Consider the following 57,671-nt stretch of genomic DNA (forward strand, 5'->3'; position numbering starts at 1 on the left):
CATATACATATCCTCTGCTCTGAGGTCTTGCCAATCTATGATTTTCAATGAACTTTTGTACTATTAACAAACGTACGAGCATCTACGCTGAGAAGTAGCTTGCTCCGATGTCGCAAATCTAAGATCCCGACATTTATCGTCGGTGACCACTTCGTATTGCGTATAACCGAAACCGGTATTGAACGGATTCAGGGAATTGGTGTATCCTTTGCTAACCATTACAACAAGCCCATGCGTAAGACTCTTTTCTTCCGGCTCTCTGCGATGCTTGCCTTATGCTCCCTGCTGAGTCAATGCCAACGTAACCATCCGTTGCCGGAAACGGTAGCCGATTACTTCCCACACCCGGCTTTTTTGCAGAAAGGGATCGCCCAAAAGTACTACTTCCACTATCAGCGCCCGGACCAATCCGAAATATGGACCAATATCAACTACCTCACTTACCAAATCAACGATCAGCAGGAGTTGGTTATTACCAATTACGATGCGGACTTCACGCCAAACCGGCTGCGCAGAGTGGTCTTTGATCAAGGGGCGATGAAGGTTTTGGAAGATGTGCAGTACGATGGAGCGGACACAACGCGGTCTGCTATGCTACAGCCCACAATGCGCAACTGGCTCGCCGATACGGCTACGCTGATAAAAGAGAACAAAACCGGCGACCTGACAATTCAATCGACCGAACAGCAAATCCAACGCAAAGATACGCTGATAGAGAACCGGCCGGGGGTGATCTTCTACGGCCAATACGAGGCGACCCGCTACGCTGCGGATGACACCACCTCCTTCTCCAACACCTTTACTGAAACCTACGTGGAAGGACTGGGCCTTTACCATCAGCATTTCCAGTCCGATCGTTTTCAGGGTACGCTGGAGCTGATCGCACAAATGTCAATGCCTGAATTCCGAAAACAGCAGCAACATGGGCTTGAGCGGGTGGCTTATATTGACCCGGGCCGCACTCTGGGCTACCGGCCTGATTTCGAGCTTTGCACCGCTACCGAAGCCATCATTGATTACTACAACGCCGATCCAGATATTCACTATCGGGGCGGAAAGTACGCGCTTTGGAAAGCCATACGACCACAGCTTGAGCCTACTATGCTGGAAAATGCTTCCGGCTATCTGACATTCCGCTTTGTGATCAATTGCGAAGGAGAAGCCGGGCGCTTCACCCTTGAGCCTGCTGATTTGGATTTCCAGCCTACCCAATTCCCGGAAAAGACGGTTGCACATTTAGGTGAAATTACTGCCGGTCTCACCGACTGGCGGCCCGGGCGGCACAAAGGCGAGCCCGCTGATGCTTATGCTTACTTAACCTATAAACTCAAAGATGGTGAACTGGTCGAATTACTTCCTTAGCTTCTTCATTTTGCTTTCGCTCAGCAGCTGTCAGTCCAAGCCTGCACTCTACAAGAAGGCGATCGCTGAAGAGGACTATCCTGCCCTATCAGAACAGTTGATGGGTGGGCGTCACTTTTATTATCAGGGAGCAGTTGGCCACACTTTGGTCATGCAGGAAGCCATGCGCTACGATCCTTCAAGCCCTATCCCGCACCGGGAACTGGGCGCACCAACCGTAAAGCGCGGTATGGCTAAAGACTTTTACCGCCATTATCAAAATGCAATATCCAGAGATCCTGTGCAATGGCAGGGCTGGCGGGGCTACCTGTACCTTTATTTTTACCGGGACTACGAACGGGCCCTTGCCGACTTCCAGGCATTGGACACCCTTACGCCCAACTTTGTAGATTACCCACAGGCCACTTCTGTGCTATTTATGAGCGGCATCTGCTACCTGCAAATGAGTCAGTACGAAGAAGCGATCCGGTTTTTTGATCAGCACATTGCCGAAGAGCTAAAAACCGTGGAAGAAAGCTACATCGGCACCGAAACTTTCCTGTTCAAAGGCATTGCCCGGGCTAAACTGGAGGACTGGAAGGGAGCCAAAGCGACTTTTGAACGCGGCTTGCGCAATGCAGAAGGGAAAAGCGCTGATCTGTGGTTCTGGCTGAGCCAGGCAGCAGCGGAATTGGGCGATACGCCCCAAGCCAGGGAAGCTCTGGAGAACGCCCTGCTACAGTTCGACCAGGGCTACTACCACGACCGCCCCTATGTGGAGGAGTTTTACCAGACTTACCGGGAGCAGTTGGTGGAGTTTGGGCAAGGGTTGTAAGGCGGATATTGCATTACCTAATTTCCCTGCGAAGCCGCTCCCGCAACACCCGAATATCCTCAGGGCGGGTACGGCAACAGCCACCAAGGAGGCCTGCACCCGCCGCCAGCCAGGCTTGCGGCAAAGCACCGAACCCTTTTGGCACCCGATAGGTAGGTAGCCAGCACTGCCGTTCAGCATCCCACCCTTCTCCACTGTTCGGATAGATGATCAGCGGCTTGGAGGTGTGTTGTTTTAAGTTCGACAGTAAGGCCGTGCCCAAATGCGGCGGTATACAATTGAACCCCAGGGCCACGACCTGAGGGTGCGTGCCCAAAAGTTGCCCGACTGCCGATATGGGCTGCCCTTCGCTAATATGAGCGGTATCCTTTGCAGTAAAACTAAACCAGGCTTGCACTTGCGGAAAGGTTTCGAGCAGCCTGAGCAGTACTTCCGCTTCCTGAAGGCTGGGCAGGGTTTCAAAAGCCAGCAAGTCGGGAGCCGCAGCCAGCAGCCACTCAATACGGGGAAGGTGGAAATCCCGAAGTGCCTCATCGGTTAAGCCGTAATGTCCTCTGTATTCCGCCCCATCTGCCAGGTAAGCGCCGTAGGGGCCAACGGAACCCGCGATGAGCGGTGCAGGACCCTCGGGCAAACCAGTCTCCTCAAGATAAGCCACCCGTGCCTCCTGCGCCAGTTCGACACTGCGCTGCACCAGTTCCTTCGCCTGCTTTTCGGTATAGCCTGCCTTTAGAAAGCCTGCCCGTGCCGCCTGATAACTCGCTGTGATTGCCACATCTGCCCCTGCCCGGAAATAATCCAGGTGCACAGACCGAATAAGCTCAGGCTGTTCCTGCAAAATACGAGCAGACCACAAGCCCCCAGACAAATCAGCGCCCCGCTGCTCCAGCTCCGTGGCCAGGGCGCCGTCGAGGACTAGGGGTAACTGCCGGTTGAGTAGTTGATTCATGCAAGCACAAAAAAACCGCCGGCAAAAAATCAATGCCGGCGGTATTACAATATTTGAAGGAAAACGTGGTGTTCGGATTTAAAACTATCCGAATATCATGCTTACAGCCCCTCGAGGGCAAGCATGATATCGGACAGGGACGCCGTTTCGGGCGTTATACTAATGGTCAGATTCTCCATAATAGTGACGGTCTTTTCTTCCAGGAAGTACATGCCTTCCTCTCCTTCTGCGATCACGATTATTTTGGCAGGCTCGCCCGCAGGCAGGCCAGCGCGGCAACAATCGGGGCGCAACGCATTCTCCTCTTCAAAAGGGAGGGTTGTTAAGCCATTATAATCGCGCAGGGCGATGAAAGCAACCGTATTTTTAGCATCGAAGTTGTAAGGCAAATTGAGGCAAACCTCAGCTGTGCCCTGCTCTTCTGACAGGTAAGTACCGCATTTCAGGTAGCCTAGTTCAGGACTGGAAAACTCAAATCCCGGAACGGGCTGCCCGGACTCCGGGTCTTGCAGTTCGACAGAACGCACCGGCGCTTCGCTAAGGCTGTATTCTATCCATTCCAGCGTGCCATCTTCCGCAGCTTTACCGGTGAACAGGCGCATCTGAGAATTATACCGGGCAGTAGCCATCTGAATCCGGATCAGCTCATCGGACTTCAGGCGAAGCTGCTGCCCGCCCTGTTCTACTTCGATAAAAACTGTTCCTGCAGACTCAACAATGCCTTCCACACTGGCGGTGGTAATTCTGTTGCGCAGTAAATCTTCTTTGCTGTAAAGGTCAAGCACTTTTGCCTGAACCATTCCCGACGCTTCCGACCCATCCGGGAGCAGAAAAGCGTTGGGAGGAACAATTACCCGGCCGTAGCCGGGCAATGTTATAAGTTTTTCTTGCGATGCATCCCAACTAATCGGTATAGGATTGGATTGTACCGCCTCAAAGAAGCGGTTGATATTGCCGGAAGTAAGCTCAAGGGGCTGGAATTGGTCAACCTCTTCCACGCACCCCGTCAGTAGCATCGCAATTCCAAAGTATGTAAAAAGCCTTCTCATTCAGTATAGAGATTTGTCTAAACCTCCGGTATTTTCCGGCAATTGGATTGTATGTACAACCTCTAGACCCGCCAAGTTGGCCATCCGTTGCCTGAGGTTGAATTTTTTTTTACTTTCGGTAATACATTCCCAAAATCCTATGCAAGAAAAGCTGTCCTGCCCCGAATGCCGGTCTGTAATCGCCCCTGACCAAATTAACATTAACATGCTGCTGGCCAAGTGCAGTAATTGTGGTTTGGTGTTTAGTTTTGAAGACCGCGCCCCCGCTCCTCCCCCCAAATCGGATACGGCCCCCACCCCTCCACAGGCGAAGGACCGCGGCGATGTTCCTATGCCGCCCGGCATTCAGGCCCAAGCCCTGCTGAGCGAGTTGAATATTCAAATCAGCTGGCGCAACCGGGTGGATGGGTTTCTTACCTTATTCACCGTAGTCTGGAATATTTTTGTCATCCCGTTCGCTGTCTTTGCCGTCATTAGCGGGGAGCTTCAAGTGCTTTTGTTTTTGAGCCTGCACCTTTTGGTTGGAGTTGGCTTTCTATATGTGCTGGTTTCCAATTTGATCAATAAGACGCTCATACAAGTCACCCGCCGGAAATTATTCATTGAACATACACCTCTGCCCGTACCCTTTCGGGGCAATCAAGAGATCGACGCTCAGGATATCCGGCAGCTGTATGTGGAAGAATACGTGGCCAGTACCACCAATGGCCGCCCTAACCTGCGGTATGCCCTCCATGCCCGGCTGCACTCCGGGAAACGGCTCGAACTCATGAAAGGCTTAAAAAACCCCGAGGAAGGCCTATACGTTGAACAGCAAATTGAGCAATTCCTGGATATCGAAAACCAGGCCGAGGCCAAAGAAATTTAACGACTCGTCTATTACCGCTTTACAAGCTGCCGGATTTTCCTTATTTTCTGATTCCAATTGCTAAAACGCATGCTATGAGCCTGAAAGATGATTTAAAGAAATTGCTGTTCGGCGCAAAGTCCGTTGCCCGTTCTGCTGGCCGGAAGGCAGAAGAACAAGGCAAAAAACTGGGCGAGGAGCTCAGCGAACAATCAAAAGATTACTACCAAAAAGCCAAACAACGCATGGAAGAACTGGATGATGAATACCGCCCTAAGGTGAAAAAGAAAGCAGCAGAAGCTCGTGGCTTTGCGGAAGAGCTGGTCAACGAAGCCTTCAATAGCCCTAAAGAGCCCGAAGACCTTAAAAACGACGATATGAACGATAAGAAAAAAGAGGAAAACCCGGCTGAAGAAGAACCGTCCTTTGAAGACATCTTCACCGGTAAAACCACGCCCCCGAAAGAAGAACCCCGATCCAGGGAAAAAGACCCTGATCAGCGGACTAAATTTGATGAATTCAGTGAGGAGTTTTCTAAAGTGGCAGGGGAAGCCGGCCGTAAAGCAGCGGATGTCTCAGAGCGGGTTGGCAAGCGGGTCATTGATGCCAGCGATAAAATCAACGAACGCCTGTTTGAGGAAGGTGAAAAACTTTGGGACAAGGCCAAAGAGAAAGGCAGCAGCTTCATGGACCGCTTCGAGGGCCTTGTGGACAAAGCCAATGAAGAAGCCGAAAAGGAATCCATGGATGACCTGACGGAAAAAGCCAAAGCCATGGATGAAGAACTGGAACGCCGGGTGAAAGAACGCGGCCAGCGCTCCAATGCCGAGAACCTGGAACGGGACCGTAAAAAAGACCCGCTCGGTGGCATGGACAGCTTCTTCGATAAAGCCGAGCGCTATGCCTCCGGCGACTATGCCGATGAGGGTACGCCGGCCGGCAAAGACGTTACCATCCGAAAAGATCCAGACTACAAGCCTAAAGAAAACACTGGAAAAGTCAAGGGCTTCGACGATCTCGACGGAGACGGAGACGAAATCATTGACGATGCCATCCTGGACGACGACGATAAATAAGCTACCCTTACATGAAGGCAACGGTCCGCCCCAACTGGGAACGGCTGCGCTCTGAGCCCGGCCCTGCATTGAAGATTTTTAATGTCCGGTTCGACCATATGCGCAATCCGCGCAACCAAAAGGTAGAGCGCATGGTGGTACTGGAATCTCCGGATGCGGCTAATGTTGTGGCCCGCCGCGCCTCCGACGGTGCCCTGCTGTTTGTGGAACAATACCGGTTTGGCATTGGCCGGTACACGCTGGAACTGCCCGGAGGCATGGTCGATGCAGGAGAAGCACAAGAGGTAGCTGCCCGCAGAGAACTTTTGGAGGAAGCCGGTGCAAAAGCTGCATCCTGGCACTTTCTGGGTAAGATACCGTCCAACCCCGTCTTTCAGGACAGCTACATTTTTCACTGGCTGGCCGAGGAAGTAACAGTCGTACAGCCGCCGACCCTCGATGATGGGGAAGATGTATACCTGCACTGGCTCCCGGAGGCGGAAGTCCGAAGGCGGCTCTTCAGCGGGCAGTTTGAGCACCCGCATACCGTCAATGCCCTGCTCTTGTATTTTCATCATCTTCAAAAATAATGCACCCATGCGCCCCCCTGCCTTTGCCGAAGCTCATGCCCTGGTCTTTGATGCCTACGGTACCCTCTTCGATGTCAGCAGTATCGATCAGGCGCTGCAGGCTGAATTTGGCCCACAGGCTTCTCAAATTGCTCCGGTATGGCGGCAAAAACAGCTGGAGTACACCTGGCTGCGCTCGCTCATGGACCGGTACAAAGACTTCTATGCGCTTACAGAAGATGCGCTCGTTTACGCCCTGCAGGCCACTGGCACCCACGCCAAACTGGACCAAATCCGGACGGTCATGAGCGCCTATTACGAACTTAAAGTTTTCCCGGATGCGCTTGAAGCCCTCCCCTTGCTTGCAGAGCACTACCGCCTGGCCATCCTTTCCAACGCCAACCCTTCCCTTCTGGAGCGGGCCTGTGCTTTTAGTGGCATAGATACCTACTTCGAGCAACTACTCAGCGCCGATGCGCTAAAGGCTTACAAACCCACTCCTGCCGTTTACCATATGGCAGCTGAGGGGCTGGAGTTAGAACCCAGCCAAACTGGTTTTATCTCTGCCAATACCTGGGACATCGCTGGTGCGGCCTCTGCCGGTTTGCCGACCGCATGGCTCAACCGGAAGAGTGGGGTGCCTGAGGTTTTGGGGTATGCACCCGGGCAAATCATCCAATCTCTCCTACAGTTGGTTGCATAAAAAAAGCCACCGGTTACTGCATAAATGCAGCACCGGCAGCTTCAGAAACCTGATACCTTAATTCTTAGGGTAGCGGTTTACCTTCAGTGTGCGACCTGAAGGGGTAAACGCCACATCTTATCTTTACTGACCACCACCATCCAATACATACCGTGTGATAAATCGGCGGTGGGCACAGTCATTTGCTGGAAGCCCGCAGACAGGACTGCTTCGTGGTACCAAAGCCTGGCGCCATCTGCTTTGAACAGGCTAAATTGTACGCGGCCTTCTTCCGGTTGCGTCCATTCCAGTGTCGCTTGATAGCTGGCTGGGTTCGGGAACACTTTGGGTGCAGCTACCTCTGGCATATCCTGGCTTGCCGTATGGTGTCTTTGCTGCTTTGGCTCAGGACTATCGTTAGACGTTTGCAGCGGATCAACGCCTGGAGGTGGATCCTGCGTAGAAACAATCAGGGTATAATCCTCCGTTTCGCCCCAGATGTAGTCTTCACAGGGGTCGATATTCGGAGCGTAACTCATAATAACCCGCATACGGGTCTGCCCCGGCGTAGCTGAAGCTGGAATCGTGAATGCCCCTCCATTCTGGAAGGGGTAATTGTTGCGGGTGTACACTTCTTCTCCCGGGTCATCGAAGTCGCCATCAATATTGAAATCTACATAAACGCCCCAGTTTTCCGGAATCGGAGAACCATTGAAACCGGGTGTGAGCGTAAAATCAATCTCATCACCGATGATCGCAGCATGCTGCATGGCCAGGAAGTTACCGTAGCCACCGTTATTGCCGGAGTTATTGGTGATATCGCCGATCTGTACACTGGCCAGCCACTCCATGACAGAGCTTGCCGCCGCTGCACTACAATAGATCAGCGGCTCGACCACTTCCACCGTGTACTCTTCCACTTCTCCGTAGGCCACATTTGCACAGGGCAGTGGGGGGCTGCCGTACTTCATGGAAACCCGCATGGTGTAAGTGCCTTCCGCCACGGTTGCAGGCAGCGCCATCAGGCCTGTCACCTCTGTATTCGATGGCCCGGAAGTGTAAAGTAGTTCACTCGGGTCTGAATAATCACCATCCTGGTCAAAATCAATCCAAATGCGCCAGTATTCATTGAAGGCGAAAGCGGCGTAGCCGGGGGTCAGAACAAAAGGATTGGTCGTGCCGGATTCCAGTGTGATGAGCAGCGTGGGGTCGTCTTTAAAATCCCCCAGCCCTCCATTATTGCCACTTTGGTGCTCGAAAGCCCCGAATGCCAGTTTTTCAATCCACTCATACTGTGTGGAATTGCCGCGGGAGTCACAATTTGACGGAGCGGTATCTTCAATGATAAAGGACAGCGTTGTGGAACACCCATTCGCATCTGTAACGGTGACCTGATAGCTGCCTGCCCCCAGGTTGCTGGAAGAAGCTGAAGAAAGCCCGTTGCTCCAGTTGTAAGTGTAGGGCGATGTGCCGCCATTGGCATTAAGGGTAGCGCTGCCATTGGTGCTTACACTGGCTGGCGTTGTGGTAACACTCGCATTGAGTACCGATGGCTGCTGCACCACAATATTGGCAGAAGCCTGGCACCCCAGCACATCCACAACCGTGAGGCTATAACCGCCGGCTGAAATATTCTCCAGCGTCGCCGTATTGGCACCGGTATTCCAAACGTACTGACCGTAGTTGCCTGAACCACCAGAGACGACCGAGGTGACACGGCCATCGCTTCCACCATTACAGGAAACAGCTTCAGCCGTAAGGGAAACTTCCAATTCGTTAATCTTCATCACTTCTGTGGAAGCGACTGCGGTGCAGCCATTCTGATCTGTTACAGTCACCTGATAGACATTAGGGTTGAGCCCGGAGATGGTGCTCGTAGTCCCGCCGTTGCTCCACAGGTAAGTATAATTGCCCGTACCGCCTGATGCGGTTACAGAAGCGACCCCATTGGCCGCACCTGTGCAGGTAGCATCTGTTGATTCTGTTTCTAAATCAATCGCTGCTGGTGCGGTCAGGTTGATGGTACTTGAAGTTTGGCAGCCATTCTGGTCCGTTACGGTAACCGAATACGCACCTGCGCCAAGTCCGCTCAGGTTTTGGGCGGTACTGCCGGTACTCCATTCGTAGCTGTATGGAGCCTGCCCACCACCTACGATCAGGGTCAGGGCTCCATCATTGGCTCCTGCGCAATCCGGATTATTCCGGATGAAGCTTAACGTAATGGACGGTGTTTGGGGTACATTGACGGAAGCGATTTCGACACAACCGTTGGCATCCGTTACAGAAACGGTTAATCCACCAGGCATCAGCCCGGTCGCGGTGGATGTCGTAGCTCCATTGCTCCACAAATAGCTGTAAGGCGGCGCACCTCCGGTAAGACTCACTGTAGCAGAAGCACTGCCGCCGGAGCAACTTGCCGCAGCGGCAGAGACCGACAGAGACATGGAAGAGGCCGTCTGAACGATAGCTTGTTCAACAGCACTGCAGCCGTTGGCATCCGTTACCGTAAGAATATAAACTCCAGGCTGAAGCCCGGTCGCGACGCTGCCCTGTGCCCCATTGCTCCAATTATAGCTGTAAGGGGAGGCTCCGCCGGTGACCGTAGCAGTAATGCTGCCTGTGCCGCCGGTATTGCAGGCCACATTTGTTGCGCTCAGGGTGACATCAATCGGGGTTGCGGCACCAACGATGGCACTCCGCTGCACTGCACACCCATTGGCATCCGTGACCGTAACGGTGTAGGCACCGGGGCTTAGATTGTGAATCGACAAGTTATTGGAGCCATTGCTCCATTGAACAGTATAATTGCCCGAACCGCCTCCAATAGATTGAATGGAGGCACTTCCATCGTTATTGCCAAAACAGGAGACCGGCGTTGCTGTAACTTGTGTGGTCACCGGGTCGGGTTCTCCCAGGATGGTTTGAGCCTGCGTTGTACACCCATCTCCATTCGCTACCGTGACGCTGTAGGCCCCAGCACTGAGCCCGGTAACATAAGAGCCCGTGCTACCGTTGCTCCATTGGTAGGCGTAATCTACCTCCAGGCCTTCACTAACCGTCACACTGATAATGCCGTCTGGAACTCCGCTACAGCTCGGCTCCACTGTATTGAAGCTGACCTGCAGTGGGTTAGGCTGAGCAACTGATATCATTTCAGTTACGCTTTGGTTGCCATCCGAAACCGTAACGATGTAGGTGCCAGCAGGAAGATTGCTTACACTTGACCCTGTGGCGCCATTGCTCCAGGTGTAGGTGTAACTGCCACTACCGCCTGTTGCCACGACGGTTGCACTTCCGTTATTACCGCCGTTGCAGGTTACCGGGTTGATATTTGTAACCTGCACGGTAAATTCGCTGCCGCCTGAGTTATTCAGGCAGAAAGGCGTCACCTCCTGGCTTCCAAACTGCCCGCCACTGGCCAGCAGCACACCATTTTCATCCCGTACTTCATAGGAACCATTGCCGTTTGAGCCACAGCACATGCCATCATTATAGGAATCTTTTATGATAAACTCGAAACAACCATAGGGCAGGCATTCCGTTACCGTCAGGGAAGACATGGGGCCCTGTCCAAGGTAGGGCCCTCCGGCAGCCACCACATTCCCGGAATCGTCCCGGATTTCCCAGCTTGTCTCCTGAGGCCTGAAATCGAAGTTGAGGGTAATGTCAACTTCCGTCTGGCAAGCGAAGAAGGTATGGGGCTCGGCTTCCGTGCGCCGTCCAAATCCACTGCCTGCAATACCTGCCTCAATGGCGTACCAGCCTTCCTCTCCGGAAGGGGCTGCCATATCAAAGCTGGTGCCGCTGGTGGTCCCCTGCAGCTCCATAAATTTAGCGCCCAGGCGGTATATTCTGTAGATGTTGGCTCCGTTGACGGGGCTCCAGGTCAGGCGGACCTGATTACCGGGTATGGTACTCACCTGGAAGTTGGGTTGCCCAATGATTGCCAGGTTACCGTTCGTACTGCTAACCTGACTACCGCGGCGCACCCGGACCTGCACGGTACCACTGGCTATGTTAGGCACATTCCAGTTGAAGTGCCGACGGGTGCCCACGATGCTGCTCGCGATGTTATTCCAGGAATTACCTCCGTTGGTAGAGTATTCCAGCGTAAAGGAGCCATTGGAGCCATAGGCATCCCAGCGTATGGTGGTGGACTCTCCGGGTACAAGCCCGTCCCCTGCCTGTGGGTAAACCAACTTCACTTCGTCGTAAAGGAAGGTATAAACAACTACGTAGTCCTGAGTAAGGCTTGGAACCAGATAACCGTCTACTTTTACTGTGTAATTTCCGGAGGCGGGATCCTTAATGCTAACTTGCTCCACATTATTTATGCGGTCGATGCCATTGTAGGCTGGCTTCGTGATACTGTCAATGTGTGGCACCGTGCTCAGCTTCCAGGGGTGGCGCACCTGCCCGCCCGGCGTGGCTACCGATAGGTCCAGGTCATTCACCAGGGACTTCGCAGCGACGGTAGAGCCTTCCGCGTCCGTCCAGTAAACCATAATCCGGACTTCCTTGACATTTATCGGAACGAAAACCGTATGCAGATTGGAAGAACCATTACTAACCGTAGCTTCCAAAAACTGCTCGTTTTCGATGACTTCCAATGCCCGGCCGGCATGTACCCGGCCCCAGCCGAAGTCGTAGTCCGGACCTGGGTTGCCAAGGTCATCAGCCGTGTTCAGTAAGGTACCTTTGATCAGGGCTGCTGTGGGTTCCTGATTCCGGATTTCACGGAAAGCTTGTACGAGTGAGGCTGCCGTACCTGCCAAAAATGGAGAAGCCGCAGAAGTCCCTCCTCCAGGACCGTAGCCATTATTCGGGCGGGTGGAATAATTCCCTTGTCCGTGACCACTCAGGTCAGGCTTGATACGACCATCAACGGTAGGGCCACGGCTGCTTGAGGCGACTCTGTTGTCGTCATAGAACAGGTTTGCTATGGCCAGAACGTTTTTGCCTGCTTTGCGGCCTCCGGTGATGTTGCCGTATCTGAAGTTGTTCTTCACCAGTGACCCATAAACCGGGCTACAGGCTGAGGAGGCGCTGTTGCCTGCCGAAAAGAAATGCAAAAGATATCCATTATCATACACCTGCTTATCAATATCCCGCGACGTAGAGGTATAGACCCCGCCACACCCCTCGCCGAAGGAGGAGGAGGTAACAACAAAACCTTCACTGGCCTGCAGGCTCGAGGAAGCATTGATATGAGGATAGCCGGAAATATCGTAAAGCTTCAGGGAAGCGCCCGGTGCAGCACCGATACCGAGTGGATCAATATTGCCCGCACCGCCAGCCAGGCCAAGCGTCATATCTCCGTGCGTACCAAAGTTGGTATTGGTCAAATCTTGTAAGCGCCCACGGAAGTCCTCATGGCTAACTCCGCCATCGTCCCCGATCAGAATGAATACCCCTTCCCCATCATACATCAGCCCGGGCCCGGGGCTGAGCAGGTTTAGCCGGTGAGAAGTCCGGCCAATGAACCCTTCGTGAACAGGTGGTGCTTCGGGGAGATTCACATATTGTATAGCAGGATGGCGCGCAATGCTCAAAAGGCTGTCCTCGGGTATGGTAAGCGACAACGCTGAAGGCAGGGTATCCACCGGTGAATAGCCGAGCCCTTCGAGCGCGGCTTTCAGAGAAGACTGCGTAATACTCGGCCAGGGGCTTACCACGATGTCCAACAAGCCATTGTTGTAGGCATAAGCGGGGAAGCTTCCTGTGGCCAGCGGCGTCGATAATTTGAAGCTGCCATCGTACGGAGCGAGCGCACGGGCCTGAAGCTCACTGAAGTTCATGGATTCCGGCACCTTGGCCAGGTAAGCGTAGTTGGGGATATAGGCGAATAGATCTACACCATCCTGCTCCAAAACCTGGAGCACATTATCGTCTGGTATCGCATCAAACTGAACGATGATGTAGTAATTTCCTTCGTACAAAAAGTCAGTGAATAAGGAATCGCTCTCTGAGCTGGGCAATGCGAAGGCATCAGATGGAACGGCTCCTGACTGGAAACTGACGCCATAATCCTGTGCTGCCAATGGCGAAACTCCGATTAGAATAAAAAGAACGATGAACAGTAAAGTACATCTCATATCCTGTCTGCGTTTTGTCTGGGTGCTGCAGTTCATGCCTGAATAGCCAGCCATGAGCTACCTCAAATAAGTTTTCATTGCATAAAATGGATGAGGTTTTAAGCCATTGGCTTAATACCTGATCCAGCCCCGTGGATATACCTCAGGGTAGTTTTGTGTTTGCAAAAATTGTGTGAAGTTCCGTGTTTGCTGACAGTTTCCTGTAACCTAAAAAAAGGGGAGTATTCAGCTCGGCATTGCGTGAGAAGTGATGAAGTCTTACGTTAATTTAGATTTCATCTTGTCTTACAAAGTTATGTGAATAAAACTTATAAGTCAAATCTTAAACACGTTTAAATTGTGACATAGCCGATATATTTATTTTATTTGAATATTATGCCGCATAAACGACAATTGCCCCCAATCACTGTTTAATGATATTTTGCGTCATGGTCTTCTCTCCCACTCTTACCTGTAATTGATACAAGCCCGGCGGCACCTGGTGAAGCGAGAGCCGGAACTGCTGAATACCGCGGCTGCTCTCCGGTAAATCCCGAAGCACAACCCGTCCCAACCCATCGAAAAGCACTGCCTCGACGGGGCCCTCTTCTTCCTGAACAAAAGCGCAATGCAAAGTGCCTGCCGCAGGTACCGGCCATACTTTCAAGGCTCCAGACTGATGAGCAACCTCCCCAACCCTGTTCTGTAGGGAGGAAGGCCCATTACCGGCACTTCTCAAACCGTTACCTTGCTCTAGCATCAGTTGATAGTCCTCGACTTCACCCCAGGAAAAGGCACCACAAGGGTTCAGCAAAGCATTCCATCGCATCTGCACCCTTACCAAAAGCGGGCCGGGCATAGTAGATTCTGGTATTTCCAGCATGCCACTGACCGGTCCTACTGCAGGGCCGGATTGGTAGACCAATTCATTGTCGTGGTTAAAAATCCCGTCCCGGTTGAAGTCTGCCCAAACGCTCCAAAACTCTACCATCGGAGCAGCACCGTACCCAGGAGTAAGGGTCATTGACAATGACATGCCGGGGCTTACTGTATGTGACAGGTGAGTGTGGTTGCCATATCCTCCATCATTGCCGGAAATATAGGCCAACCCTCCGATCTGTACACCTTCAATCCACTCCTGGGAAGTACTCTGCCCAGTTGATGTGCAATACTCAACCGGACTAACGACCCGGAGGAGGTAGTCTTCCGTTTCTCCATAGAGGGCAACGCCGCAGGGATCCGGTGGGGCGAGAAAGCTCTGACTAACACGCATGACCTTCAACCCGGGCGACAGCTCCTCGGGCAATTGAAGCAAAAAGGAAAGCTCCGCTGTGTTTTGTTGTCCGGAATGAAAAACCCGCTCCCCCTGATCTTCAAAGTCCCCATCTTCATTCAGGTCTATCCATACGCGCCAGAAAACGGGCAAGGTGCCGCCCTGAAAGCCGGCCGAAAGTGACACGTTGCATAGCTGACCGGCCCGCACTGAAATCATCATGCCCGCTGAATCCACAAAAGATTCATAAGTTGTTGCATTCTGGCCGGTCTGCCGGACCATCGTATCTACCTGAACCGCCTCTATCCAGTTGTAAGCATTATTGCTTACGGCCGGCTGACAATGCTCTGGTGCTTCGGAGGAAACCTCTTCACTGAAGATACGCTGGCAGCCATTGGCGTCGGTAATGGTCAATTGATACACTTCGCTTTCACTGATGGTCATCGTAGAAGCGGTAGAACCATTTGACCATTGGAAACTATAGGGAGGGACGCCCCCGAAAACCGAGACCTCCAGGTGGTTCAGGGTGTCCGTATAGGTAATATTGGCCCCAATCTGCGGCGGGCTGGCCAGTTCGATTTGCCCGGTCGCCGTACAGCCCAGCACGTCTGTTACTGTTAGCTGATAGTTCCCCGGTGCCAGGCTGGTTGCTGTGGATAAGTTGCTGCCATTGCTCCACTCATACTGGTAGGGAGGGTATCCTCCGACCACCGAAGCGAAAGCAGCCCCATTTTCTTCATCTGCACAAGCAGGCGCATCTCCAGCCAGGTACAAAGCCAAAGGGCTGGCATCCAAAACCTGAGCAGTAGCCGCTACAGAGCACCCTTTGCTATCTTGCACCGTGACAGAATAGCTGCCTGCCGGAATTTGCTGCAATTCCTTGCCCGTATCACCAGTACTCCAATAGTAATAGTAAGGTGCTGTCCCTCCGGAAACCATAGCACTGGCCATGCCGGTATTTACCGTACCACAACCGGAATCTTCAGTAGCAATCACGGCACTTAACGGAGCTGGTTCTGATATGACCAAGCCAGACGTTACGCTGGTGATCTGATCAGAGATGGTGACCGTGTAATTGCCCGCCGGCAAACCTGTTATTTGCTGGGTGGTGGCACCGGTGCTCCAGTTGAAGGTATAAGTGCCAGTTCCTCCATTTGGATAGGCAATTGCCCAGCCGTCCGTTGCGCCGTTGCAACTGACGGATTCTGTTGCTGTCGTAAAAGCCTGTAAGGCCGGGTGATTGGACTCCATGCAGAAATAAGCCGTGCCATTGCCACCAAAGTGGCTCCCTTCAGCCAGCATATGCCCCTGCCAGTTAAAAAGTTCGTACTTGCCTTCACCATCTTCACAGCAAAGGCCATCGTGGCCGCTGTCCTGTACAGAAAGCGTAAAGCAGCCATCCGGCAGACAGATCGGGATCTCCAGTATTTCACCGGCAAGATAGTCCGGGTAGGGGCCGGCTATCATCAGATCTTGCCCGGTTTCATCTGCCAGGGTCCACGTGGTTTCTCCGGGCTTGTCATCCAGAAAAAGTTTAAGCACCGCCTGGTTATTGCAAACCGATTGGCGGTAAAAATGAGCTTTAGCCCGTGGCCCTGCGCTTCCATCAGCTGTCTTGGCACGTATGCTAAACCAGTTGCCGCTACCCTGCGGAATTGAAAACTCGAAAGCCGTTTGGCTCGTTTCGCCCAAAGGCTCCATATACTGCTCCCCAAGCGCAAATACCTCGTAAGCCGCAGCACCTTCCACCGGCGCCCAATGCATGGTCGCTTTGTGGATCCCCGTTTGTTCGATAAAGAAGCCCGGCTTGCCCAAAATGGTGAATGGCGCTGATACGCTGCTCGACTGAGCCGTACTTAACCGGACCTGATACTTACCAGACAAACCCGCCGGTACTTTCCAATTGTACAGCCAGCTGTGCCCCGAAAGGTTGGTGGCAATCGTTGTCCAGCCGCCCGATCCCACCTTTCGGTAAGCCAGTGCCAAAGGCCCTGTAGCATCAGCCTTGTCCCAAACCACTTTGAGCTGATCGCCGGGCGCTACCGTTGTTTGCGCTACAGGGTGGCGGATATCCAGCCCTGCGGATTCAAACCGGTAAACGATGAATGCAGATTGTGGCCCCTCTGGAACGAGGTACCCTTTAAGTTTTATGGTGTAGTTGCCGGGAGCAGGGTCCTTAATCACTACTTGCTCCACATTATTTAACCGGTCAACGCCCGGTTTGGCATTAGCCGTCAGGCTGTCAGGGTGGGGATAGCTCGACAAAACCAGGGGGTGGTACAATTGCCCTTCCGGTCCCAGCACTCGCAGGTCGAGGTCATTGACCAGGGCCTTTTCCGCAATCGGAGCACCAGCGACATCGTGCCAAACCGCCATCACCTTTACGGCTGATGCGCCCTCCGGAACGACCAAAGAAAAGGTACGCTCGCCCCCGTGGCTTAGCTTGGTAGAATAAAACTGCTGGTTCTGAATCATCTCCAAAGCAGAACCTGCATCAGCCAGCCCCCAGCCATGCTGAAAATCAGGCCCGGGCCGGCCAATATCTCTGGCGCCATTCAACAGTGCTGCCTTCAGAAGGGCAGAAGGAGGGTCCTGATTGCCAAAGAGGGCACGATAGGCCTGAGTCAGCCGGGCCAGGATGCCTGCAATCACCGGAGCGGAGGCGGAGGTGCCACTGGCTGTAATATAGCCGTTGCCCGGACCATTGGCTATAGCATTTTGCCCTACAGCAACAATGTCTGGCTTAAGGCGACCATCTTCCGCCGGCCCAATACTGCTGCTTTGGGCCAGGATACCATCTGTATCCACATTCCCAACCGTAAGCCCGTTTTTTGCAGCCTTCCGCCCCCCGGTGAGGTTAGCGAAAGACATAACCTGGTCAAATTCGATGAGCCCGTAGACCTCACTACAGGTGCTCCCCCCTCCGTTGCCTGCAGAAAAGCAATGCATGAGCACTGGAAAAAAATGCATCTGATCGTCAAGTGCAGCTGCTTTAGAGCTGTAAAAGCCACCACAACCATCACCGTAGGAGGTAGAAGTGATGGTCACCCTGTGCTGATTGTAATTTTCTACTGCGGCTTCGTGGTGCAGGTAATCCAAAATAAAACTCAGGTGGACCTTCGCTGCGGGAGCCAGGCCTTGTGCTTCGGGCAACAGATTACCTGCCCCGGCCGCAATGCTAGTGGTCATTTCCCCGTGGCTCGTACCAAAGTCATCACTAAGGTCTACAATCAGCCGGTTCTTGAGGTCTTTGTGGAATACATTCCCATCATCAGCTATACCAATAACTACATGCTCACCGGTGAATATGCCTTCTGCGATATTGTGCATGATTGGTGCCCCGACAACGGCCCCGTTTTGAAGCCCTTCCGGAACAGGAGCCTGCTCAGCTGCTTCTATCAACCAAACGCCAGGATGGGCAGCTATGGCAGGAATGGCTTCCACTTCTACGATGCCTTCCAGAAAGCCCTTCTGATGCTTTTCAGGTTTGAATGCAGCGGGCAGCTCTGACAGAAGCTCCCGGGCATCATAGCCGGGCATAGGATGCACCGCTATTTTTACGGCACCACTGCTACGGTTTATGGCAGTAGCACAACTCCTGGCAATTTTGAAAGTGCCAAGCATAGGCAGCAAAATGGGAAAGGGTAAGTCAGCAGGAGAAAGGCGGCCAGATAGGCCTACCAGATAGGATTGGTCAGGCAGGTATTGGATAAAACGTAAGCCCTGCTCTTCCCAGTTTTCCCGCTCCACTTTTGAGGGCAGGTCTGCAAATTGAACGATTAGAAATGTCTCGCCCTGGAAAGTATATTCCTCCCAGGATTGCGCTGACCGGGCCCGATGGCTCAGAGCTTTGGCTGCATCTGCTGTAAGCGATACCGCCTGAAGTCTTAAAGGTGTGGCTTGCTGTGCATAGCTAAGGGTACTAATCAGCAGCAAGAATACTAGTGATAGTATGCTATTTCTCATGTTTTTGTGCAATTACCAGTACTTGCTTTTGCAGCATTAGTACCGCTTGCAGCTTGGGTTAGGCTGCAAGTGTTTAGGTCATCTTATTAAGTGGTCGTTTGCTGTGTGCTGCTTCTGCACCTCCTTAAACTGGGGGTATAGGCTTCCTCATAGATTACTTGGGTTTTGCAGCAAGGCACGCCTTTACTGCTATTTTATGTTTGGGCAATAGCCATTAAATCCAACTTAGTGTTGTTGTGTGGGGAGGATGTGCCTGTAAGGAACTTACACTATGGGGAAGAAGGACGCTTTGAATTATTATCAAAACATCACAATATTACAAATATAACAAAATCATAGATATAAATCCAGCTTCTTAATAACTTTTTCAAAAAAAAATCAAAAGCCGCTCTATTTAAAACCATGATTATAAGCACCTTACAAGAAAAACCAGCGCTTTGGTGTGAGGTTTAGCTTTGCTCTCCCTGTACATTCTTAACAAGCCGGCCAACGGTAAGCCCCTGAACGATAATGGAGAAGACGACGACAATATAAGTAATGGTAAGAATCGGTGTCCGGCTCATATACTCAGAAAGTGACAGAGCAAGTGCAATAGATATGCCCCCCCTGAGCCCGCCCCAGGTCATAATCAGGTTGGTCTTAGGGAAAAAATTCAGCCGGCTACGGAAAAGGGCAATAGGTGTGGCCAGAGCCATAGCCCGGCACAACAAGACCATAGGTATGGCGATCAAACCGGCAACTACGTATTGTTGATCAAATTGCAAAATGACAATTTCCAGCCCGATCAGAACGAATAATACGGCATTAAACAGTACGTCCATGAGCTCCCAAAACTTATCCACATAGCGTTCTGTCTGCTCGGACATAGAAGACGTCCGGAACCGTTCATGCCCAACCATAAGCCCGGCGACCACCATGGCCAGTGGCCCGGAAAAATGCAGCGCACTAGCCAGTAAATAACCGCCCATGACCATAGCGAGTGTGACCAAAACTTCAACCTCGTAGTCGTCAATCGTCCGCATCATATAGTAAGCAAGGTAACCCAGCCCCAGGCCAAGCGCAACACCACCACCGACTTCTTCAAGAAACAGGAAAGCCACTTCTCCGGCGTCAAAATGGCCGGCGCCAGATTGTGCAAGCTGGTAAATCGTAATAAACACCACCACACCAATGCCATCATTGAAAAGGCTCTCACCAACAATTTTAGTTTCCAGGCTTTTGGGCACGCCTGCTTGCTTGAGGATCCCAAGTACAGCAATCGGATCAGTGGGTGAAATCAGCGCTCCAAAGAGCAGGCAGTGAAGAAAAGAAATGGAGATACCGAGCGCATTGAAAAGGAAAAACGAAAGCGCTCCCACTAAAAAAGTCGAGGTGATGACCCCAAGCGTAGCAAACAGGAGTATCGGCCAGCGCATGCTACTCAGAGACCTGAAATCAACATGCAGGGCACCGGCAAAAAGCAAAAAGCTCAACATACCCTCCATAAGTACTTTATGGAAATCAATTTGCTCCACAAGGCTTTTCTCCATCTCAAATAATGCCGGATAGAACTGACTGATGCCCATCGTAAGCAGGGAGAACCCCAGAGAAATGATCATCAGCCCGATAGTGACGGGCAGCTTTAGAAAACGCACGTTGATATAACCGAAGATAGCGGCTACAACGATCAGGATGGTAAGGATAGTAAACAGGTCCATGATTGCTTCGTTTTGTTGGCGTACCAGCCACTCGCAAATATAGGACGCTATCCTCACTTTCTGCCTCTGCTTTCAAAAAGAAAACCCGGTATGACTGATCACACCGGGCAATGCTTTTTGGGATTATCGCGCTTTCTCATAGTATTTAGCGCTCAGTTGTTCATGCTCGTTGTTAGGACGCAACAAGCTCCGATTGGTCACACAAAAGTCCAATTTAAGGTCATTTTTTGGTGGGAATGGCAAAACCTATTACTTTGTAATTCTTTCCAAACCAACCTGAAACAAGATGAAAAAAGCACTTTCCCTGCTCTTTGCCCTAACCTTGCTGCTGGCAGCCCCACTGCATGCCCAGAAAAAGGGAAAAGACGAAAAAGAACAAGAAAAGCACTACCTGGAAACAGCTACCCTTGGCGGGCTGAAGTTCCGGTCCATCGGCCCGGCACTGACCTCCGGCCGGATCTCCGACTTTGCGGTGCACCCAAACAACCGGGCCGTTTATTATGTAGCCACTTCCTCCGGTGGTGTTTGGAAAACGGACAATGCAGGTACCACCTACGAGCCGATATTTGACGGTCAGGGCTCCTACTCCATCGGCTGCATTACACTCGACCCCAACAACCCAAACGTGGTATGGGTGGGCACAGGCGAAAACAACAACCAACGCTCCGTAGCCTACGGCGATGGCGTCTACAAGTCTGAGGATGGCGGCCGCAGCTGGCAGCACATGGGGCTCAAGGAATCTGAGCATATCGGCAAAATTATCGTAGACCCACGCGATTCCCGTACCGTCTACGTAGCGGCAATCGGCCCGCTCTGGAGCAGCGGGGGCGAACGCGGCGTCTACAAAACCTCCGATGGCGGACAAAACTGGGCGCTCGTTCTGGAACTGGACGAGCACACCGGCGCAACCGATTTAATCATGGACCCACGTGACCCCGATGTACTGTATGCGGCAGCCCTGCAACGGCGGCGGCACGTGTTCACCTATGTTGGCGGCGGCCCGGGCAGCGGCATTTACAAAACCACAGACGGCGGCAAAAACTGGAGCAAAGCCAACAAGGGCCTGCCCTCTGGGGATATCGGCCGCATTGGCCTGGCCATTTCTCCTGCCAACCCGGAGTATCTCTATGCTATGGTGGAAGCAGCGGGGAGCGGCAGCGGCTTCTACCGCTCTGACAACCGCGGAGCCAGCTGGAGCAAAAAAGACAGCTACTTCACACGGGGCAATTATTACTCCGAGATCGTCGCCCACCCCACCGACCCGGAGACGGTCTTCGCCATGGATACCTACATGCACTATACCGATGATGGTGGCAACAGCTTTCAGCGAGTGGGCGAGCCCAACAAACACGTCGACAATCACTGCATGTGGATCGACCCTGAACAGCCCAACTACTACCTGGTGGGCTGCGACGGCGGTATTTACGAAAGCTTTGACGCCGGCAAAACCTGGAATTACAAACCCAACCTGCCCGTCACGCAGTTTTACAAGGTGGAAGTCGACAACGACCTGCTCTTCTACAACGTCTACGGCGGCACACAGGACAACTTCAGCCTGGGCGGCCCCAGCCGTACCCGCAACAGCAACGGCATCACCAACAGCGACTGGTTTGTCACCCACGGCGGCGATGGCTTTGAATCGGCTATTGACCCGGAAAACCCGGACATTGTCTACGCACAGTCGCAGTACGGCGTGCTCGTGCGCTACGATCGGGCGAGCGGGGAAGAGACCGGCATTCAACCGAAGCCAGCCAAGGGCGAAGATGCTTTCCGCTGGAACTGGGATGCCCCACTGATGATTTCCCACCACAAGCCCACCCGCCTGTACTTTGCTGCCAATAAGCTGTTCCGCAGTGACGACCGCGGTAATTCCTGGACAACCCTGGGCGATGACCTCACCCGTCAGCTCGACCGCAATACCCTGCCGGTCATGGGCCGCATACAAAGCATTGACGCGGTAGCGAAAAACGCCAGCACCTCTCCCTATGGCACCATCGTCGCTTTCTCAGAAAGCCCGCTCAATGAGCAGCTGCTCTACGTGGGCACAGATGACGGGCTGATACAGATTTCTGAAGATGGCGGGCAAAACTGGGCTCAAATTGATGTCAACAATATCAAAGGGGCGCCTGAGCGCACTTACGTCAATGCCCTGCTGGCTTCCCAGCACGATGAGAACGTGGTTTACGCTGCCTTCAACCACCACAAATACGGCGACTTTAAGCCCTACGTATTCAAGAGTACTGACAAGGGCCGTACCTGGACCTCCATCAGCAATAACCTGCCCGAGCGTGGTTCTGCTTACAGCCTGGCCGAAGACCATGTGGATGCGGATTTACTCTTTGTCGGCACCGAATTCAGCTGTTTCTTCAGCCCGGACGGTGGGGAGCACTGGAAAAAACTGAGCGCCGGCCTGCCGACTATTGCGGTACGGGACATCGCCATCCAAAAACGGGAAAACGATCTGGTGTTAGCCACCTTTGGACGAGGCTTTTACGTGCTGGACGACTACTCGCCTTTGCGGCAAATCAGTGAAGAGCAGCTGGAGGCAGACGCCCACATTTTCCCCATTAAGGACGGGCTCGTCTACATTGAGCGCGACCCGCTGGGCTACTCCGGTCGAGGCTTTCAGGGAGCAAGCTATTACATGGCTGAGAACCCGCCCATCGGTGCGACTTTCACCTACTACATCAAGGAAGGCGCAGAGACGCTGAAGGCTAAGCGCCAAAAGGACGAAAAGGAAAAGATTAAAGAGGGCGAGCCCATCCGCTACCCCACCTACGAGGAGCTAAAGGCAGAGCGGGAAGAGGAAGATGCCTATCTCCTGTTTGCCATCATGGACGCCAAAACAAAGGAAGTGAAGCGGCAACTCAAGGCTTCCGTCAGCAAAGGGGTACACCGCATCACCTGGGACGGCCGCATGCCTGATGTATCGCCCATCCGCCGCCCCGGCTCTCCTAATGATGACTCCGGCGTACTGGCTGCGCCCGGCGACTACCTTGTTGCCCTTTATCAGGTAAAAGGCAGTGAACAGACTAAGCTGGCCGGTCCACAGCCCTTCAAGCTGAAGAGCCTGGGCGGTGTCACCCTGCCCGCTGAGCCACGGGAGGAGCTCCTCAACTTCCAGGCTAAAGTGCAGGAGACTAACCGGCGCCTTGATGGGGCAGCCACCCGCCTGCGGGAAACCGAAGAGCGGCTGGAGGCCATCCGCCACGCCCTTTTCCTTACACCAAACGCCGGGGAGGAACTACGCACCCGCGTACTGAAGGCCGAGCAGGAGCTCCAAGCCCTGAAAATGGACCTGAACGGCGACCGCATCGCCTCCGAGCTTGATCAGGGTGCGCCTATGGGCATCATGGACCGCCTGGGCTGGCTGACCTACGAAATGTGGGGCTCCACCTCTGCGCCCACGCAAACACAGCGCGATGCCCTCGCGATTGTAAAGGAAGAGGCACAGCCCATCCTCAAGCGTATGCGACAGCTGACTGAGGTGGAGGTCAAAGCCATCGAGAAAGCACTGGATGAAGCCGGCGCACCGTATACGCCTCAGCGGCCGATTGGGGTTGGGGAGTAACCCACTACCTTTATCGGCCCGAATGAGCAGCCCCGGATATTGGCGAGTGTCAATGCCCGGGGCTGTATTTTTATCACCGTACGGACCCAAGCGGACGGCTGAAGCAATATTTCCCTAACGAAACCTTAAGTCTCAGGTCTGGTCCAAAGGGAAAGCAGTGGGTACAGTGGAAGAACTCGCAGCCCGCACCTAAAACGTCAGTGCCTTGATCTTATCCATATACCCGCGGCTTACCCGAACCACGTCTCCGTTCTGCATTTTCACATCGTAGCTGCTGGCATACTTATCGACGCACTCAACGTAGTGAATATTGATAATGGAGGAACGGTGTACACGCAGAAAAACTTTCGGATCAAGCCGGTCCTCAATTTTTCCGATACCGTAATTGCTGAGGTAAGTTTGCTCTTCGGTAATCAGGCGGGAATAATCCCCATCAGCTTCAATACGAATAATGCGCTGCACGGCTAAGTTGATCAACCGGCGCCCGGATTGCACCAGGATGCGCTCGGGATAGGTTTGCTTTTCTTCGAGCAGGCTCTCGGTGAGGCGCCCCGCCTCCGTTTGGCTTTCGGATTGCAATACCCGCTGAACGGCTTCGTGAAAACGCTCTTTGGTGTAGGGCTTGAGCAGGTAGTCCACCGCATGTACCTCAAAAGCTTTGAGGGCGTACTGATCATAAGCAGTGGAAAAAATGACCTGCGGAATTTCTTCCAAATGGGTAAGCACCTCAAAGCCGTTCATGCCCGGCATCTGAACATCCAGGAACAGCAGGTCCGGCTGAAATTCATTAATCACTTTGATGGCGTCCACGCCGTTATTGGCTTTTCCAACCAAAACGAGTTCCGGATACGCTTTTAAGTATTGCTGAATAAGCTTCCGGCCGGCAGGTTCATCGTCTACTAAAACGACCTTCTTCATATTACAAATTCGATTTTTAGGCCGCGGGGCTGATTATCGCTAATCTTCAGGTGACTGTTGTATTGCTTTTCCAGCCGCAAGCGGGTATTCTTGAGCCCTACACCTCCATTGCGGAACAAGTAGGCTTTTTCCTGAACACCCGTACCGGTGTCAGAGACTTCAAAGGCCAACCGCTCGCCCTGTGGCCGGATGCGGATGAGGACCTGCCCGCCCTCAATAAGGTTGGAGATACCGTGCCTGATGGAATTTTCCACGAGAGGTTGCAGGATCATCGGAGGGACTTTCCGTTCCCGCAATGCCTCCGGTACATCTACCACAACCTGCAGGCGGTCTTCAAAGCGGGCTTTCTCCAGTGCCAGGTACTTTTCCACAAAGCCCAGTTCTTCTCCAAGGGCGACCTGCTCTGTTTTGGAGGCTTTGAGCTGATACCGGAACAGGTCGGCCAGTTGCGCAATCATCTCCCGCGTCTGCTCCTGCTCCGGTGGTACGGAAGCGCTGATGGCGTTGAACGTATTGTACAAAAAATGGGGATTAAGCTGCGCCTTGAGTGCCGCCAGCTCGCTCTTTAGTGCTGCTTCACTGAGCGCCGCTTTGAGCTGAAGGTTACGCTGATTATTGCGGTAGTATTCATACCCGTGGAAGATGCCAAACTGAATAAAATAGAACAGTGCCGGGATGTAAATGTCCCACACCTGCCCCCAGCCCCCCAGGTGTCCGAACCCCAGTTGCTCGGCTAGCCAGTAGTAGCCCTTCCAGCCTGCCAGTACGAAAAGGGGCAGCCCCGGCAGGTGCAACAGCAGCCGGTATTTCAGTTCCCAATGCTTCAGCCCCCGGAAGACCACCCACCAAATGGGCAAGGTAAGCAGGGCCATACACAGATACTGCAATCCGGCATTGTCCATAAACTCCTTTAAGCTGAACAGGCTTTCCCCTTCCTCCCTGAAGTCCATACCGTTGAGCCACAGCGTCAGGTGGTAACTGAAGGCGAAAAAGAGGTACAGCCCCAGGACGACCAGGTATTCGTACACCGAAACGCCCAGCATTTGACGCCTCCAAAAAGTGTATCTACGGTTCATCCGGATGGATTTTTGTTTGAGCTTTTGCGGCTGTCCAAGGTGCGATAAACTTACGTTGGGGGCAGTAGGTTTGCCCGCGCAGCACCTTGCCATCAAAGCGGGCAACGTGGTAGTACGTATTGTTCCGGTCGCGGGTCTCAAAAGCTAAGTGCAGGTCTGCCCACTGCGTATTCAGGAGCCCTTTTTTAAACTTTGACCCGTAAAAGCTGCCGGAAAAGGTGTTATCCCCGGGCTTTTTAATAACAAGCGTCTGCCAGTAGGGTTGTGCGTCCGGTGTGGGCCTGAGGTCGACCTGCCAAGCCCCTTCAAGCAGCTCAGGCATAGGGGCGGCTTCCTGGGCATTTATAGTTTGTACAGCCTGCGAGAAGAATAGCAGCAAAATGATAAGCATTCTCATGGTGGTGGGTTAAGATTGAAGAAATAGGCTAAAACTGGCCTTAGTTAGACTGCTCTTCTTTGAGAAAAACCCAGTAGCAAACAAACGGATAATAAAGTCATTAACTTCTTCATGGTGTGGTGTTGATTTAAAAATTCAATCGGGTGATTTCTTCTTACACCCACAAATATGAGCGCTTAAGGGACGCCACACCAGCCCGAACCGGCCAATTGCAATATAGCCCGGTGAATGAGCAACTTTAGTGCTCTCTTTCTCCATTAACCTGCTCGCGGCAGGTCACAATAAAGGTACTCCCTTTCCCTTCCTCGCTTTCGAGCTGAATCTCTCCGCCGAGCTTACCGACCGCCAGCTTGACGATAGCCAGGCCAAGCCCGGTGCCCCCATATTCTGCCCTCGAATGCAGCCGTTTAAAAGCTTCAAATATTTTTTCCTGAAAAGGTTCCGGAATGCCGATACCGTTATCTGTCACCCGTAACGCTAAGTGTGCTCCCTGCCGGGTACAAGAGACCAGCACCTCCGGCTGTTCACTTTTGTTATACTTCAACCCATTCTCGATCAAATTTTTTAAGACTAAGAACAACATTGACCGATTGACGCGTACCACATCTAAACCCTGATAGTCTATTTTTCCGGTAGCATACTCCCCGGGGCCCAACGTCTTGGTGAGATTCTGTATAAACAGGTGCATATCAATCTGCTCCGCTTCCCCATTTTCTTGTCTGGCTAACTCAGAGTATCGCATAAAATCTTCAATCAGCGTGTACAATTGCCGGCTGCTGGTTTGAATGATTTCGAAGTAATCTTTAAGTCCATTCTTTAATTCCTCCGGCAGCCGTTTACGGATGAGGCCTACATAATTGCTCAGTACCCGTATGGGCTCTTTGATGTCGTGAGAGGCGATGTAGCTTAGGGTACTGAGCTCGTAATTAGCCTGCTCCAGGTCTTTGTTTGCCTGTTGCAGGGCTTCAGTACGCTGAGCCACTGTTGTTTCCAGTTGCTGATTGTAGCTCTGCTTGCGCTGGAGGTCGCGGTAAATGAGTATAATGACCAGGATCAGCAGCAGCAGTGCTGCAGCACCTACCACCATGACAGTATTGCGTTGTCCGATGATCACCCGGTCCTTTGCCCTTTGTTCCTTTAGGTATTCGTTTTCCTGTTCTGTTTTTTCTAACTCATAGGCCATTTTGAGCTGATCCAGGTTTTGCTGCCGTTTTTGGACTTGAGCGGAGTCACTGGCTGCCGCATACAAGGAGCGGTACTCATAAGCCTTATCATACCTGCCCCGCTCTGCTTCAGCCTTGGCCATTAGATCATAAAGCTCCATTGCAGACTCCTGATTACCATCCTTTTGAGCCAGTGCCAGAGCTTTCTGCGCCCAGTCTAATGCCCTGCGGTAGTCTTTCTGCTGCAGCGAAAAATTTGCCAGCACAGATAACACGGAGAGCCGGCCAGTAGTATACTCCAGGGTATCACTTAGCAATAAAGCCTCCTGTAGGTGGGCCTCCGCCGCTTCAAAGCGCCCCATTTTCACATACAACCGACCTATATTATTCAGCAGGGAGATCTTTCCGACCTGATCTTTAATTTCATCCTTGATAGCAAGGGACTGCTGAAAGCTCTCCAGGGCGCCCTGATAATCCTCTTTGGCCTCGAGGCAGCTACCAATCCCGGATAGCAGTACGCAGACCGTTAGTTTGCTGTTTTTAGCTTGCGCCAATGTAAGCGCCTCCTTCAGGTACCTGAGGCTTTCGTCATAATCACCCTGCTGTAGCAAGGAGATCGCCACATTATTGAGAAAGGCGGGCAAGGCGTAATAAACAGAAGAATCTTTGGCATGTTTTTCTATGTTCCGCACCGATTTGATGTACCATTCAAAGGCTTTATCGTTACGGCCCAGCCGCCGCTCCAGGTGCCCCCGGGTACTATACAGGTTGGAAAGTTCCAGCACATTGGGATGCTCACGGAAATGCGCCTCCGCCTGTTCCGCAATGATATTTGCCGAATCTATCATCCCTTTGTCCAGATACGCTACACTTTTGATCGTCAGCGCTTTGCCGATGTGATCATACTGCCCTGTCTGCTCCGCCAGCTGTTGGGCACGGTCAGCAAAGTGGATCGCTTTTTTCAGATCACGCCGCATGTAATAGCTACTAAGCTTAGTGAGGTATTCCACTTGAAGCGTATCTGGCTGACCTTGCTCAACCATCAACAAAACACTATCCGCAGTTAACTTTTGGCTGAAAAGAGGAGCACAGGCAAGTAAGCAGTAGCATCCCCAGAGCATCAACTTAAGGCGGCAAGCCATAGTTTGTTCTGGTTGGTTATGCCTACAAATTAACAAAAACCTTTAATAAATGCCATAAAATCAACTTCCCGCCCCTAAATTATACTCCTGATATAGCCTAATTCCCTAGTCAGCGGTCAGATTTACTCCTTCAGCTTAAAGACCATATGGTTGATTTGGCGGGGCTCTTCATCGCCAGGGCATAGACACCGGACCTCATCGAAGTAGGTGATAGTGCTTGGTATAGCCTTGGACATCAATCGCTTAGCTGGCTCTGAAAAAACAGCGCCCTTCACTATAACCTCCACTGGGTCTTGCTCCGGGGTAATTTGAACCATAGTAAAACCGGACACTTCACAGGGTTGATTAAAAGTAGTAGGAGCCGACAGGCGGACCCGCTCCAGCCTTTTGTAAACTTCTACCTCCATCTTTCCGCCTGTCAGCCCGGCCAGGTTGGCAGTTGGGTCAGGATAACGCTCCACACTAAAGTCAACGGACACCTGCCCCAGGCCCGGCGCTTCGATTTCAAGGGTAGCACCACCCGGCTGTACCGGATGGGCGACATAAAGCCCGGCTCCCTCTTTCTTCAGGTTCAGGTGATCTGGCGCAGTGACCACTACATCCTTATCCGCCACACCGGATATCGCTATGGTCAGAGGGTTGTCCGTGTTTAGATACAAGGTCTTCGATACGCCCTGATCGATACTCACCACCGGCTGAGACTGCAGGGCTGGCACAAAGCCAATGGTGGACAATGCCAGGATCAGCAACATTCCACTTAGGCCTAGTGGCATAGCGGCCTGCGTACCGGAGGAGGAGGTTGGAAGTTGCAGCAACTGCTGGATACGATTGGACAAATGAGCATTAGCATTCATAACTAAAGTAACTTTTGAAGATGAAGAAAATCGGGCGGATTGTATAAGGGCTTCTGCATAAAGCAAGGGGTCCGTGCCAGTCTGGCAGACCATCTCGTCGCAGCTTTCTTCCCGTAATTCCTTCACCTGCTGACTGAGCCACCAGATGCCCGGATGAAAAAAGAAAAGGGTTTCAAAAAGTCGAACGATCAGATTGTGCAGGTAGTCGTTGCGCTTGATGTGGGCCAACTCATGCAATATCAAGGCCTCCACCTGTGCTTCTGTCAGCTGACTGATCATACCTGCTGGGATCAGTATCATGGGTTTCAGGTATCCGAAGGTGCCTATGCCCTTCAGCAAAGTTGACTCCAGGTAAGTAACTGCAACGTTTACACCCATTTTTTGCTGTAAAGCTTCAAAGCGCGCTACCCAGTCTCCGGAGGGTGCCTGTACCCCATAGTGCCGAAGGTGCCTGAGGAAGACATATTCTGCAATTTGCTTAAGGCTCAGAAGAAGCACCCCTAGTATCCATAGCTTTACCATAAACGGCAAATAGCCCGACCACTGATCAAACAGGCCTTCTAAAGCGGTTGGAGCTTCCGATACGGCCTCACTCTCCGGGAGGGGTTGTAACGATGCTTCAACAGGCATAGCCGACATGCCCCCCGTATCCGAAAAAGTGCTGTAATAATGGCCAAATGTCACCCCAAAGGACAGGCCGCAGACCAGTAACAAGATAAAGCTGACCCAGTATTTTGAAGACTTGGAAAGGCCAACCCCAAAACGTTTGACACTTGCTCCCAGAAAAGCCAGCAGGGTAAACTGCCAAAGGCTGTGCACGAGCGCATGGCCCAGCGCCGTCAGCATGTGCCCGCTAATGAGTACATCAACCATCTTTTTGCTGTTTTTTCTTTTCTGCAATGAGCTGCTCCAGTTGATCCAGTTCATCTGCTGTGGGGGTGCCGTGGCCAAGGGCCTGTATAACCAAATCCATAGCCGAGCCCCCAAATGCTTTCTCCGTTAGACGGCTTAGCAGGGAACGCTGCACTTTAGGCGCTTTCAGAGATGTACTGTACAGATGTGCCCGCCCGTTCTCCTGCCGGTACAAGGCGCCTTTGTCCAGCATCCGCTGCATTTGCTTGAGGGTAGTGGTGTAACCTACGTCTTTGGTTGATGACAGTGCTTCGTGCACTTCCCGTACTGTCCGGGGCTGCTTGTCCCAAAGCACCCTGAGAATGTCCAGTTCTGTATCTGATGGGTAATAATCCATAATTACGACTTTTGTCGTACAAATATATACGACACTTGTCGTAAAGTCAATGCCAGGCTGTGAAAAAACAGAAAAAACGCAGAACCCGTTGATACAAAAAGTACCGGTTGAGGTATTTTGCACCAGCTTCCAGGGCTATAAAATACACATAAATCACTGATAAACAGCAATATAAAATCCTGGCACGCCAATTGGATAGCCATCAGTAAGTCCTAACCAAATCAAATTACGATGATGACAGAAGGCAAACGACTGATGGACAGTAGAGAGGTGATGGTGCTCGAAGGAGTGGCGATGTTGGGGTTGAGTGCAGTGGCACTGTGCTATCCGATGGAACAGCGTTTGTCACTGCTGATCCCTTTTGGGCTGTTGCTGGGGTTCAGCGGCATCACCCGGCTGATCATCAGCGCCTGGTTTTTCCGGCGGGGCAGCGCCTGGAGGCAGCTGGTTCAACAAAGTGCAGTGGCTGACCTGCTGTCTGGTGGTGCAGCCCTTGTACTGCTGTTTCAGGGCAGCAATCAATTGGTACTGCTCCTGGGGCTGTGGCTCGTCTTGTCCGGCTATTTCCAAATCAGGAGGTATGCCTACCTGCGGCAGCAATGGCCAGCTTGCACCCCCGCCGGGCTAACCGGTATTTTATCCGTGAGCATGGGGGCGTTTCTCCTGGCCAACATTCAGGGTCAGTGGCTGAGCGCCCCTCTTGACTTGTCGCTTCCGCTTGCCCTGCTTGGGCTGTTCAAAATTTACGCTTTTATCAAACTCGGACAGATGCGCCAACGTTTTTCTAACGGAGAACCGGTTGCAGACCAGGAACCCTTTCCGCCCTATTCTCCACTAAATTTAAACTGAGTATATGCCCGAAGCCAGCCCTGACGTTGTACACGCCTTGCAGGAACGCATCAAAGAGCTGAGCTGCCTGTATGAGATTTCGAATATCGCTGCCACTTCCACGGCTTCTCTTCCGGAGAAGCTACAGGAGGTGGTACAGGCACTGCCCAAAGCCTGGCAACACCCTGACTTCGCCGTTGCTGCCCTCCTTCTCGACGATCAGCAGTACCGATCCGGCAGCCTGGCATCCAAATACGAGACGCAGCAGCACCCCATCGTTGTACGTGGGCTTGAGCGCGGACACCTGGCGATGCATTACAATTACCTGAATGGCGCCCCGCCTCCGTTCCTGCACGAAGAAGCTTTGCTGCTCAAAACCCTGGCTCAGGAAATCAGCGGCATCATTGAACGGGACGAGCAGAAGGCCCGGGAAGCCCTACTGCGCCGGAAATTCGAGCAGGCAGACCGCTTGTCTATTCTCGGAGAAATCACGGCCGGCATCGCCCACGAGCTCAACACGCCTCTGGGCAACATCCTCGGCTTCGCTCAGCTGATTCAGGACCGTACAGATGATCAGCAGGTGGGACAGGATATTGAAAAGATCATCAACTCCTCTATGCACGCCCGGGAAATCGTCAAAAAGCTCATGTTTTTCTCCTGCGAGATGCCGCAGCAAAAGCAAAATACGGATGTCGGGCTGCTCATTGAGGAAGCACTCCAACTGCTGAGGGTTACTTTCGAACAAGCCGGCATTACCCCCCGGCTCTCCTTGCCCGGCCGCCCGGTGGTGGCACAAGTTGATCCCATACAGTTTACGCAAGTGGTTTTCAATCTTTTAATCAATGCCCTGCATGCCTCTGCCCCGGGACAGGAGGTATGGCTTACCCTGATACAGCATGAGACCAACCTGGTGCTACGCATACAGGACTTTGGGCACGGTATCGAAAAGGACCTGCGCGAACGGATATTCGAGCCCTTCTTCTCCACCAAAGCGCCCGGTGAAGGCTCCGGGCTTGGGCTAAGCGTCGTGCATGGTATTGTGAAAACCCACGGCGGGCAGATCGAGCTCGAAAGTCAGCCCGGAGAAGGTGCTTGCTTTACCTTGCGCTTTCCCTTAACTTCCGGGGCATGAAGAAGCGGAGTATTTTGCTGGTGGATGATTCACAGGATATGCTGGAAGTCCTGCGGCGGCAGTTAAATGCCCTTCAATACAACACCTTTCAGTCTACCTCCGTCACCGATGCGATTGACCTGCTGCAGCATGCCCGGATTGACCTGCTCATTACCGACATGCGCATGCCGGGCCTCGATGGTATGCACCTGGTCAAATATGCAAAATCGAACTTTCCTGACTTGCCGGTGCTGGTCATTACCGGCTTTCCTTCCGTTTCCGGCGCAGTGGAAGCAGTAAAATCAGGCGCACTCGACTATCTGTCCAAACCGTTCACGGCGAAAGAGTTGCAACAGGCCGTGCAACAGGTTTTCCGGCAGCAGGCCGGGCAGCCCTCCACTGAGCCCTCCCCAGATGAAGAAGATCAAAAAGCCGTCCATTACCACGGCATAATCGGGCAGTCTGCGCCCGTACAGGAACTCATCGACCTGATCGAGCGCATTAAAGACACGCGGGCGACTACCCTGATCCAGGGAGAAAGCGGCACCGGCAAGGAACTCGTGGCAAGGGCCATTCACTACAGTGGCCCCTACCGGCAAGCCCCATTCGTGACGGTCAACTGCGGAGCGATTCCTGAGCATTTGCTGGAAAGTGAGCTTTTTGGCTTTGTAAAGGGGGCATTCACTGGCGCGAACGAGACCCGCCCCGGTTTTTTCCACGCGGCTGACGGGGGCACCATTTTTCTGGATGAGATTGGGAATGCTTCAGCTGCGGTGCAAACGCGGTTGCTTCGCGTCATTCAGGAAAAAGAGGTCAAAATGGTGGGCACCAATACTGTGCAGAAGGTAGACCTGCGCGTTATTGCAGCGACCAACAGCGGTTTGTATGCGCTAAGCCAGCAGGGGCAATTCCGGGAAGACCTGTACTATCGCCTGCACGTGATCGACCTGCACACGCCTCCTCTCCGTCAGCGCAAGAGCGACCTCCCGCTGCTGATACAACACTTTCTGGACAAATACGCTAAATCCTATGGCCGTCCCAAGCCCGGGGTCACTCCAGAGGCTATGCACCGACTGAAAGCGCACGACTGGCCGGGAAACATCCGGGAATTGGAAAACGCGGTGCAACGGGCGCTGATTCTTTGCGATGGCCAGATTGAAGTAGCAGACCTGCCTACGTATCTACACGCGGCAGACCGTACCTTAAGAACGGCTCAACCGCAGACCCTGCTTTCGCTTAGGGAACTGGAACAGCAGCACATCCGGCGTGTCCTCGACGCCGTGGATGGCAACAAAACAGCTGCTGCGAAAATCCTGGGCATTAACCGGAAAACGCTCCGGATCAAGCTAAAGGAATAGGATAGCTCTGCAAAAGCCCAAATTCCGCTGCATGTCCTGGAAACGCCGGGCTTGTCAAACTTCCAGGTGTTTTTGATCATACGTTCTGAAGATCTACGCCTATCTTTACGTCCATTCATCCTAAATTAAGAATGTCCTTGACTTTCATTTAATCCCTTGACCTAATGGAGCCCCGCATTATCGTCACCATAGCCTTATTGAGTGTACTGGTTATTCTTTTTTTCGTCTGGTTCGTTCGAAAGAGAAAGCGCCCCACCGGCCCCTTTCCAGAGGCATGGCGGAATATTTTGCTGGAAAACGTCCACTTTTACCGTCAATTAACGTCCGAAGAACGAGCCCGTTTCGAATCAGAAATCCAATTCTTTTTTCAGGAAATCACGATCACGGGGGTAGATGTAGAACTGACGGATACCGATCGACTGCTGGTAGCTGCGAGCGGGGTAATCCCACTCTTTGGTTTCCCCGGCTGGCATTACCGCAACCTTAACGAGGTGCTCCTCTATAACGACCGCTTCAACCTCGACTTCCAGACAGATGGCGAAGGACGAAACATCAACGGCATGGTAGGCACCGGCAGTATGCAGCGTATGATGATCCTTTCCCGGCGGGCACTGCATAAGGGCTTCAGGCACGCCGACAGCCGCAATGTGGGGATTCATGAATTTGTGCACCTGCTGGATAAGTTCGACGGAGACACAGATGGCCTACCCGCTCAGTTAATGGAGCGACAGTACACCATTCCCTGGCTGAAATTTGTACACAAAGAGATGGAGGCCATTCGCAGGCGCAAATCTGACATCCGTCCCTATGGGGCGACCAACGAAGCCGAATTTTTTAGCGTAGTTAGCGAGTACTTTTTCGAGCGGCCTGCCCAACTCCGCCGCAAGCATCCCGAGTTATACGAATTGCTGGAGGAGATTTTCAGGCAGGATCCGTTGGATTAATCTTCTGGTCAATTCAGAAAATCACTGATCAGTCCGTTGACCACCTGAGCCTGCTCATAATGGACGAAGTGCCCGGCTTTGTCAATCATATGCAAGGTAGCATTTGGCAGCTGTTCCACCCCTTTCTGACCGATACTCTCAGTGGTGCCCCCATTCAGGAAGCGGTTGGGGATGAGGTTGTCCTGATGCCCGAAGACGGCCAGTACCGGCTGCTCAATCTGCGGCAGGTAGTCGAAGACCGGCTCGTCGACCATGCCTTTTACGCATTCAGGTATGATGTAGCAATAAGCATCAAAGTCTTCTGCATGGCGCATCGCGATGCGGTCGGTAATCATAAATTCGGCATCTTCCGGCATATCGTAGAAATTCCAGGCGATATTGGTCTTGATCTGGTCTACGGTGGTCAGCTTCACCCCGGTAGGCGTGAGTACCTCACGGAACCACTGCCGCTCGCCTTTATGGAAGGTCTCGAAGCCCGCCGGTGCCACCAATACCAGTTTTTCCACCTTTTCGGGATAGGACAGGGCGGTGGTCATCGCGATTTGGCCACCCATGGAGTGGCCAGCCAGCGTGGCTTTTTCCAAACCAAGGGCTGCCATAAAATCTTTCACGATAGTGGCGTAATAGGTCATGCTTGCCTCGTATTTCCCCTTGCTCGATTTGCCGTAGCCGGGCAGGTCGATGGCAATACAACGGTAGCGGTCTTTCAGGCCTTCTATGTTGTTTTTCCATGCCGGAGCGTAACTGCCCAGGCCATGGATAAAAATAATGGGTTCGCCTTTCCCTTCGTCAAAGTAGGCCACGGTCTCTCCGGTTTCCAGCTCCACTTTTTGAGTTTGGAAAGGATAGGGAATGTCCTCAAAAGTCTGCACCTGGGGTACCTTTTGAGACCAGCTGCAACTGCTCAGGAAAAGGAGGCTGAGGAGGAAAAGTGTATTTTTCATCTGGACTTCTGCTTTTTTGAGATTCAGGTTAAAACATCAACCACTTAAAAACGACGAGTGCGGTGTAGGGGTCAACCGGCCGGATATCCTCCCCTCCGTTCACTGCCGGGCTGTCGTAGAAATCGCCCAGCCACAGGTAGGCGCCGTGGAGTTCTATTTCCATCAATGTACCCAGGGTATAGCCGACTTTAAAATTGCCTTCCACGCCCATAAACTGCCCGCCTCTTGCCGGTGCAACGTTGCTGATGGCCATAGCCATGCCTACTTTGCCGTTCAGCTTGTAGGGGATAAAATCGCGGCTGAGGTTTACCGTACCTCCGGTCAGGCCAAAGCCCATATTGGAAATATCCGTCACCGCAGCCACATAGCGGTTCACCACATTGGCATGCGGAAAAAGTAGATAGCCGCCGTGCGCCACATTTAACCCACCGGGCGTTGCCCAGGTATTGCCGGTCATGACGCCACTGTAGCGGTCATCGCTGATGCCATTATCATCGCCACTTGTAAACATCAGGTCAGTAGAAATCGCATCATTGGGCGTTTTGCCGTAGCGGTAGCCCAGGCGGAGATTGGCGCCCAGCCCGCCGATTGAGGGACCGTCTCCCCAGGTACCTTCTTCCTGTAGTTGGGTGCGCCCGAGATTATAATTGACGTAGCCCGACAGGAACCAGGTGTCCGCCATCTGACTCAGATTGTAGTCGAAGTAAGTACCCAGCCAGGCCACATCAGCCCGGTACCGTCTGCTGCCAAAAGGAAAACGGTAGGTGCCGTTGTAAAGCGAAAGGGTGCTGTTGAGCCCCTGCCCCAGAATGGAAGGCCCGCCCTGCCCGTTGGAGCGGTCGCGGACGTAGTAGAGGGAGCCGCCCCAATGCCATTTGGTACCCAGTGACCGCTGATAGGTGAACTCTGCCATGTGCACATCGTCCACCCGCTGAATGCTGTTCTCATAAAGCTGGAAGAAGCCGGCTTTCCACTGATGGTAATCGGCATTTTGCCGCACGGTAATGCCCACACCGTCCGTACCCCAGTAGTTGAGGCGATAGGCCGAGTTGAGCATGTCATCGAAGAAGGTACGATAGGGATTGTAAGGCGTGTCAAACATCCGCTGTAAGCCCAGATTGATGGCCCAGCCCGGTGCGGGAACATACTCCAGCTCCAGATTTTGGGTCTGCAGGTTGACCTGATCGCCGGAAGGAGCTGAGCCTGAGTTACCACCGGTGCCATAAGCCACATCGCCCCAGGTGTAATCAATTTCAAAGGATGCCCGAAGGGTGACGCGGTTGTCAAACAGTTTAGGCTTGTAAATGAAGAAGGGCAGGATGCGCTGCTCAAAGAAGGAAGCCGTCAGCGAATCAGAAGTCGTTGTGGTATTTTGCCCAAACAACCGCCCAATCACCTGCCCCTGCAGGAAGTCATTGGTCGGGAAAATGTTGCTGTTGTTGTAGTGGTTATAGAAAAAAGCAATGTACTGGAATTCCTTATCGGACTCTTCCGGAATCGCCTCTTCCAGTTGCTTAAAGTAGGGGGGAATCTGTGCCGAAGCGGCAAAGGGCAGGCACAGCAGCAGCAGTAGCCAAAGTTGCCGGTTTTTCATGGTAGGGTAGGGATTGGTTTTGCTGGTTGGGAAAGGAAAAGGCGCAGCACAAATGACTGTACTGCGCCTTTTTGAAAACTATGGATTGCTACTCAATTTTCTCGTACGTCTGAATATTCAGGTTGCCCAGGGCACCGCCGTTGGTGCTGCCAAAGCCCCCTGCAGCGGTAGGTGGCACAGCACCGATATCAGGTGCAGTTTGTACAATTTCGTAACGCATGGTCGTGCCATTGATCTCAAAGATACCAACGGAAGTCAGTGCAGCAGGCGCAGACTGATTCACCGTAATGTCCCAGATATCAGCTGTTCCACTTTCCGTTTGCTCGTAGGTACCCTCGAGGGTCAGCAAAGCGCCGGAAGTGTCATATTGCTCAACAGTATAAGTCAGGTCGGTGCGGAACTCCGCGTAGATGCTATCTGTACCAAAGAGGTTGACCAGCAGGGGGGCTACATTAGCGCCGGAGCTCTGCCATTGGCCCTGAATACCCACTTCACAAGGGTCACAAGTACCCCCGCAGTCGATACCTGTTTCGTCACCGTTTTGGATACCATCGGTACAGGTAGGTTCCGGTTCGTTATCGCCATCGTCATCACAGCCCGTCCAGGTTACCATAGCGCCGGTAAGGGCGAAGAGCATCAGCAAAAATTTAAAATTCTTCATAGCGGTAAATTTGATTTTAGTCTGGTTTGCAAAATTAATTTTGGAAAGCGCCGGTCTTTTCAAAAGACCTTTACGGTAAAGCGAATGTAAGAAAGCCCAATATCGGGAGTAATCAAATGACAAAAATCAAAGGGTTGACTTAAAATTTAATCTATTCAAAAAATGATCTTAAACCATTAACAACCAATATTTTAAATTCAGAATTAAATTACCCGACTTAAACACAAAAACAAACCCACCCAAAACATAAATGCCCTGCCGAAGTTGATGACCAAAAAACGTATGGAAAAACCTTCACATAAAATTATCGTCACCCAACTCGATGGCCAACAGGTGAGCTTTCAGGCAGCACCCGGCACCAACCTCCGGCAAGCTTTGCTGCAGCAGGGCATCAGCCCCTACACTTCCTACACCCCCCGGCTCAACTGTGGCGGCCGGGGCCTGTGTGCCACTTGCGGCGTATGGATCAATGGCGAAGCCCCTGCCCCACAGCATTGGCATGACAAAGCCGCCCGGCGCTTCGGCTACCCCCGCCTTAGCTGTCAGGTGACGATAGACCGGGACCTGGAAGTGGAAATGGTGGAGAAGTGGATTTGGGGCGGGCGGCGGAAGAGTTAGATGGATAATCTACCCTTATTATCAAACCCCACAACCCGGCGCACGCCAGTCGTCCACATCCTGCCGCAGTTTTTTCAGGTAGGCGGTGATCGCATCTGTACCGGCAATCACTTTGTCGTGCTCCCTTAGTTCCGGTTCCTTCAGCTCAGGCGAAGCTTGCAAGCGGTAGGCGACGACCATCTCCCGGAGCTGGCTTTCCCAGCTTTCCACTTCCTTATCGTACTCCGGATAGCAAATAGTGATCATTTTTTGTAACGTTTTGAATGGGTCGGGTATAAAGAAAGTGAAGAATAGGTAGATGTCTTAGGAGCGCCGCCGGGGGGACCAGGCGGTGCTCTTTTTTAGACCGTCTTAGTCCAAAAACCGCCAGTTGATCCCAATCCGGAAGACCGCCCGGTGGTAAGGATACAGCGCTGTTTGGTAGAAATAATCATCCAAAAAAGCAGCCGTGCCGTTTTCCCATTTGAAAAAGGCCCGGAACCGGGTAACTTTCATCAGGAAGAACGCATCCGCTGCAGGGTAGAAAGGGATGGTCTGCTCGTCCTGCAGCTGAAACTGCCCGGTGATAGGGTTGTAGTAATTGGCGCGGAAAGCTTCATTATAGCGCAGGTCCACGCCCAGCTTGACATCCAGGACCCGGAACCACTTACCGGAATAGTAAAAGCTGTGCTTCCCAAAGAAGGTGGGCAGGCGCAGGACCTCCTGTGAGGACTGCTGCAGGGCAAACAAGTTATCGAAGTGCAGGTTCCAGAACAGGTTGAAGTTTTTCTCGACGATCAACTGCCCAATGCTAATGGGCACGCCGGTCTGTTGCGGTAGTCCGTCCGTACCGAAGTAGATGAAGTTGTTGAGCAGGTGATAGCGCGCCTCGGCACTAAATTGAATGCCCGGCAAAATATACTTGCCCTGCAGGGTTGTAGACAGGGTTTTATCAAAGTTATTGCGGTAAAGCTGACGCTCAGAAAGGTACATGCGGTGCTGCATAAGGGTAGGGCTATACAACTGACTAACGCCCCTGAGCTCCAGCTGACCAAGCTTTTTGAAATCAAAGAACAAGTCGCCGCTTACCCGGTAGTCCCCGGCATTCGCCAGCAGGCCCAGGTGCCCCCGCAAATCGATCAGCAGGCGTTCACTTGGATTGAGGCGGTAGCGCCCCGTCAGAAAGAGGTTATTCAGGGTGGAATCCCCATTGGTCTGCACCAGCTGATGCAGGGTATGCACAGCACCCACTTCCAGCAAGTCACGCTGCTGTACGGCCTCGTCTCTGCCCTCCCCCCTCAGCTTAAAGGTCGCCAGTTTGAACTCATTCTCGTACTGCCGGTGGCGCAGGTAAAACCGGGCACCCCGTGGGTCGATCAGAAAGGCCGGGAAGCGGTTGTAGAAACTGTCCACTGCAGGGTTATAAGCATCGGCATATTTGTACAGGCTGTTTTGGAAACGAGCCTTATGGGCAATCGTGTAAGCCCGGCGCGTCCCTTTGATGGAATCCTGCCCCCCACCGAAGCGGTAGTAATGCGTGTAGGACACTTCGCGGTGCGAGTGACGGGTGCGGGCATCGCCCAGAAGCACTTCGGCAGCGCTTGGGCTGCTGAATTCACCGCCCAAAGCAGGCTCTTCCCACACCCCGCCGTTATCTTCCATTTGAATGGTATTGGCGGCTACGCTGAAAAAGGCCTCATAGCGGTTATTGGGGTGCTGAAACCAAAGCCCGTTGTTGAAGGTAGTATTCCGTACGTTCTGATTGGGGTACTGCGTGTTCTCTCCAAACTGTGTAATACGGTCGTAGTCCAGCGTATAGTTGAGCCCGTTGGCAAAGTTGCGGGAGAAGTCGGCCTTGGTGTAGCTATCTGCCTGCTCGGAGCCTATGGTGTGGGCGAAAATAGAAACCGGCTTTTCCAGCCGATAGTATTTCAGCTGATCGCCATTAGTCATGTACAGATCGTACTGATGCTGCCCGATATCAAAGCCCCGGCGTTCGGGCACCTCAAAAACGATAGGCTCATGGGCCGACCCCAGAATACCCAGCTGCCGGTAATCGAGCCGGCGTCGGCGGGTGGGGTCATACTGTCGGAAGAAATCGTCGAGGGTCGTGTCCGAAAAAGGGATTTCCAGATTGGGATTGTCTGCATAAAAGTAGAACACATCAAAGGTGTCGAGGAGAACATCCAACTGATCGAGCCCCTGCTGCTGCCCTTGTTGCTGTTGCTGCCGGTTCGCACCGGGGAACTGTGCCGAAGCCATATGTGGCAGGGCAAGCAGCGCAGCAATCAGGGGCAATAAGGACAGAATCGGCTTCATGCAGTTCTTTTGAGGCGGCAAAGATAGGAAGAAAACGCATGTAGCGCAGTATCTATGCAACGGAAGCCAACGCTTAACATTTTGTTGAGCTTTACAAGGGAAGAGGCGGAGTGGTTTTACCCCGCCCTCCTGATTTTACTGCAGCAATACCTTCAGGGTATGTGCACCATGCTCTCCGGTGATGCGTAAGGCATAGAGCCCGCCGGGCAGACTACCGGGCCGGCTGAATTCCAGCTGCTGACGCCCTTTGCTTAGCGCGTGCGTCCCAAAATCAGCAACCTGCTGCCCATTGAGATTCCAAAGTGAAAAATGAGCCGGTGCCACTGCCTCAGGCAATTCTATGTCCACCCCAATTGTGTTTTGGGCAGGCTGTGGAAATACGGACACCTGCGCGCCTTCCACCCATTCCGTCACACTTACCGGATTGAGGCAGTCGAGGTTGACGGGCTCTAATTGCTGATTGGCAGCGCAGTTGTCGCCCATGCCTTCAAAAACAAACAGGCCTTCCTGCATGTCAGAGACCAGGATATTGCCGGAGGGAAGAAGCGGATAGATACCCCAGGCGCCTTTATAGCTTGTACCATTAGGCTCGTTAGAGGTATCGTAGTACAGCACTTTCTCCGGGTTGCCCGGGTCTGAAATATCGTACACCACGATACCATCGTAGTAATAAGACACGTACAGGTAGTCGCATGCCACAATCTGATTGTGGGTAATGCTCGTCGGGTTATTAGTTTCGGCATCGAAGGTACCGGTCACTTCAGGTTCACAGGGATCACTCACGTCAATGGCTTTGATATCATAACCGTGGTTTTCATCGGCCATATAGTAATACTGCCCGTCATCCGTCAGCCAGCCGGAGTGGTTGTAGCCCCGGAACGGATAGTCGGTGATGGTGCTGATGGTTTCCGGGTTGAAAGGGTCCGAAAAGTCGACCATGGCAAATCCGGATCCGCCTGCGTTCAGAAAAGCTATGCCGTCACGCACGTACCCATCGTGAATATGCCCGACATTCAGCCCGCCGAAATTGTTGTACTCACCGATGTAGTCAAGGTTGAGCGGGTCAGAAATGTCGTATACCCGTAATGCAGAATAGTTTTGTGGCCCGCCATTCATGGCAAATCCATACAATTTGGCATGGGTTGTATCAATGAAGATATTGTGTGCCGTTTGGATACGGGTCGGCGCATCATAGGCAACGATTACGGTGTCCGGCAGCTGTGTGATGTCCATAATTTGCAGACTGCTTTGCCCTTCGTCGCATACGGCGTAGAGGTAACCCTTATAATCATGATAATCGCGGTGGATGATAACCGGCCCCTGTGCAGCGCCCGCCACAAAGTGCGCTTCAAAGGGCTGCGTGGGGTCCGTTACATCTATGAAGTGCGTCCCTGCGGTAGACCCAAGGACAGCGTATTCGTGCCCGTTGACAGCGAGGCCCCAGATTTCATTGTAGATGTTGTTGTAAAAGGCTGATCCAACCAAATCAGGGTCACTCCAGGTACCCAGCAGGTTGGCTTCTTCCTGTGCAGACAGGATAGAAAAGCCTATGCACAGGGTAATCGTTAGTAGCTTGATCTTCATACAATTCGCAATTTTAAACGAAAGTAACAATTTTATCCCCTTCTTTCGGTCAACTTGCTGACAGAGTACGCCTACGGCTTTGGGAATATCGGTTCATGCGACCGCGACCGCTCCAGTTCATACTGATAAAGGATGCGGCCGATCCGTGCCAGAGCCGGAAAGCCAATCGTATCATACTCATATACCCCATCGTTATAAATCTGATTGGCATTGACATGAAGGTTAGCAGCGACCATGAATTCCACTTTGTTTTCATAATCCACTACGTAAGCCACATCAGTAAGAAAGCCATAGGCATCGCCCACCTTATTGAAAATGCGGATATGATCTGGTATAACCGCTTTGGAATCGCCAAACAGAAAAAACTTGACATAGCTGTCCCAACCGGCATACTGCGGATACGCAGGGTAGTCGCTTTCCCGTGGCAGCATGCTCATGTACTTGCGTAAAAATTGATAATCAGCCGGGGTAAGGTTGAACCGGCGATGGGCGGGCACCGCTTCCGGAAAAAGTACGGCCTGCAGCATATCGTGCAGTTCCTGCAACCCCACATAGTTTTTGTCCCGAAAGTCGAAGGGGGCCGGGACAATTGTACCCTCTCCATCCATAAAGCCCTGACCACGAACTTCCTGCTTTAGCTGCATGGGGCTATTAAAGCTACTATACACCTCTCCCTGATGGTACAACAGCCTGTTGCCGGCCGCTGAAAACGTTACCGGATTGGTGTAGCGGTTGGACTCTGCGTCGTAGCCCGGTGCGGAAAGCCGGTGGATGATGCGGGAACGGGTGTAGCCTTTTTCCTGTAGCTTTTCATTCAGATAAGCCTGCCCCAGGAATTCATACAGGCGGTTGTAGGCATCGTTGTCGCTGACCAGGAAAATCTTTTTTATGTAATGCGCAACCGAGGGCAGCCCTTGCGCTGCTGAGGTATCTGCACGCACGGCCGTTTGTGGTGTCTGCCCTTTGCCGGTAAACATAGGCGTCTCAGCATCAAGCCCCTGAATGCGCAGTTCATTGAGTTTCTCAAGCGCCAAAAAGGCGATAGGCATTTTAACGGTACTTGCCGGATAAAAATACAGATTGGAATCTACGCCCAGGTAGTGGGTGGTAAAGGCAGGCTGATTGTCTTCATCCCGGTCTATTTGGGTGTAAATCAGTTGCAGCTGAAACTTTTCCGGAGCCGCCATTATAGCCTGCAAAGTACTGTCCCCGGAATTCCGCAGGAGCTTTTGCAGAAATGCACTGTCCGATTGGGAAAAGCCATACCGCCCAAACAGCAGTAAGGCAAAAAGAAAAATCTTTTTCATACTAAGTTGGTTTTTAAGCTTCAGGATTGCCGCAAAGCCGCTCCCGTACCATTCCGGTTAGGAAATACAATACCATCCGGCCTTACGTCTACTCCGACCGCCGGGTCTTCTTTTAACAAAAGCGCCCCGTCCATATCCACGTAATCGAGCAGAGGGAGTAGCTGAGCAATCGCAGAAATGCCCACCGAAGACTCCGTCATGCAGCCCACCATCACTTTCAAGCCGAGGCTACGGGCATGCTCTGCCATACGGCGTGCCGGGGTAAGCCCTCCGCACTTCATCAGCTTGATGTTGACCCCGTGGAAGAAGCCGTAGCAGCGGGCTACATCCGCTTCACTGTGGCAGCTTTCATCGGCAATTACCGGGAGTACAGATTCGGCATACACCCGCTTCATGCCCTCCCAGTCTTCGGCTTTGAGGGGCTGTTCGATAAATTCCACGCCCAGTTCCTTTAGGCGGGGTGCATAGGCAATGGTTTGCTCAGCAGTCCAGGCGGTATTAGCATCAATGCGGAATACAGCATCTGTTTGGGCCCGGAGTGCCTCAATAATTTCAAGGTCATGGTCGGTGCCTAGTTTAATTTTGTAAAGCGGCCAGGGCTTTTCAGCCATTTTCGCAGCCATTTCTTCCACGCTCGCTATGCCGATGGTATAGTTGGAACGTGGTGTTGTGGCTCGCTCCAGTCCCCAAAGTTCGTACACCGGTGCGCCATGCACCTTGCCAAACAAATCGTGGAGGGCTTCGTCCAAAGCACAAAGCAGGAAGGGGGCATCTTCCAGATGAGGTTGCAATTGATCCCAAAGGATTTCTGGCGACTCCAGGGGGAGGGCTTCAACGACCGGGCGCAGTGCTTCCAGGCGTTCGGCCATCTCGCTCAGCGCAACTCCATAGTAGCGGATCTCAGTAGCTTCCCCAAAACCGGAATGTACGCCTTCCGAAAGCTCAACGATCAGGCTGGGCGTTGCATCGCGTGAGCCATGGGCAATGGAAAAGGTGTGTTTGAGCGGCAGCTGAAAGGTGTGAATGCGGAGCCTCATAAACTTATTTGTTTGAATTTATTTATTGCACTAGTGCAGTTTTTGTCTTATTTTTGGGGTACAATCACTAACGCGATGCCCCGAAAGATCAGAAAAGATATCCTTTGGAAGGGAATTCTCGAAGACTGTTTTGAGGATTTCTTTGCCTTCTTTTACCCGGACGCAGTTGACTATTTCGACTTTTCCCGTGGTGTAGCCTTTTTAGATAAGGAGCTGGAAGCCCTTTTTCCGGAAGCTCAGGAGAAAGACCGCATAGCGGATAAACTGGCTAAGGTCTTCACTGCCGACGGCCATGAGGAGTGGGTGCTCATACATGTTGAAGTGCAGGGTTATAAAGATGAAGACTTTTCTAAGCGGATGTTCACCTACTTCTACCGTATTTACGACCGGTATCAGGTGCCGGTGCATGCGATTGCTATACTTACAGATGGGCAGAAATCTTATCATCCTAGGGCATTCGAGTATCATTTTTTAAAGACGCACTTGCAATATGAATTTGATACCTTTAAATTAAAGAATTGTACGGCTGCAGATTTTCAGAAAACACCGGACAACCCTTTTTCAATCGCCCTGGAACTGGCTTGGGAGAGTTTCCAAAAACGCCCGGACCAGGAACTACTGGAATTGAAACTAACGTTAATTAAAAGATTATTGAAGGCAGGGCACAACCGGCAAAAAGTTTCCCGTGTCATGGACTTCATTAAGTTTTACCTAAGCTTTGAGCATATGGAAACAGAACTGCAATTGGATTACCTCATCGATTTAGTCGAAGGCAAAAAAGAGCCCTTCGGCATCCGTGAGCGCATATTAACTGAGCTCGCCCGGCAGTATAAGGAAGAGGGACTACAGGAAGGGCGCGTGGAAGGGCGCGTGGAAGGGCGCGTGGAAGGGCGTGAAGAGGAACGTGAAGAGCTTCAAAAAACCTTCGTCCAAAAATTACACGCGAAGGGTTACACTATAGAGGAAATAGCCGATTTCCTGGAGATCACTCCAGAGAAAGTTAAAGCCATACTACGTAGCCTTGACCAAACTAAAGGCTAACCCGGTCATAAATGATCGCGTTTAGAAGAATCCCGGCACTTTTACTTTCGGATGTTCGGGAATTAACCGACTTTTGCTTCCGCAAATAAACTAACGCTTGTTGCCACAAGTATACAAAGCAAGCGACCTAACCAAACCAAAACCATGGAAGCAATCAGCGTATTTGATATGCTTAAAATCGGGGTGGGCCCATCGAGTTCGCACACTTTGGGGCCCTGGCGCGCAGCGGAGCGCTTCTGCAAGTCTCTGCATCAGCAAAATCTATTGCCCCGCACTGCCAGAGTAGAATGCCATCTTTATGGCTCTCTGGCCCTTACCGGTCGGGGGCATGGCACGGACATTGCCGTCATGTTGGGCCTTAGTGGAAAAGACCCCGTCACCATCCCCATACCTGAAGTCAAATCTGAACCGAACCGTATTCATACCGAACACCTGCTTTATTTAGATGGGCAGCACCTCATTGCCTTTAATCCCGACCAGCATATCATCTTCCATTATTCAGAACGCCTGCCGGAACATGCGAACGGTATGACCCTCATCGCCTTTTCAGAGCAGGACGAGATCACCCTTAAGGAAACCTATTTCTCTGTGGGTGGCGGCTTTGTGGTTAAGGCAGGTGAAACGATAGAAACCGGCACGGTCCAACTGCCCCACCCTATCAATTCCGCACGGGAGCTAAGCCAGTACTGCAGGCAGCATGAGGTTGGCATCTGGCAGGTCGTCCTTGACAATGAAAAAGCCTGGCGGGAGGAGGCTCAAATCAAGGCAGAACTGTTGAAAATATGGGGCGTCATGCGCAATTGCGTTTATCGGGGGTGCCATGAAGAAGGGATGCTGCCCGGCGGACTCGAAGTGACCCGGCGCGCCCCTGCCCTATTCCAAAAGCTGGTCCTCCCCTGCGAATACAATAATGCCGATGAGTGGCTGCAATGCCTGGTACAGTGCGATTTCAAATTTTCTAAAATCCTAAAATGGATAGGCTGCTTCGCCATGGCCGTCAATGAAGAAAATGCAAGCTTCAGCCGTATCGTCACCGCGCCAACAAATGGTGCCGCCGGGGTCATCCCAGCCGTACTCATGTACTACGTTTGCTTTTCTGAAAAGGAAAAGGTAACCGAAGAGGATATCGTCCGCTTTCTGCTTGTGGCCGGAGAGATTGGCAGCCTATTCAAAAAAGGGGCGACCATTTCGGCAGCTATGGGCGGGTGCCAGGCTGAAATCGGGGTGTCCTCTGCAATGGCAGCGGCAGCGCTGACTGAAGGCCTCGGCGGCACTGTGGCTCAGGCTCTGATGGCGGCAGAAATTGCCATGGAACACCACCTCGGGCTCACCTGCGATCCGATCGGAGGGCTGGTCCAAATCCCCTGCATAGAGCGCAACAGCATGGGCGCCATCAAGGCAATTACCGCAGCGAATATTGCTCTCGAAAGCGACCCGGAAAAAGCCAAAGTCCACCTCGATGAATGCATCAAAACGATGTGGGAGACCGCTCAGGATATGAACCACAAGTACAAAGAAACGTCCCAGGGTGGCCTGGCTGTGAATATTTCTATCAAGGTCCCGGAGTGTTAGACCTACTAATTGACCAGTTGTGCAACAAACCGGCGCTCTGACTGTATAGATAAGTACCACATCAGAAAAGCGCAATTCCATGGATAAGATACCACTCCGAATACTAGGCCAGGCAAAAAGCGACTCTACACCCGAACACTTCATCATCATCCTTGAAGATGGTAAAGAATCCCGGCGGCTACCTATTGTTATTGGGCCCTATGAGGCACAGGCTATCGCCATTGGGCTGGAGGGTATTAGCGTGGGCCGGCCGATGACGCATGACCTCCTGAAGAATACCATCGCTGCCTTCCAGGGGGAGCTCAAAGAAGTGGTCATTGACCGTATCGAAGAGGGCGTATTCCATGCCAGACTACAATGCGAAGATGCTTCAAATCAACAGTTTTCCATTGATGCGCGCTCTTCAGACGCCATCGCTATGGCCGTTCGCTTCGACTGCCCAATCTATACGTACGAACCCGTTCTTTCTGAAGCGGCCTTGCCAGCAGAGGATACCGAAATCATTTACGAAGGCGATGCCCAAGAGCCCGAACCAGTCCCTACTCAACCCGACCCCAACAAGGCCCTACACGAATATTCAAAACAGGAACTGGAGACTTTTCTGGAACGTGCACTTGAACGGGAAGACTACGAAAGCGCAGCAAAACTTCGCGACACCATCAATAACAAATCCAACAACTAAAAAACCTTCAACACACGCTCCTCCGCCAGTACGTACACCTGGTCTCCCGCCCTGGGCTTGATCACCGCTGTCCCGGTAAATGCCCCAAATGCAGGAAGTAAGACCTGCTGTGCACCAAACCAAAAACAGGGCAGTCGCATACGCTGCCGCCCCATACCTTCCAAAACTACGCCCGGATGTATATGGCCTGCCAGATTGCAGTATGCTTCCGGGACTTCCTCCATGGGATGATGCGACAGTAGAAAAGGGCCCACCATGTAAGGCTCTTCATGCACTTGCAATCGCGCGGCCCGGTAAGCTTCAGGGCTAAGAATATCGTGATTGCCGACCACCAGCTCAAAACTAATGTGGTCATACTGCCCAGTCAGGGCGATCAGTTCCTCCCAATCTGCATTATAATCACTATGGAAAAGGTCGCCCAAAAACAAGACTCTATCCGGCTGAAAATCCCATAACAAACTCATGATCCGGTCCCAATTCTCCTGCCCTACCGATACAGGTACGGCAATCCCTGCTTTCCTGAAGTGTTGCGCTTTGCCCAGGTGCAGGTCGGCGATCAAAAGAGCGGCTTCTTCTTCCCAGTACACCGCACGAAAAGGGTGCAGCCAGAAGTGCTGCCCCTTAATCTCATGCAATTGGATTCCCTTGATTTGGCTCAGGTTATCGTTCATCGTGGCTTACTGAATCACAATACGTTGCCTTACCGCAGCGCCGTGATTAGCAGAAGGGCGCAGCTCAATTACATATACGCCTGGTGGCAATGCGGGCAAATCGATCAATTCCGTCGTACCTGCAGTAACAACCTGCTCTGCTACAGACACGCCACTTATACTAAACAACCGAAATTGCACTGCCCCGGTATAACCTTCTACTATCAGGCGGAGTGGCTGTTGCGCGGGAAGCGGATTGGGAAAAGCACGGACGCTAAACAAGGGCTCCAAAGTCTTTGCATCTGAGATTTCACCACAAATCTGGTCAGCCAGAAACGTAGCCGTTGCCGCTTCCACCTCTGCCTCATACTGGTCCGCATTGCTCGTGAAGTAGCTAACGTGCCCGTTGCCCGGATAGGTAATCAGCCGGCTTTCCACGCCCACTGCTTCTGCCTGTTGGTCCATACTGAAGCTGCCTTCCAAATAGACCAGCACGATCGGACCCGCGAAGACCAGACCATTTCCATACACCACTACGCCATCGCCCTCGTCGTGCACACTGAATTGTGGTGGGTCATTGGCATCTATAAAGCTGGCATCCTTGAGCGCGCCGGAATAGTTGACCAACCCAGCTACCGAAGAACTGTACTGATAGTTATCGCTGCTATTGCCTTCAATGCCGCCGTTATTCGCAATGATGTTCTGAAGGTAGTTTGGAATATCGTCGGTCTCATCCAAATGGGCAACGTGGGCAGCTGTGATTGCCCCCGCAGAGATACCACCGGCAAAAATCAGATTGGTATCCACCCGGAACTGATTGGAGGTTGCTGCATCCTCCCTTAAGTATCGGATGGCGGCTTTCATATCACCAATCGCCTTGACCACCACATCGTGCATTTGATTGGAATCCAAAGGAATGCCAGCGTCAAAAAGGCGGTAGTCAATGGTGGCTGCCACGTAACCCTTGCGGGCCAGTGCCCGGCACAGCCCATCAAGATCCTCCCGCTGGCCAAACACAAATGCGCCTCCGAAGGCCATCACCAACGTTGGGCGCACCGATGCCGTATCTCCCTCCGGCTCATACACGTCCATAAATAAATCCTGGGAATTGCCGCCAATGGTTGTATTGGACCCAAACTGAACCCCGGTCGTTACAGTCACCGCATCAAATACATCCTGCCGGTAGCGTTCGCCATCGCAGCTGGAGTAGTCTTGTGAAAAGAGAAGCGTAGCGCCGGTTAGAACCAGCATCCAAGTGAGTAGATGTCTTTCCTGCATGTCGTTTGTATTTAGTAGGCTAATCTTATTTCCGAAAGGTATCATTTTTGTGGCGCTCTCCAAGGCTGAATTTTGACGCCGGCACGTCCTAATCTTTCACTAATTGCAATTTCATACGCTTTATCCGGTCCTCAAGTTTCTCGCTACTGAGCCTTTCCCTCAGCCGGTCCACGATAATAGGAAAGGCAAACGGAGTAAAACGCCCCGGATGCGTCAGCACAATTTCCTGCTGACTGATACGATGGAGCGCCGCACGCAACCGGGCTTCTTCCAACTGAAAGGCCAGGACCTCCTCATAAGCCTGCATTAGCAGCAGGTTATCCGGTTCATAATCGTTGAAGACCTCAAAAAACAGCTGTGAGCTGGACTGCAGGTGCCGCTCTTTCTTTTGCTTGCCTGGGTAGCCTTTAAAAACCAGCCCGGCAATACTGGCAATATCACGGAACCGGCGTTTCGCCATTTCCGCTGCGTTAATACTGGCTTGTATATCTTCCCGCAGGTTGGCTGTGCTGAACAATCCGGCGCTCAGCGCCTCCTCAATCGGAATCTCCGTGTCTGACAACAGCTCAAACCCATAATCATTCATGGCGATGGAAAAGCTAATAGGCCTCAGGCGGGAGATACGGTAGGCAATCAACGCCCCCATCCCCTCGTGCACAAAACGCCCCTCATAGGGGTAAACCAACAAGTGGTGCCCTTCCCGGCTGGTAAAGGACTCCATCAGCAACTCCCCCTCTTTCGGTACCCGGGAGCGGGAAGCCTGCGTCTCAATGAGTGGACTTAGGCTTTGCAACTCAATATCGGTGAGCTCTGCCCGGCTCAACTGCGCCATTTTGAAGCGCAGAGAAGCTGACAATTGGGAAGACAGGGGCAGTTTCCCGCCCAGCCATGCCGGAATTTTCCCTTTCTTCTTGCGGCTCTTTTTGACCTGCACCATCATGTCCTTGATCCGGACCAATTCCAAACTTCGCCCGGCAAACCAAAAGTTGTCCCCCGGCTTGAGCTGCGTGACAAACCATTCTTCAATTGTACCAATAAACTTACCACTCACATACTTCACCTTCAGAGAGGCATCACTGGTGATGGTGCCGATCTGCAACCGATGGCGCATGGCAACCCGGCGGCTGTCTACCTTATACAGCCCGCCCTGAACCTCCACTTTATTGTACTCATCGTAGGCTTGCAGGGCCTGACCTCCCGAACGGATGTAGGCCAGGCACCAGGCCCACTCCTCATCGGTCATGCTGGCGTAAGCAAAAGTGCCTCTGACTTCTGGTAAAATTTCCGCCGGACGAAATCCTTCAGAAACCGCCAGTGTCACCAGGTACTGCACCAGCACATCAAAGGACCGGATGTAAGGCAGGCGGCTTTCCAGTTCTCCATTTGCAATGGCCCGGCGCAATGCAGCTGCTTCGATGAGCTCCAGGGCATGTGTGGGCACAAAGTGGATTTTACTGGTGGCCCCCGGCTGATGCCCGCTTCGGCCGGCACGCTGCATAAACCGTGCCACGCCTTTGGGGCTACCAATTTGGATAATGGTTTCCACAGGGCGGAAATCTACACCCAGGTCCAGGCTTGATGTACAAACTACAGCTTTCAAACGGGCCTCGTGCAGCGCATCTTCCACCCAGTCCCGCAGTTCCCGGCTGATGGAACCATGATGCATGGCAATGGCACCAGCCAGCTCAGGCGCTACATCTAGCAGCTTCTGATACCAGATCTCACACTGCGCCCGGGTATTCGTAAAAATGAGGGTACTTTGGCTGCCATTGATAATGGGAATGATCTTTTCCACCAGTTTAATGCCCAAATGCCCCGCCCAGGGAAAGCGGTCCACCTCATCCGGCAGCACGGATTCAATTTCGATGACTTTGGAGATATCCGCCCGGATGACCCGGCATTTTTCAGGGGGTGTATTGCCCATCAGCGCCGCTACCGCTTCTTCCATATTGCCGATGGTAGCAGAAATACCCCATACTTTCAGGTCTGGTAGAAAGCCTTTGAAGCGGGACAAGGCCAGCTCCATCTGCACGCCGCGCTTGGAACCAATGAGCTCGTGCCATTCGTCGACCACCACGGCTTGCAGGCTGCCGAAAAATTTGGGGTACCCCTTACTTGCCAGCAGCAGGTGCAGGCTCTCCGGGGTGGTGATGAGCACCTGAGGAGGATTGCGCTTTTGCTTTTGCCGGGCGCTCGAACTTGTATCGCCGCTACGCACAGCAATTTCCCAGTCCAGCCCCAAATCCTGAGCTGCCCGGTTGATGGCCGATTGTATTTCCTTGGTTAGTGCACGGATAGGGGTGATCCAAATGGCTTGCAAACCCTTCTTACCATGCTGCGGATGCTCAGCCTGAGCCTGCAAGCATTCCAAAAGTATGGGAATAGCCATAGAATAGGTCTTTCCGCTACCGGTAGGGGCATTGACTACCCCGCTGTATCCCTCCAGGTAGGCACGCCAGGCTTCCAGCTGAAAGGGGAAAGCTTTCCAGCCTTGCTTCTCAAACCAGTCCTGCCCAGTCTTGATCCAGGGGTCATTTGGCATATCAACAGCATTGCCAAAAGCTAACAGCACGCCGGCAGGATGGTTCTCATTTTATCCGACCAGGCCAATGATGAGGTAAAACAGAGCGGCAATCCCCCCCGCTGTCAGAGCATACGGCAATTGGGTCCGGACGTGGTCAATATGGTCGGTGGCAGAGGCCATGCTTGAAAGTATGGTCGTATCGGAAATCGGTGAGCAATGGTCCCCAAATACACCGCCCCCCAAAGCTGCGGCTATGGTCATGTACACATCAGCCCCCATTCCTTTAGCCATAGGGACCGCAATGGAAATCATGATGGCAAAAGTGCCCCAGGATGTCCCCGTGGAGAAAGCAATAAAACAACTCACCAAAAAAACGATAAAAGGCACCAAATTCGGCGAGAGCCAGGCTTTGGCTACATCTGCCACGTACTGCCCCGTGCCCAGCTCTTTACACACAGCCCCGATCGCAAAGGCAAACATCATGAGCAACGCCAGGGGCATCATACCGGAAATGCCCTTTAGCGTAAGATCTATCATCTCCTTCCACTTCATAATGCCCTGGAACCGGTAGAGGATCATTGCAAAAAGAGTGGATACAATCACGGCAATGAGCACGGAAGTGGAGCCAGAGCCCTGACCAATCGCGTAGGTAACTTTCTTGAAGAAGGCGGCTTCGGGCATGCGCTCCATGGCACCTGCCCAGCCGGTCACCGAAAGCATGACGGGCATCATGAGCACCATGACCAGAATAGGCAGCACCATATTGTAGGCTTTAGGCTTTACCCCCGGAGCCGTCTCCACATCCGTGAGTTCGTCGGAAATCATAGGCTGAGCCCCATCATTGAGTAATTTGCCCTCTTCCCTCGCCCGGCGTTCCGCTGCCCGCATCGGACCGAAATCCTTCCCGGAAATCACAATAATGAGCACCAAAATAAGCGCCAGAAAGGGGTAAAAGTTATAACCCACCGCCCGAATCATCGTAGCAAAGGGGTCTGTAAAACCTTCTGCCACCAGTAGCGACATAATAAACGCCCCCCACCCATTAAACGGAATGATAATGCTTGATGGCGCAGAACTACTGTCCGCCACATAGGCTAGTTTTTCGCGGGAAATGCCCAGCTTGTCAAACACCGGCCGGTACAAGGCGCCCACAGTCAGCACTGAAATACTCGACTCCACAAAAATGAGCAAGCCGGTCAGCCAGGCCAACAACTGTACAATAATGCGGTTGCTCCCGCTTTGCTTTTGTTCGTAGTGATGCAGCAGACGGTTGACATGCTTAATGAAGCCTTCCACCCCGCCCGAACGCTGAATGAAAATAATCAGTGCACCGACCAGCGCACAAAACATGATCGTACGGGTATTGCCAGGCTCCTGAAACACATTGACCAGCGCCTCCACCGTATCGAAGCTGCCCTGTATGGGGTTGAAATCATCGATGATCATCCAACCCAACCAGATCCCAAACAGAAGGGAAACATAGACCTGCCGCGTCGCAATAGCTAACACAATTGCAATCACCGGGGGCAGGAGGGAAAGAAATCCGTAGTCGCTGGTCATTTTTAGGGGAAATATACGCCCGTTGCCTGGCTTTAACAAATCAGAAGTTATCACGGATATACTCCAGCACCTGCTGCATTTCCTTTTTGACGGGGGCAGTGCCCTGCACGTAGTTGTTGTGCATAAAGCTAAAAATAAGCTCCCGTCCGGAAGCGGTTAGTAAATACCCGCTCAGGCAGTGCTTATTACTCAGGGTACCGGTTTTGGCAAATACATATGGCTCGCCTTGTCCATTGCTGTAAAGACTTTTAATAGTGCCTGAAACTCCACCGGCGGGGAATACGCTGTGCCGCCAGGCTGCGGGTTTCTCCTGCCGGATAAGATCAAGCACGCCGACCATCGTCCGGGGCGTAAAAAGGTTATAACGGGACAGCCCAGAGCCGTCGCGCCACAGCAGGCGGTCCGGTAAGCCGGCATAAAGGCTGTCCTGCGCATAGCGTATAGCTTCAGCTGTGCTTTGACTGCCGGATATTTTCTCCGAACAGGCAAGCAGCAATTGCTCGGCAATGAAGTTATCACTTTCCTGCATGAGTTTACGGTAAAGCGTATCCGGCACAGCCCGGTAGCGCGTCTTTACGTGCAAGGGCGGCAGATGAGTCAGGTCCAGGCAACCGACCGGCTTGTGGAGGGTGTCGCTCAGCAGTTGGGCAATTAGTGTGGGCGTGACATTAAAGGGTCGCGTGCGGCCAAAGGGCGGACCGGATAGTGCAGGGTCATTATACTCAAAGTCGTTGCTATATTCCCTGCGCAGTATCCGGGGGTAAGTGCCGTCCATCCGGGGATTATAGACCAGCCTTTGCTCGAAGTAGGGGGGATAAGCAGAGATGCCTTCACCGGTTTTGGTACGGCTGAAGTAGACCTGATTGCCGTACAGCGGGAAAGAAGATTTCTCAGGTTGATAGCTGTACCCGTAGTCATCCCAGGCCCAGCCGGGGCCGAAGCGTTCGTCCTTGTAATTATGTGCGCTGAAGAACAACTGGCAGGTGGTGTCTTTCAACAGCGCTAACCCTACCGTATCCCCTGGTAATGCAGGGTGCAGGAACATGGGGTCGCCAGTTCCCCAAATCACCATAGAATCTCCGGTGACGGCATAGCGGAAGGCCGGGATAGAGTCACCCAACACCCGAAGTGCAGTATAAAGCGTAAAGATTTTAGTATTTGATGCCGGCGTGAAATATTTACCAGCATCTTTCTCTATCAGAAAGCGCTCCTGCGACGGGTCATAAAGGGCAAAACCAGTAAAGATTTCGCTAAATACCTCCGACTCGTACAGCATACGGTAAAGAATATCCAGGCTTTTGTCTTCCTGCTCTGGCTGAGCAACTAGGGCAGCGGACATCAAAAGGAAAAATATGGGCAAGCATTGCTTCATGGGAATTGGAGTTCAGATGTGTACTTTTGTTGCAGCACATTAATATGACAAAATATAAACTTAAATGCAACGGGTACTTCTACTTGTCTTTCTTTTTTCGGCCCTGCCCCTGCTCCTGACCGGGCAGCCTTCTGAGGACCTCAAAGCCAGCCTCTCCTTCAAAAGAGCAGAACAGGCCACCACCGTCCTAATCAATCAGGACGAACTGCTGCCCCTGAAACGGCTGGATACACTACGGATCGCTCACATCAGCTTCGGACAGTTGCAAACCGGCCCCTTCCTCGAAACCCTGAACAAATACGCGCCGGTAACGCATGTCAATACGCCTTTTGACATTACGGAGGAGTGGCTGGCTGAGCAGCGCGAAAAATTTAACCTGTTTATTTTGGAACTGGAAGACATCCCTGTTGCCGGACAGGTACCAGCCGTATACAACTACCAGGATTTCATAAAGCCACTCATTGAGCAATTGCCAACACTGGTGTTTATCAATGGTGACGGTAGTGTACTTCAGGTTATGCCTTTCCTGCGTAAAGCCCACGGCATGCTCATTACGCCCTCTCACGAAGAGATGGGGACCGTGGTGGCAGCCCAGATTGTTTTTGGGGCAGTGGGTGCTCAGGGCAAACTGCGGGGCGGCCTTAGGGGCACAGACCTGCGCACCGGAGACGGCTATACTTACCCCGGTGGGGAACACCTCCGATATACCCCTTTCGATTATGCGGACCTGGACCAGGCTTTGCTTGAGGACAGTATTGCGGCTATCGTGGAAGAAGGGATTGCCAAGGGCGCCTACCCCGGTGCTCAGGTCCTCGTAGCCCGGCACGGCAATGTGGTGTACCACAAGGCATTTGGCCACCATACTTTTGAAAATGTAAAGGCCGTAGCCACAGATGACCTCTACGATCTGGCTTCCGTCACTAAAATATCCTCCGCCCTGCCTGCGCTGATGAAGCTCCACGGAGAAGGGAAATTCCAGCTGAATGCACCGCTCGAAAAGTATATGCCCGAGTTTAAAGGCTCCGACAAGGGCGGACTGACTTTCCGGTCTATGCTGGCCCACAATGCCCGCCTGCGGCCCTGGATTCCGTACTGGAAAGGCACGCTCCGGGGGCATAGCCGTTATCCCTGGCAGAAAAGGTGGGATAACGAGCGCATCAATGACGGGCGCTTCCGCTGGTTTACCTTTAAGAAAGACTCTTCGAAGCGATTTCCTATCTACGTGACTGACGATTTGTGGCTGCATCGGAAGTACAAAAAGCGCATTTACAAAGCCATTAAAAAGTCGCCCCTGAATGAAGAGCCGGGTTATGTGTATTCCGGGCTGCTGTTTTACCTGTTGCCCGAAATCGTGGCAGACCTGAGCACCACCGCCTATACCGAGTACCTTGACCAAAACTTCTACCATCGATTGGGTGCTTTTTCCCTGGGTTACCGTCCATTGGAAGAATACTCAAGGGAACAGATCGTCCCTACGGAGCAGGACACCTTCTTCCGTATGCAGCAACTCCACGGCTATGTGCACGACGAAGGCGCAGCAATGATGGGTGGCATCTCTGCCAATGCCGGGCTGTTTGCTAATGCCAGAGACCTGGCTAAGCTGATGCATCTGTACATGAATAACGGCAGGGCAGCAGGCGAACAACTAATCGACTCTGCCTCCGTGGCAGAATTTACCCGTTGCCAGTACTGCGATGAGGGCAACCGCCGGGGGCTGGGCTTTGATAAGCCCATGATTGAGTACGACTCGACCCGGAGTTATGTGGCCGCATCTGCAAGCCCCTCAAGCTTTGGGCACAGTGGCTACACCGGCACCTTTACCTGGGCTGATCCGGAAAGTGGGCTTCTGCTGGTTTTTCTGTCCAACCGGGTCTACCCTACCCGGGAGAACCGAAAGCTCTATGAACTGAACATCCGGCCCCGTTTGCACGAGGTGCTCTATCAGGCGATATTGGAAGATTAAACCTCCTGAAACCTTATACACAAAAGCCCCCGCCAACC

At 52.5% G+C, this 57,671-nt stretch carries 40 protein-coding genes; 16 read left to right on the top strand and 24 right to left on the bottom strand.

Features of this window, described 5'->3' with window-relative positions; genetic code table 11:
• The first annotated feature begins 231 nt into the window (after positions 1 to 231).
• On the top strand, positions 232 to 1,362 hold the full coding sequence (locus tag MRY86_RS19655) for a hypothetical protein (protein WP_293562740.1): 1,131 nt from the start codon (positions 232 to 234) through the stop codon (positions 1,360 to 1,362).
• Complete coding sequence (locus MRY86_RS19660) at positions 1,334 to 2,176, top strand: tetratricopeptide repeat protein (RefSeq protein WP_293562742.1); 843 nt, start codon at positions 1,334 to 1,336, stop codon at positions 2,174 to 2,176. The genes MRY86_RS19655 and MRY86_RS19660 overlap by 29 nt, the downstream gene beginning before the upstream one ends.
• Before the next feature lie 13 nt (positions 2,177 to 2,189).
• Here MRY86_RS19660 and mmuM read toward each other — a convergent pair whose 3' ends face one another.
• Both mmuM and MRY86_RS19670 read right to left on the bottom strand, forming a co-directional pair.
• Positions 2,190 to 3,125, bottom strand: coding sequence for a homocysteine S-methyltransferase (gene mmuM, locus MRY86_RS19665; RefSeq protein WP_293562744.1), 936 nt, complete (start codon positions 3,123 to 3,125; stop codon positions 2,190 to 2,192).
• A 101-nt stretch (positions 3,126 to 3,226) separates the two neighbouring features.
• Positions 3,227 to 4,174: a hypothetical protein gene (locus tag MRY86_RS19670; protein WP_293562746.1), complete on the bottom strand. Its 948-nt coding sequence runs from the start codon at positions 4,172 to 4,174 to the stop codon at positions 3,227 to 3,229.
• 139 nt (positions 4,175 to 4,313) lie between these two features.
• On the opposite strand from MRY86_RS19670, the gene MRY86_RS19675 reads away from it, so the two are divergent.
• The 4 genes from MRY86_RS19675 to MRY86_RS19690 all read left to right on the top strand — a co-directional run bounded on the left by MRY86_RS19675 (position 4,314) and on the right by MRY86_RS19690 (position 7,348).
• Positions 4,314 to 5,042 (top strand): hypothetical protein, encoded by a 729-nt coding sequence (locus MRY86_RS19675; protein ID WP_293562748.1) that lies wholly within the window; start codon positions 4,314 to 4,316, stop codon positions 5,040 to 5,042.
• Between the two features lie 74 nt (positions 5,043 to 5,116).
• A complete protein-coding gene (locus tag MRY86_RS19680) occupies positions 5,117 to 6,097 on the top strand; it encodes a hypothetical protein (RefSeq protein ID WP_293562750.1) in 981 nt (326 codons plus the stop codon).
• 11 nt (positions 6,098 to 6,108) lie between these two features.
• Complete coding sequence (locus MRY86_RS19685; RefSeq protein ID WP_293562752.1) at positions 6,109 to 6,666, top strand: NUDIX hydrolase; 558 nt, start codon at positions 6,109 to 6,111, stop codon at positions 6,664 to 6,666.
• A gap of 7 nt (positions 6,667 to 6,673) precedes the next feature.
• Positions 6,674 to 7,348, top strand: coding sequence for a haloacid dehalogenase type II (locus tag MRY86_RS19690; protein ID WP_293562754.1), 675 nt, complete (start codon positions 6,674 to 6,676; stop codon positions 7,346 to 7,348).
• Positions 7,349 to 7,431: 83 nt separating this feature from the next.
• Here MRY86_RS19690 and MRY86_RS19695 read toward each other — a convergent pair whose 3' ends face one another.
• The 3 genes from MRY86_RS19695 to MRY86_RS19705 all read right to left on the bottom strand — a co-directional run bounded on the left by MRY86_RS19695 (position 7,432) and on the right by MRY86_RS19705 (position 20,337).
• The gene (locus tag MRY86_RS19695; RefSeq protein ID WP_293562755.1) at positions 7,432 to 13,422 is read right to left on the bottom strand and encodes a GEVED domain-containing protein; all 5,991 of its coding nucleotides are present in this window, start codon (positions 13,420 to 13,422) and stop codon (positions 7,432 to 7,434) included.
• A gap of 403 nt (positions 13,423 to 13,825) precedes the next feature.
• Positions 13,826 to 18,640, bottom strand: a complete 4,815-nt coding sequence (locus MRY86_RS19700; protein WP_293562756.1) for a GEVED domain-containing protein — start codon at positions 18,638 to 18,640, stop codon at positions 13,826 to 13,828.
• A gap of 449 nt (positions 18,641 to 19,089) precedes the next feature.
• Positions 19,090 to 20,337 carry a sodium:proton antiporter gene (locus tag MRY86_RS19705; protein ID WP_293562757.1) on the bottom strand — a complete coding sequence of 416 codons (1,248 nt, stop codon included), beginning with the start codon at positions 20,335 to 20,337 and terminating at the stop codon, positions 19,090 to 19,092.
• A gap of 286 nt (positions 20,338 to 20,623) precedes the next feature.
• On the opposite strand from MRY86_RS19705, the gene MRY86_RS19710 reads away from it, so the two are divergent.
• Positions 20,624 to 23,908 (top strand): glycosyl hydrolase, encoded by a 3,285-nt coding sequence (locus MRY86_RS19710; protein WP_293562758.1) that lies wholly within the window; start codon positions 20,624 to 20,626, stop codon positions 23,906 to 23,908.
• Positions 23,909 to 24,097: 189 nt separating this feature from the next.
• On the opposite strand, the gene MRY86_RS19715 is transcribed toward MRY86_RS19710, so the two are convergent.
• The 6 genes from MRY86_RS19715 to MRY86_RS19740 form a co-directional block, all read right to left on the bottom strand.
• A complete protein-coding gene (locus tag MRY86_RS19715; RefSeq protein WP_293562759.1) occupies positions 24,098 to 24,826 on the bottom strand; it encodes a LytTR family DNA-binding domain-containing protein in 729 nt (242 codons plus the stop codon).
• On the bottom strand, positions 24,823 to 25,902 hold the full coding sequence (locus MRY86_RS19720) for a histidine kinase (RefSeq protein ID WP_293562761.1): 1,080 nt from the start codon (positions 25,900 to 25,902) through the stop codon (positions 24,823 to 24,825). Before MRY86_RS19720 ends, MRY86_RS19715 begins: the two co-directional genes overlap by 4 nt.
• Positions 25,892 to 26,299: a hypothetical protein gene (locus MRY86_RS19725; protein WP_293562783.1), complete on the bottom strand. Its 408-nt coding sequence runs from the start codon at positions 26,297 to 26,299 to the stop codon at positions 25,892 to 25,894. The genes MRY86_RS19720 and MRY86_RS19725 overlap by 11 nt, the downstream gene beginning before the upstream one ends.
• A 238-nt stretch (positions 26,300 to 26,537) precedes the next feature.
• Positions 26,538 to 28,439 carry a tetratricopeptide repeat protein gene (locus tag MRY86_RS19730; protein WP_293562785.1) on the bottom strand — a complete coding sequence of 634 codons (1,902 nt, stop codon included), beginning with the start codon at positions 28,437 to 28,439 and terminating at the stop codon, positions 26,538 to 26,540.
• Positions 28,440 to 28,726: 287 nt separating this feature from the next.
• On the bottom strand, positions 28,727 to 30,331 hold the full coding sequence (locus MRY86_RS19735; protein WP_293562787.1) for a M56 family metallopeptidase: 1,605 nt from the start codon (positions 30,329 to 30,331) through the stop codon (positions 28,727 to 28,729).
• Positions 30,324 to 30,707, bottom strand: a complete 384-nt coding sequence (locus MRY86_RS19740; protein WP_293562789.1) for a BlaI/MecI/CopY family transcriptional regulator — start codon at positions 30,705 to 30,707, stop codon at positions 30,324 to 30,326. Before MRY86_RS19740 ends, MRY86_RS19735 begins: the two co-directional genes overlap by 8 nt.
• A 231-nt stretch (positions 30,708 to 30,938) precedes the next feature.
• Here MRY86_RS19740 and MRY86_RS19745 point away from each other — a divergent pair, with 231 nt between their 5' ends.
• The 4 genes from MRY86_RS19745 (at position 30,939) to MRY86_RS19760 (ending at position 34,948) form a co-directional block, all read left to right on the top strand.
• Positions 30,939 to 31,556 (top strand): DUF308 domain-containing protein, encoded by a 618-nt coding sequence (locus MRY86_RS19745; protein ID WP_044219894.1) that lies wholly within the window; start codon positions 30,939 to 30,941, stop codon positions 31,554 to 31,556.
• Between the two features lie 4 nt (positions 31,557 to 31,560).
• Positions 31,561 to 32,667, top strand: a complete 1,107-nt coding sequence (locus tag MRY86_RS19750; RefSeq protein ID WP_293562793.1) for a HAMP domain-containing sensor histidine kinase — start codon at positions 31,561 to 31,563, stop codon at positions 32,665 to 32,667.
• Complete coding sequence (locus MRY86_RS19755) at positions 32,664 to 34,004, top strand: sigma-54 dependent transcriptional regulator (RefSeq protein ID WP_293562794.1); 1,341 nt, start codon at positions 32,664 to 32,666, stop codon at positions 34,002 to 34,004. The genes MRY86_RS19750 and MRY86_RS19755 overlap by 4 nt, the downstream gene beginning before the upstream one ends.
• 164 nt (positions 34,005 to 34,168) lie before the next feature.
• Complete coding sequence (locus MRY86_RS19760; protein WP_293562796.1) at positions 34,169 to 34,948, top strand: M90 family metallopeptidase; 780 nt, start codon at positions 34,169 to 34,171, stop codon at positions 34,946 to 34,948.
• A gap of 8 nt (positions 34,949 to 34,956) precedes the next feature.
• On the opposite strand, the gene MRY86_RS19765 is transcribed toward MRY86_RS19760, so the two are convergent.
• The 3 genes from MRY86_RS19765 to MRY86_RS19775 all read right to left on the bottom strand — a co-directional run bounded on the left by MRY86_RS19765 (position 34,957) and on the right by MRY86_RS19775 (position 38,147).
• Positions 34,957 to 35,892 (bottom strand): alpha/beta fold hydrolase, encoded by a 936-nt coding sequence (locus MRY86_RS19765; protein WP_293562798.1) that lies wholly within the window; start codon positions 35,890 to 35,892, stop codon positions 34,957 to 34,959.
• A gap of 28 nt (positions 35,893 to 35,920) precedes the next feature.
• Positions 35,921 to 37,486 carry a hypothetical protein gene (locus MRY86_RS19770; RefSeq protein WP_293562800.1) on the bottom strand — a complete coding sequence of 522 codons (1,566 nt, stop codon included), beginning with the start codon at positions 37,484 to 37,486 and terminating at the stop codon, positions 35,921 to 35,923.
• 88 nt (positions 37,487 to 37,574) lie between these two features.
• Positions 37,575 to 38,147: a hypothetical protein gene (locus MRY86_RS19775; protein WP_293562802.1), complete on the bottom strand. Its 573-nt coding sequence runs from the start codon at positions 38,145 to 38,147 to the stop codon at positions 37,575 to 37,577.
• A 282-nt stretch (positions 38,148 to 38,429) separates the two neighbouring features.
• Here MRY86_RS19775 and MRY86_RS19780 point away from each other — a divergent pair, with 282 nt between their 5' ends.
• A complete protein-coding gene (locus tag MRY86_RS19780) occupies positions 38,430 to 38,765 on the top strand; it encodes a 2Fe-2S iron-sulfur cluster-binding protein (RefSeq protein ID WP_293562803.1) in 336 nt (111 codons plus the stop codon).
• A 21-nt stretch (positions 38,766 to 38,786) separates the two neighbouring features.
• On the opposite strand, the gene MRY86_RS19785 is transcribed toward MRY86_RS19780, so the two are convergent.
• The 5 genes from MRY86_RS19785 to MRY86_RS19805 form a co-directional block, all read right to left on the bottom strand.
• Positions 38,787 to 39,011 carry a hypothetical protein gene (locus MRY86_RS19785; RefSeq protein ID WP_293562804.1) on the bottom strand — a complete coding sequence of 75 codons (225 nt, stop codon included), beginning with the start codon at positions 39,009 to 39,011 and terminating at the stop codon, positions 38,787 to 38,789.
• A gap of 105 nt (positions 39,012 to 39,116) precedes the next feature.
• Positions 39,117 to 41,063, bottom strand: a complete 1,947-nt coding sequence (locus tag MRY86_RS19790) for a putative porin (RefSeq protein WP_293562805.1) — start codon at positions 41,061 to 41,063, stop codon at positions 39,117 to 39,119.
• Positions 41,064 to 41,198: 135 nt separating this feature from the next.
• Positions 41,199 to 42,647 carry a choice-of-anchor B family protein gene (locus MRY86_RS19795; protein WP_293562806.1) on the bottom strand — a complete coding sequence of 483 codons (1,449 nt, stop codon included), beginning with the start codon at positions 42,645 to 42,647 and terminating at the stop codon, positions 41,199 to 41,201.
• A gap of 71 nt (positions 42,648 to 42,718) precedes the next feature.
• The gene (locus tag MRY86_RS19800) at positions 42,719 to 43,954 is read right to left on the bottom strand and encodes a serine hydrolase (RefSeq protein WP_293562808.1); all 1,236 of its coding nucleotides are present in this window, start codon (positions 43,952 to 43,954) and stop codon (positions 42,719 to 42,721) included.
• A gap of 20 nt (positions 43,955 to 43,974) precedes the next feature.
• Positions 43,975 to 44,991 (bottom strand): dipeptide epimerase, encoded by a 1,017-nt coding sequence (locus MRY86_RS19805; RefSeq protein WP_293562810.1) that lies wholly within the window; start codon positions 44,989 to 44,991, stop codon positions 43,975 to 43,977.
• 75 nt (positions 44,992 to 45,066) lie between these two features.
• Here MRY86_RS19805 and MRY86_RS19810 point away from each other — a divergent pair, with 75 nt between their 5' ends.
• From MRY86_RS19810 to MRY86_RS19820, 3 genes are all read left to right on the top strand, one after another.
• Positions 45,067 to 46,032, top strand: a complete 966-nt coding sequence (locus tag MRY86_RS19810) for a hypothetical protein (RefSeq protein ID WP_293562812.1) — start codon at positions 45,067 to 45,069, stop codon at positions 46,030 to 46,032.
• 144 nt (positions 46,033 to 46,176) lie between these two features.
• Positions 46,177 to 47,604 carry an L-serine ammonia-lyase gene (locus MRY86_RS19815; protein ID WP_293562813.1) on the top strand — a complete coding sequence of 476 codons (1,428 nt, stop codon included), beginning with the start codon at positions 46,177 to 46,179 and terminating at the stop codon, positions 47,602 to 47,604.
• Positions 47,605 to 47,683: 79 nt separating this feature from the next.
• The gene (locus tag MRY86_RS19820; protein ID WP_293562814.1) at positions 47,684 to 48,286 is read left to right on the top strand and encodes a bifunctional nuclease family protein; all 603 of its coding nucleotides are present in this window, start codon (positions 47,684 to 47,686) and stop codon (positions 48,284 to 48,286) included.
• Here MRY86_RS19820 and pdeM read toward each other — a convergent pair.
• The 5 genes from pdeM to MRY86_RS19845 all read right to left on the bottom strand — a co-directional run bounded on the left by pdeM (position 48,283) and on the right by MRY86_RS19845 (position 55,637).
• Positions 48,283 to 48,957 carry a ligase-associated DNA damage response endonuclease PdeM gene (gene pdeM / locus MRY86_RS19825; RefSeq protein ID WP_293562816.1) on the bottom strand — a complete coding sequence of 225 codons (675 nt, stop codon included), beginning with the start codon at positions 48,955 to 48,957 and terminating at the stop codon, positions 48,283 to 48,285. The two genes, MRY86_RS19820 and pdeM, sit on opposite strands and share 4 nt — an antisense overlap.
• A gap of 6 nt (positions 48,958 to 48,963) precedes the next feature.
• Positions 48,964 to 50,214 carry an alpha/beta hydrolase fold domain-containing protein gene (locus MRY86_RS19830; protein WP_293562818.1) on the bottom strand — a complete coding sequence of 417 codons (1,251 nt, stop codon included), beginning with the start codon at positions 50,212 to 50,214 and terminating at the stop codon, positions 48,964 to 48,966.
• Between the two features lie 88 nt (positions 50,215 to 50,302).
• Positions 50,303 to 52,756 (bottom strand): ligase-associated DNA damage response DEXH box helicase, encoded by a 2,454-nt coding sequence (locus MRY86_RS19835; protein ID WP_293562820.1) that lies wholly within the window; start codon positions 52,754 to 52,756, stop codon positions 50,303 to 50,305.
• A gap of 51 nt (positions 52,757 to 52,807) precedes the next feature.
• Complete coding sequence (locus MRY86_RS19840; RefSeq protein ID WP_293562821.1) at positions 52,808 to 54,298, bottom strand: Na+/H+ antiporter NhaC family protein; 1,491 nt, start codon at positions 54,296 to 54,298, stop codon at positions 52,808 to 52,810.
• Positions 54,299 to 54,338: 40 nt separating this feature from the next.
• Positions 54,339 to 55,637 (bottom strand): D-alanyl-D-alanine carboxypeptidase, encoded by a 1,299-nt coding sequence (locus tag MRY86_RS19845; protein ID WP_293562823.1) that lies wholly within the window; start codon positions 55,635 to 55,637, stop codon positions 54,339 to 54,341.
• Positions 55,638 to 55,734: 97 nt separating this feature from the next.
• Here MRY86_RS19845 and MRY86_RS19850 point away from each other — a divergent pair, with 97 nt between their 5' ends.
• Complete coding sequence (locus tag MRY86_RS19850) at positions 55,735 to 57,633, top strand: serine hydrolase domain-containing protein (RefSeq protein WP_293562825.1); 1,899 nt, start codon at positions 55,735 to 55,737, stop codon at positions 57,631 to 57,633.
• The last annotated feature ends 38 nt before the right edge of the window (positions 57,634 to 57,671 follow it).

It is taken from the genome of Phaeodactylibacter sp., assembly GCF_022763345.1.
Classification (GTDB): Bacteria; Bacteroidota; Bacteroidia; order Chitinophagales; family Saprospiraceae; genus Phaeodactylibacter.

Bases quoted from the DNA above. Each gene is read 5' to 3' on its own strand.
- MRY86_RS19810 (WP_293562812.1), top strand. From the start codon at position 45,067: ATGCCCCGAAAGATCAGAAAAGATATCCTTTGGAAGGGAATTCTCGAA.
- MRY86_RS19670 (WP_293562746.1), bottom strand. From the start codon at position 4,174: ATGAGAAGGCTTTTTACATACTTTGGAATTGCGATGCTACTGACGGGG.
- MRY86_RS19720 (WP_293562761.1), bottom strand. From the start codon at position 25,902: ATGAACCGTAGATACACTTTTTGGAGGCGTCAAATGCTGGGCGTTTCG.
- MRY86_RS19775 (WP_293562802.1), bottom strand. From the start codon at position 38,147: ATGAAGAATTTTAAATTTTTGCTGATGCTCTTCGCCCTTACCGGCGCT.
- MRY86_RS19740 (WP_293562789.1), bottom strand. From the start codon at position 30,707: ATGGATTATTACCCATCAGATACAGAACTGGACATTCTCAGGGTGCTT.
- MRY86_RS19730 (WP_293562785.1), bottom strand. From the start codon at position 28,439: ATGCGGCGTGATCTGAAAAAAGCGATCCACTTTGCTGACCGTGCCCAA.
- MRY86_RS19745 (WP_044219894.1), top strand. From the start codon at position 30,939: ATGATGACAGAAGGCAAACGACTGATGGACAGTAGAGAGGTGATGGTG.
- pdeM (WP_293562816.1), bottom strand. From the start codon at position 48,957: ATGAACGATAACCTGAGCCAAATCAAGGGAATCCAATTGCATGAGATT.
- MRY86_RS19815 (WP_293562813.1), top strand. From the start codon at position 46,177: ATGGAAGCAATCAGCGTATTTGATATGCTTAAAATCGGGGTGGGCCCA.
- MRY86_RS19840 (WP_293562821.1), bottom strand. From the start codon at position 54,298: ATGACCAGCGACTACGGATTTCTTTCCCTCCTGCCCCCGGTGATTGCA.
- MRY86_RS19780 (WP_293562803.1), top strand. From the start codon at position 38,430: ATGGAAAAACCTTCACATAAAATTATCGTCACCCAACTCGATGGCCAA.
- MRY86_RS19695 (WP_293562755.1), bottom strand. From the start codon at position 13,422: ATGAGATGTACTTTACTGTTCATCGTTCTTTTTATTCTAATCGGAGTT.
- MRY86_RS19845 (WP_293562823.1), bottom strand. From the start codon at position 55,637: ATGTCCGCTGCCCTAGTTGCTCAGCCAGAGCAGGAAGACAAAAGCCTG.
- MRY86_RS19820 (WP_293562814.1), top strand. From the start codon at position 47,684: ATGGATAAGATACCACTCCGAATACTAGGCCAGGCAAAAAGCGACTCT.
- MRY86_RS19765 (WP_293562798.1), bottom strand. From the start codon at position 35,892: ATGAAAAATACACTTTTCCTCCTCAGCCTCCTTTTCCTGAGCAGTTGC.
- MRY86_RS19750 (WP_293562793.1), top strand. From the start codon at position 31,561: ATGCCCGAAGCCAGCCCTGACGTTGTACACGCCTTGCAGGAACGCATC.
- mmuM (WP_293562744.1), bottom strand. From the start codon at position 3,125: ATGAATCAACTACTCAACCGGCAGTTACCCCTAGTCCTCGACGGCGCC.
- MRY86_RS19680 (WP_293562750.1), top strand. From the start codon at position 5,117: ATGAGCCTGAAAGATGATTTAAAGAAATTGCTGTTCGGCGCAAAGTCC.
- MRY86_RS19755 (WP_293562794.1), top strand. From the start codon at position 32,664: ATGAAGAAGCGGAGTATTTTGCTGGTGGATGATTCACAGGATATGCTG.
- MRY86_RS19760 (WP_293562796.1), top strand. From the start codon at position 34,169: ATGGAGCCCCGCATTATCGTCACCATAGCCTTATTGAGTGTACTGGTT.
- MRY86_RS19660 (WP_293562742.1), top strand. From the start codon at position 1,334: ATGGTGAACTGGTCGAATTACTTCCTTAGCTTCTTCATTTTGCTTTCG.
- MRY86_RS19685 (WP_293562752.1), top strand. From the start codon at position 6,109: ATGAAGGCAACGGTCCGCCCCAACTGGGAACGGCTGCGCTCTGAGCCC.
- MRY86_RS19690 (WP_293562754.1), top strand. From the start codon at position 6,674: ATGCGCCCCCCTGCCTTTGCCGAAGCTCATGCCCTGGTCTTTGATGCC.
- MRY86_RS19800 (WP_293562808.1), bottom strand. From the start codon at position 43,954: ATGAAAAAGATTTTTCTTTTTGCCTTACTGCTGTTTGGGCGGTATGGC.
- MRY86_RS19830 (WP_293562818.1), bottom strand. From the start codon at position 50,214: ATGCAGGAAAGACATCTACTCACTTGGATGCTGGTTCTAACCGGCGCT.
- MRY86_RS19795 (WP_293562806.1), bottom strand. From the start codon at position 42,647: ATGAAGATCAAGCTACTAACGATTACCCTGTGCATAGGCTTTTCTATC.
- MRY86_RS19715 (WP_293562759.1), bottom strand. From the start codon at position 24,826: ATGAAGAAGGTCGTTTTAGTAGACGATGAACCTGCCGGCCGGAAGCTT.
- MRY86_RS19675 (WP_293562748.1), top strand. From the start codon at position 4,314: ATGCAAGAAAAGCTGTCCTGCCCCGAATGCCGGTCTGTAATCGCCCCT.
- MRY86_RS19835 (WP_293562820.1), bottom strand. From the start codon at position 52,756: ATGCCAAATGACCCCTGGATCAAGACTGGGCAGGACTGGTTTGAGAAG.
- MRY86_RS19655 (WP_293562740.1), top strand. From the start codon at position 232: ATGCGTAAGACTCTTTTCTTCCGGCTCTCTGCGATGCTTGCCTTATGC.
- MRY86_RS19770 (WP_293562800.1), bottom strand. From the start codon at position 37,486: ATGAAAAACCGGCAACTTTGGCTACTGCTGCTGCTGTGCCTGCCCTTT.
- MRY86_RS19850 (WP_293562825.1), top strand. From the start codon at position 55,735: ATGCAACGGGTACTTCTACTTGTCTTTCTTTTTTCGGCCCTGCCCCTG.
- MRY86_RS19735 (WP_293562787.1), bottom strand. From the start codon at position 30,331: ATGGTTGATGTACTCATTAGCGGGCACATGCTGACGGCGCTGGGCCAT.
- MRY86_RS19785 (WP_293562804.1), bottom strand. From the start codon at position 39,011: ATGATCACTATTTGCTATCCGGAGTACGATAAGGAAGTGGAAAGCTGG.
- MRY86_RS19700 (WP_293562756.1), bottom strand. From the start codon at position 18,640: ATGAGAAATAGCATACTATCACTAGTATTCTTGCTGCTGATTAGTACC.
- MRY86_RS19710 (WP_293562758.1), top strand. From the start codon at position 20,624: ATGAAAAAAGCACTTTCCCTGCTCTTTGCCCTAACCTTGCTGCTGGCA.
- MRY86_RS19705 (WP_293562757.1), bottom strand. From the start codon at position 20,337: ATGGACCTGTTTACTATCCTTACCATCCTGATCGTTGTAGCCGCTATC.
- MRY86_RS19790 (WP_293562805.1), bottom strand. From the start codon at position 41,063: ATGAAGCCGATTCTGTCCTTATTGCCCCTGATTGCTGCGCTGCTTGCC.
- MRY86_RS19805 (WP_293562810.1), bottom strand. From the start codon at position 44,991: ATGAGGCTCCGCATTCACACCTTTCAGCTGCCGCTCAAACACACCTTT.
- MRY86_RS19725 (WP_293562783.1), bottom strand. From the start codon at position 26,299: ATGAGAATGCTTATCATTTTGCTGCTATTCTTCTCGCAGGCTGTACAA.